The sequence below is a fragment of the Pseudomonas sp. P1.31 genome (assembly GCF_001269815.1).
GTDB lineage: Bacteria > Pseudomonadota > Gammaproteobacteria > Pseudomonadales > Pseudomonadaceae > Aquipseudomonas > Aquipseudomonas rustica.
Genome location: NZ_LHVN01000033.1, coordinates 228,639 through 283,625, shown reverse-complemented (window position 1 = coordinate 283,625; position 54,987 = coordinate 228,639). Strand labels below are relative to the sequence as shown.

Annotated in this window: 58 protein-coding genes, 1 tRNA gene and 1 riboswitch (2 of these 60 running past the window's edge); of the genes, 30 read left to right on the top strand and 29 right to left on the bottom strand. The window is 59.5% G+C overall.

Annotated features, from left to right (window positions below):
- From AD669_RS22495 to AD669_RS22470, 6 genes are all read right to left on the bottom strand, one after another.
- Window positions 1–337: the 5' portion of a 50S ribosomal protein L25/general stress protein Ctc gene (locus tag AD669_RS22495; protein ID WP_053123771.1), read on the bottom strand. Its footprint begins 263 nt before the window's first position; the window shows 337 of its 600 coding nt (coding positions 1–337); the start codon lies at window positions 335–337; its stop codon lies beyond the left edge, outside the window.
- A gap of 142 nt (window positions 338–479) precedes the next feature.
- Entirely contained in the window at window positions 480–1,421 is a 942-nt protein-coding gene (locus tag AD669_RS22490) for a ribose-phosphate pyrophosphokinase (protein ID WP_003171603.1), read from the bottom strand.
- A 45-nt stretch (window positions 1,422–1,466) separates the two neighbouring features.
- Window positions 1,467–1,541 (bottom strand) — tRNA-Gln (locus tag AD669_RS22485).
- Between the two features lie 36 nt (window positions 1,542–1,577).
- A complete protein-coding gene (gene ispE / locus AD669_RS22480; protein ID WP_053123769.1) occupies window positions 1,578–2,429 on the bottom strand; it encodes a 4-(cytidine 5'-diphospho)-2-C-methyl-D-erythritol kinase in 852 nt (283 codons plus the stop codon).
- Between the two features lie 3 nt (window positions 2,430–2,432).
- Window positions 2,433–3,050 (bottom strand): lipoprotein insertase outer membrane protein LolB, encoded by a 618-nt coding sequence (lolB, locus tag AD669_RS22475; RefSeq protein WP_053123767.1) that lies wholly within the window; start codon window positions 3,048–3,050, stop codon window positions 2,433–2,435.
- A gap of 3 nt (window positions 3,051–3,053) precedes the next feature.
- Entirely contained in the window at window positions 3,054–4,778 is a 1,725-nt protein-coding gene (locus tag AD669_RS22470) for a tetratricopeptide repeat protein (RefSeq protein ID WP_053123765.1), read from the bottom strand.
- Window positions 4,779–5,112: 334 nt separating this feature from the next.
- Between AD669_RS22470 and hemA the strand changes: the two genes are divergently transcribed.
- The 6 genes from hemA (at window position 5,113) to AD669_RS22440 (ending at window position 10,473) form a co-directional block, all read left to right on the top strand.
- Window positions 5,113–6,399, top strand: a complete 1,287-nt coding sequence (hemA, locus tag AD669_RS22465) for a glutamyl-tRNA reductase (RefSeq protein ID WP_053123763.1) — start codon at window positions 5,113–5,115, stop codon at window positions 6,397–6,399.
- Window positions 6,396–7,478 (top strand): peptide chain release factor 1, encoded by a 1,083-nt coding sequence (gene prfA / locus AD669_RS22460; protein WP_053123761.1) that lies wholly within the window; start codon window positions 6,396–6,398, stop codon window positions 7,476–7,478. The genes hemA and prfA overlap by 4 nt, the downstream gene beginning before the upstream one ends.
- A complete protein-coding gene (gene prmC, locus AD669_RS22455; RefSeq protein WP_053123759.1) occupies window positions 7,479–8,309 on the top strand; it encodes a peptide chain release factor N(5)-glutamine methyltransferase in 831 nt (276 codons plus the stop codon).
- Window positions 8,303–9,058, top strand: coding sequence for a molybdopterin-synthase adenylyltransferase MoeB (locus AD669_RS22450; protein ID WP_053123757.1), 756 nt, complete (start codon window positions 8,303–8,305; stop codon window positions 9,056–9,058). The genes prmC and AD669_RS22450 overlap by 7 nt, the downstream gene beginning before the upstream one ends.
- Complete coding sequence (gene murI, locus AD669_RS22445; RefSeq protein WP_053123755.1) at window positions 9,051–9,842, top strand: glutamate racemase; 792 nt, start codon at window positions 9,051–9,053, stop codon at window positions 9,840–9,842. The genes AD669_RS22450 and murI overlap by 8 nt, the downstream gene beginning before the upstream one ends.
- A gap of 112 nt (window positions 9,843–9,954) precedes the next feature.
- On the top strand, window positions 9,955–10,473 hold the full coding sequence (locus AD669_RS22440; protein ID WP_053123753.1) for an acyloxyacyl hydrolase: 519 nt from the start codon (window positions 9,955–9,957) through the stop codon (window positions 10,471–10,473).
- Window positions 10,474–10,587: 114 nt separating this feature from the next.
- On the opposite strand, the gene AD669_RS22435 is transcribed toward AD669_RS22440, so the two are convergent.
- The 12 genes from AD669_RS22435 to AD669_RS22380 all read right to left on the bottom strand — a co-directional run bounded on the left by AD669_RS22435 (window position 10,588) and on the right by AD669_RS22380 (window position 20,678).
- Window positions 10,588–10,893: a YkgJ family cysteine cluster protein gene (locus tag AD669_RS22435; RefSeq protein ID WP_053123751.1), complete on the bottom strand. Its 306-nt coding sequence runs from the start codon at window positions 10,891–10,893 to the stop codon at window positions 10,588–10,590.
- Between the two features lie 52 nt (window positions 10,894–10,945).
- On the bottom strand, window positions 10,946–11,437 hold the full coding sequence (locus tag AD669_RS22430; RefSeq protein ID WP_053123749.1) for a DUF2878 domain-containing protein: 492 nt from the start codon (window positions 11,435–11,437) through the stop codon (window positions 10,946–10,948).
- Window positions 11,430–12,695, bottom strand: coding sequence for a cyclopropane-fatty-acyl-phospholipid synthase family protein (locus AD669_RS22425; protein ID WP_053123746.1), 1,266 nt, complete (start codon window positions 12,693–12,695; stop codon window positions 11,430–11,432). Before AD669_RS22425 ends, AD669_RS22430 begins: the two co-directional genes overlap by 8 nt.
- Complete coding sequence (locus tag AD669_RS22420) at window positions 12,682–13,497, bottom strand: DUF1365 domain-containing protein (protein ID WP_053123744.1); 816 nt, start codon at window positions 13,495–13,497, stop codon at window positions 12,682–12,684. The genes AD669_RS22425 and AD669_RS22420 overlap by 14 nt, the downstream gene beginning before the upstream one ends.
- Window positions 13,494–14,741 (bottom strand): NAD(P)/FAD-dependent oxidoreductase, encoded by a 1,248-nt coding sequence (locus tag AD669_RS22415; RefSeq protein ID WP_053123742.1) that lies wholly within the window; start codon window positions 14,739–14,741, stop codon window positions 13,494–13,496. The genes AD669_RS22420 and AD669_RS22415 overlap by 4 nt, the downstream gene beginning before the upstream one ends.
- A complete protein-coding gene (locus AD669_RS22410) occupies window positions 14,738–15,520 on the bottom strand; it encodes an SDR family oxidoreductase (protein ID WP_053123740.1) in 783 nt (260 codons plus the stop codon). The genes AD669_RS22415 and AD669_RS22410 overlap by 4 nt, the downstream gene beginning before the upstream one ends.
- Window positions 15,517–15,939: a nuclear transport factor 2 family protein gene (locus AD669_RS22405; protein ID WP_053123738.1), complete on the bottom strand. Its 423-nt coding sequence runs from the start codon at window positions 15,937–15,939 to the stop codon at window positions 15,517–15,519. Before AD669_RS22405 ends, AD669_RS22410 begins: the two co-directional genes overlap by 4 nt.
- Window positions 15,932–17,377 carry a deoxyribodipyrimidine photo-lyase gene (gene phrB / locus AD669_RS22400; protein ID WP_053123737.1) on the bottom strand — a complete coding sequence of 482 codons (1,446 nt, stop codon included), beginning with the start codon at window positions 17,375–17,377 and terminating at the stop codon, window positions 15,932–15,934. The genes AD669_RS22405 and phrB overlap by 8 nt, the downstream gene beginning before the upstream one ends.
- A 16-nt stretch (window positions 17,378–17,393) precedes the next feature.
- A complete protein-coding gene (locus tag AD669_RS22395; RefSeq protein WP_053123735.1) occupies window positions 17,394–18,335 on the bottom strand; it encodes a MerR family transcriptional regulator in 942 nt (313 codons plus the stop codon).
- Complete coding sequence (locus tag AD669_RS22390; protein WP_053123733.1) at window positions 18,335–19,297, bottom strand: DUF523 and DUF1722 domain-containing protein; 963 nt, start codon at window positions 19,295–19,297, stop codon at window positions 18,335–18,337. The genes AD669_RS22395 and AD669_RS22390 overlap by 1 nt, the downstream gene beginning before the upstream one ends.
- 179 nt (window positions 19,298–19,476) lie before the next feature.
- A complete protein-coding gene (locus AD669_RS22385) occupies window positions 19,477–19,695 on the bottom strand; it encodes a TIGR02450 family Trp-rich protein (RefSeq protein ID WP_053123731.1) in 219 nt (72 codons plus the stop codon).
- Window positions 19,692–20,678 (bottom strand): NAD(P)/FAD-dependent oxidoreductase, encoded by a 987-nt coding sequence (locus AD669_RS22380; protein WP_053123729.1) that lies wholly within the window; start codon window positions 20,676–20,678, stop codon window positions 19,692–19,694. Before AD669_RS22380 ends, AD669_RS22385 begins: the two co-directional genes overlap by 4 nt.
- Window positions 20,679–20,875: 197 nt before the next feature.
- Between AD669_RS22380 and AD669_RS22375 the strand changes: the two genes are divergently transcribed.
- A complete protein-coding gene (locus tag AD669_RS22375) occupies window positions 20,876–21,778 on the top strand; it encodes a TIGR01777 family oxidoreductase (protein ID WP_053123727.1) in 903 nt (300 codons plus the stop codon).
- Window positions 21,779–21,791: 13 nt separating this feature from the next.
- Window positions 21,792–22,817 carry a ferrochelatase gene (gene hemH / locus AD669_RS22370; protein WP_053123725.1) on the top strand — a complete coding sequence of 342 codons (1,026 nt, stop codon included), beginning with the start codon at window positions 21,792–21,794 and terminating at the stop codon, window positions 22,815–22,817.
- A gap of 150 nt (window positions 22,818–22,967) precedes the next feature.
- On the opposite strand, the gene AD669_RS22365 is transcribed toward hemH, so the two are convergent.
- Window positions 22,968–24,242: a uracil-xanthine permease family protein gene (locus AD669_RS22365; protein WP_008086144.1), complete on the bottom strand. Its 1,275-nt coding sequence runs from the start codon at window positions 24,240–24,242 to the stop codon at window positions 22,968–22,970.
- Between the two features lie 2 nt (window positions 24,243–24,244).
- A complete protein-coding gene (upp, locus tag AD669_RS22360; RefSeq protein WP_007912842.1) occupies window positions 24,245–24,883 on the bottom strand; it encodes a uracil phosphoribosyltransferase in 639 nt (212 codons plus the stop codon).
- 162 nt (window positions 24,884–25,045) lie between these two features.
- On the opposite strand from upp, the gene AD669_RS22355 reads away from it, so the two are divergent.
- From AD669_RS22355 to AD669_RS22340, 4 genes are all read left to right on the top strand, one after another.
- A complete protein-coding gene (locus AD669_RS22355; RefSeq protein WP_053123723.1) occupies window positions 25,046–25,603 on the top strand; it encodes a hypoxanthine-guanine phosphoribosyltransferase in 558 nt (185 codons plus the stop codon).
- A 3-nt stretch (window positions 25,604–25,606) separates the two neighbouring features.
- Window positions 25,607–26,080, top strand: coding sequence for a WbuC family cupin fold metalloprotein (locus tag AD669_RS22350; protein ID WP_053123720.1), 474 nt, complete (start codon window positions 25,607–25,609; stop codon window positions 26,078–26,080).
- Window positions 26,081–26,196: 116 nt separating this feature from the next.
- Window positions 26,197–26,676 carry a hypothetical protein gene (locus AD669_RS22345; protein ID WP_053123718.1) on the top strand — a complete coding sequence of 160 codons (480 nt, stop codon included), beginning with the start codon at window positions 26,197–26,199 and terminating at the stop codon, window positions 26,674–26,676.
- Between the two features lie 63 nt (window positions 26,677–26,739).
- Window positions 26,740–27,027 (top strand): PA4642 family protein, encoded by a 288-nt coding sequence (locus AD669_RS22340; RefSeq protein WP_053123715.1) that lies wholly within the window; start codon window positions 26,740–26,742, stop codon window positions 27,025–27,027.
- 151 nt (window positions 27,028–27,178) lie between these two features.
- On the opposite strand, the gene mqo is transcribed toward AD669_RS22340, so the two are convergent.
- Window positions 27,179–28,687, bottom strand: a complete 1,509-nt coding sequence (gene mqo / locus AD669_RS22335) for a malate dehydrogenase (quinone) (protein ID WP_053123713.1) — start codon at window positions 28,685–28,687, stop codon at window positions 27,179–27,181.
- 403 nt (window positions 28,688–29,090) lie between these two features.
- Between mqo and AD669_RS28495 the strand changes: the two genes are divergently transcribed.
- Window positions 29,091–29,327: a hypothetical protein gene (locus AD669_RS28495; protein ID WP_156316182.1), complete on the top strand. Its 237-nt coding sequence runs from the start codon at window positions 29,091–29,093 to the stop codon at window positions 29,325–29,327.
- A 69-nt stretch (window positions 29,328–29,396) separates the two neighbouring features.
- Here the strand turns inward: AD669_RS28495 and AD669_RS22325 are convergent, their stop codons facing one another.
- Window positions 29,397–29,630, bottom strand: a complete 234-nt coding sequence (locus tag AD669_RS22325) for a hypothetical protein (RefSeq protein ID WP_053123709.1) — start codon at window positions 29,628–29,630, stop codon at window positions 29,397–29,399.
- 205 nt (window positions 29,631–29,835) lie between these two features.
- Between AD669_RS22325 and AD669_RS22320 the strand changes: the two genes are divergently transcribed.
- Entirely contained in the window at window positions 29,836–30,420 is a 585-nt protein-coding gene (locus AD669_RS22320; RefSeq protein WP_008086137.1) for a YajG family lipoprotein, read from the top strand.
- A 159-nt stretch (window positions 30,421–30,579) separates the two neighbouring features.
- Here AD669_RS22320 and AD669_RS22315 read toward each other — a convergent pair whose 3' ends face one another.
- Window positions 30,580–30,786 (bottom strand): hypothetical protein, encoded by a 207-nt coding sequence (locus AD669_RS22315; RefSeq protein WP_027612213.1) that lies wholly within the window; start codon window positions 30,784–30,786, stop codon window positions 30,580–30,582.
- A gap of 193 nt (window positions 30,787–30,979) precedes the next feature.
- Here AD669_RS22315 and AD669_RS22310 point away from each other — a divergent pair, with 193 nt between their 5' ends.
- Window positions 30,980–31,258: a hypothetical protein gene (locus AD669_RS22310; RefSeq protein WP_053123707.1), complete on the top strand. Its 279-nt coding sequence runs from the start codon at window positions 30,980–30,982 to the stop codon at window positions 31,256–31,258.
- A gap of 90 nt (window positions 31,259–31,348) precedes the next feature.
- Here the strand turns inward: AD669_RS22310 and AD669_RS22305 are convergent, their stop codons facing one another.
- Window positions 31,349–32,512, bottom strand: coding sequence for a 1-acyl-sn-glycerol-3-phosphate acyltransferase (locus AD669_RS22305; protein WP_172680153.1), 1,164 nt, complete (start codon window positions 32,510–32,512; stop codon window positions 31,349–31,351).
- Window positions 32,513–32,654: 142 nt separating this feature from the next.
- Here AD669_RS22305 and AD669_RS22300 point away from each other — a divergent pair, with 142 nt between their 5' ends.
- From AD669_RS22300 to AD669_RS22285, 4 genes are all read left to right on the top strand, one after another.
- Window positions 32,655–32,837: a CPXCG motif-containing cysteine-rich protein gene (locus AD669_RS22300; protein WP_053123703.1), complete on the top strand. Its 183-nt coding sequence runs from the start codon at window positions 32,655–32,657 to the stop codon at window positions 32,835–32,837.
- A gap of 9 nt (window positions 32,838–32,846) precedes the next feature.
- Complete coding sequence (locus tag AD669_RS22295; protein ID WP_025109321.1) at window positions 32,847–33,107, top strand: putative signal transducing protein; 261 nt, start codon at window positions 32,847–32,849, stop codon at window positions 33,105–33,107.
- A gap of 35 nt (window positions 33,108–33,142) precedes the next feature.
- Window positions 33,143–33,766 carry an SOS response-associated peptidase gene (locus tag AD669_RS22290; protein ID WP_053123700.1) on the top strand — a complete coding sequence of 208 codons (624 nt, stop codon included), beginning with the start codon at window positions 33,143–33,145 and terminating at the stop codon, window positions 33,764–33,766.
- Between the two features lie 307 nt (window positions 33,767–34,073).
- Window positions 34,074–34,892 carry a M48 family metallopeptidase gene (locus tag AD669_RS22285; RefSeq protein WP_053123698.1) on the top strand — a complete coding sequence of 273 codons (819 nt, stop codon included), beginning with the start codon at window positions 34,074–34,076 and terminating at the stop codon, window positions 34,890–34,892.
- A 199-nt stretch (window positions 34,893–35,091) separates the two neighbouring features.
- On the opposite strand, the gene AD669_RS22280 is transcribed toward AD669_RS22285, so the two are convergent.
- The 3 genes from AD669_RS22280 to AD669_RS22270 form a co-directional block, all read right to left on the bottom strand.
- On the bottom strand, window positions 35,092–35,676 hold the full coding sequence (locus AD669_RS22280; protein ID WP_053123696.1) for a TMEM165/GDT1 family protein: 585 nt from the start codon (window positions 35,674–35,676) through the stop codon (window positions 35,092–35,094).
- A gap of 89 nt (window positions 35,677–35,765) precedes the next feature.
- Window positions 35,766–35,888, bottom strand: a riboswitch (yybP-ykoY riboswitch).
- A gap of 51 nt (window positions 35,889–35,939) precedes the next feature.
- Complete coding sequence (locus tag AD669_RS22275) at window positions 35,940–36,938, bottom strand: class I SAM-dependent methyltransferase (RefSeq protein ID WP_053123694.1); 999 nt, start codon at window positions 36,936–36,938, stop codon at window positions 35,940–35,942.
- 32 nt (window positions 36,939–36,970) lie between these two features.
- Window positions 36,971–37,936: a 2-hydroxyacid dehydrogenase gene (locus tag AD669_RS22270; RefSeq protein ID WP_053123692.1), complete on the bottom strand. Its 966-nt coding sequence runs from the start codon at window positions 37,934–37,936 to the stop codon at window positions 36,971–36,973.
- A gap of 285 nt (window positions 37,937–38,221) precedes the next feature.
- Between AD669_RS22270 and AD669_RS22265 the strand changes: the two genes are divergently transcribed.
- The gene (locus AD669_RS22265; protein WP_053123690.1) at window positions 38,222–38,851 is read left to right on the top strand and encodes a LysE family translocator; all 630 of its coding nucleotides are present in this window, start codon (window positions 38,222–38,224) and stop codon (window positions 38,849–38,851) included.
- 128 nt (window positions 38,852–38,979) lie between these two features.
- On the opposite strand, the gene AD669_RS22260 is transcribed toward AD669_RS22265, so the two are convergent.
- On the bottom strand, window positions 38,980–39,744 hold the full coding sequence (locus tag AD669_RS22260; RefSeq protein ID WP_053123688.1) for a helix-turn-helix transcriptional regulator: 765 nt from the start codon (window positions 39,742–39,744) through the stop codon (window positions 38,980–38,982).
- An 85-nt stretch (window positions 39,745–39,829) separates the two neighbouring features.
- Here AD669_RS22260 and AD669_RS22255 point away from each other — a divergent pair, with 85 nt between their 5' ends.
- The 7 genes from AD669_RS22255 (at window position 39,830) to AD669_RS22225 (ending at window position 51,401) form a co-directional block, all read left to right on the top strand.
- Complete coding sequence (locus tag AD669_RS22255; protein ID WP_053123686.1) at window positions 39,830–41,014, top strand: MFS transporter; 1,185 nt, start codon at window positions 39,830–39,832, stop codon at window positions 41,012–41,014.
- Between the two features lie 146 nt (window positions 41,015–41,160).
- A complete protein-coding gene (locus AD669_RS22250) occupies window positions 41,161–42,843 on the top strand; it encodes a fatty acid--CoA ligase (RefSeq protein ID WP_053123684.1) in 1,683 nt (560 codons plus the stop codon).
- A 336-nt stretch (window positions 42,844–43,179) separates the two neighbouring features.
- Window positions 43,180–45,069: a DUF1302 domain-containing protein gene (locus AD669_RS22245; protein ID WP_053123682.1), complete on the top strand. Its 1,890-nt coding sequence runs from the start codon at window positions 43,180–43,182 to the stop codon at window positions 45,067–45,069.
- 28 nt (window positions 45,070–45,097) lie between these two features.
- Window positions 45,098–46,462, top strand: coding sequence for a DUF1329 domain-containing protein (locus AD669_RS22240; RefSeq protein ID WP_053123680.1), 1,365 nt, complete (start codon window positions 45,098–45,100; stop codon window positions 46,460–46,462).
- Between the two features lie 656 nt (window positions 46,463–47,118).
- Window positions 47,119–49,854 carry a LuxR C-terminal-related transcriptional regulator gene (locus AD669_RS22235; protein ID WP_053123678.1) on the top strand — a complete coding sequence of 912 codons (2,736 nt, stop codon included), beginning with the start codon at window positions 47,119–47,121 and terminating at the stop codon, window positions 49,852–49,854.
- A 52-nt stretch (window positions 49,855–49,906) separates the two neighbouring features.
- Window positions 49,907–50,551 (top strand): MBL fold metallo-hydrolase, encoded by a 645-nt coding sequence (locus AD669_RS22230; protein WP_053123676.1) that lies wholly within the window; start codon window positions 49,907–49,909, stop codon window positions 50,549–50,551.
- Between the two features lie 112 nt (window positions 50,552–50,663).
- Window positions 50,664–51,401: an OmpA family protein gene (locus tag AD669_RS22225; RefSeq protein WP_053123674.1), complete on the top strand. Its 738-nt coding sequence runs from the start codon at window positions 50,664–50,666 to the stop codon at window positions 51,399–51,401.
- Between the two features lie 237 nt (window positions 51,402–51,638).
- Here the strand turns inward: AD669_RS22225 and AD669_RS22220 are convergent, their stop codons facing one another.
- A complete protein-coding gene (locus AD669_RS22220) occupies window positions 51,639–52,076 on the bottom strand; it encodes a YhcB family protein (RefSeq protein WP_053123671.1) in 438 nt (145 codons plus the stop codon).
- A gap of 144 nt (window positions 52,077–52,220) precedes the next feature.
- Between AD669_RS22220 and AD669_RS22215 the strand changes: the two genes are divergently transcribed.
- The 3 genes from AD669_RS22215 to zapE form a co-directional block, all read left to right on the top strand.
- The gene (locus AD669_RS22215; protein ID WP_053123793.1) at window positions 52,221–52,850 is read left to right on the top strand and encodes an alpha/beta hydrolase; all 630 of its coding nucleotides are present in this window, start codon (window positions 52,221–52,223) and stop codon (window positions 52,848–52,850) included.
- A gap of 24 nt (window positions 52,851–52,874) precedes the next feature.
- Entirely contained in the window at window positions 52,875–54,230 is a 1,356-nt protein-coding gene (locus AD669_RS22210) for a tryptophan--tRNA ligase (protein ID WP_053123670.1), read from the top strand.
- Window positions 54,231–54,320: 90 nt separating this feature from the next.
- A protein-coding gene (gene zapE, locus AD669_RS22205) for a cell division protein ZapE (protein ID WP_053123668.1) crosses the window boundary here: on the top strand, window positions 54,321–54,987 show its 5' portion. The gene runs 428 nt beyond the window's last position; only the first 667 of its 1,095 coding nucleotides appear in the window; the start codon lies at window positions 54,321–54,323; the stop codon falls past the right edge of the window.

The window sequence follows — 54,987 nt, the reverse complement described above, 5'->3', positions numbered from 1 at the left end:
CAACAAAGTGCACAGGCACGATAGCGGTCAGTTTCTGGCCGGCTACGACGCGTACGAAGTCAGCGTGCAGAACGTGACCCTTGGACGGGTGACGTTGCAGAGCCTTGATGATGACGTTCTGCTTTTTGCCGCCAACGTTCAGTTCGATAACGTGGCTGTAGGCAGCATCGTTTTCGAGCAGTTTGGCAACTTCTTTGGCCAGCATGCTGATGGATTCAGGGGCTTTTTCGCCACCGTAAACAACAGCTGGAACCAGAGCGGCGAGACGACGCAGGCGGCGGCTCGCACCTTTCCCCAGGTCGGAACGCAGTTCAGCATTCAGAGTAAAATCGTTCATTGTGTATCTCCAAAATAGCCATGACCGGGTTGACGTTTGCGACCAGCGCCAAACACGGTATGGGCAAAAAAGCCCCGCCCCGGCAGGAATGCCGGGGCGGGGCGCTTTTCGTCAACGAGACATTTCGAGAAGGGCAGGGCCCTTAACGGAACATCGCGCTGATCGATTCTTCATTGCTGATGCGGCGAACCGCTTCGGCAACAACCGGTGCGATATCCAGTTGACGGATACGTGCACAGGCTTGTGCTGCAGCGGACAGCGGGATGGTGTTAGTCACCACCAGCTCGTCCAGCACGGAATTTTCGATATTCTCGATGGCCCGACCCGACAGCACAGGGTGTGTGCAGTAGGCAAAGACCTTGGCTGCGCCATGCTCTTTCAGGGCCTTGGCCGCGTGGCACAGAGTGCCGGCGGTATCGACCATGTCATCAACCAGAATACAGGTACGCCCTTCGACATCACCGATGATATGCATCACTTCAGAGTGATTGGCTTTCTCACGGCGTTTGTCGATGATCCCGAGATCCACGCCCAGGGATTTGGCAACAGCACGTGCACGCACGACGCCACCAATGTCCGGGGACACAATCATCAGGTTTTCGAAGCGCTGATCTTCAATGTCATCCACCAATACCGGGGAGCCGTAGATGTTATCTACCGGAATATCGAAGAAACCCTGAATCTGGTCAGCATGCAGATCAACCGTGAGAACACGGTCGATGCCGACTACGGTAAGCATGTCAGCAACGACTTTCGCGCTGATAGCCACACGTGCGGAACGCGGACGGCGATCCTGACGGGCATAACCAAAATAAGGAATAACAGCAGTGATACGAGTAGCCGAGGAGCGGCGGAAGGCGTCAGCCATCACTACCAGTTCCATCAGGTTATCGTTGGTCGGAGCGCAAGTCGGCTGAATAATGAAAACGTCTTTACCGCGAACGTTTTCATTGATCTCGGCTGTAATTTCGCCGTCGGAAAACTTACCGACAGAGATGTCACCGAGAGGGATATGCAGCTGACGTACAACACGCCGAGCCAGATCGGGGTTAGCGTTCCCCGTAAAGACCATCATCTTGGACACGCGCAGTACCTAGAGGCTGAGGGTAACCTGGATGAGTATAGAAAATGGCAGGGGCGGCTGGATTCGAACCAACGCATGGCAGGATCAAAACCTGCTGCCTTACCGCTTGGCGACGCCCCTGTATCTGTTGCATCAAGTGCCGTGCACTTGGTTCCTTTAGAGCAGACTTTGCAGCTTGCGATGCAACATCGAAACGTTGCTTCCTTTCGCTACAAACCCTGTAAGGGTCTCTGTCAGAAGGGCCGAGACTTTATCAGCTTCAGCTTTGCTTGGGAAGCCCCCAAACACACAACTTCCAGTTCCGGTGAGCTTTGCTTCGGTAAATTTACCTAACAAATCCAATGCGTTACGTACCTCTGGATAACGCCTTGCAACCACCGGCAAGCAGTCATTTCGACTGTTTCCCTCGGGAACGGGGCGCACTTTAATGGGCGGCGTGTTACGTGTCAACAAAGGATCGGAAAAAATTTCTGCCGTACTTACAGAGACTTGCGGTACGAGCACCAGATACCACGGTTCTTCGGGATCGACCGGGGTGAGTTTCTCGCCAACGCCCTCGGCAAAAGCCGCGTGACCACGGACGAAAACCGGCACGTCGGCGCCAAGCGTCAGACCCAGTGCCGCCAGGCGATCTTCATCCCAACCCAGCTGCCACAAGTGATTCAGACCGAGCAAGGTGGTCGCTGCGTTCGAGCTGCCGCCACCGATGCCGCCGCCCATGGGCAGAATTTTGTCGATCCAGATGTCGATACCCAGCGTACAACCCGATTGTTGCTGAAGCATTTTGGCTGCGCGCACGATCAGATTGCTGTCATGCGGCACGCCGGCAAATTCGGTGTGCAGCTGAATCACGCCGTCATCGCGCACGGCAAAAGTGATTTCATCGCCGTAGTCGACAAACTGAAACAGCGTCTGCAACTCGTGATAACCGTCTTCACGGCGACCAAGAATGTGCAGCATCAGATTGAGTTTGGCCGGCGAGGGCAGGGTCAGACGTGCAGCGGTCATGCGTTATTGCCCCAACTTGCGCGGTTGCCAGGTCTTGATCACCAGCGTGACGTCGAGGTCGGTGCCGTGCAGCTTGATGCGCTCGGGCAACCAGTAACCGTTTTGTTCGGTGTACGCGGTGTACTCAACTTTCCAGCCGTCCTGTTCCAGGCTGGCCAGACGGCTGTCGGCGTCCAGGTTCAGGCGACTTTTAGTGTCCGGAGCCGGCAGGCCACGCACCCACCAGGCCAGATTCGACACCGGCAACTTCCAGCCCAGTTGCTCTTCGAGCAGGGCTTCCGGCGATTGCGATTCGTAGCGACCCTGATTGGCGACTTCCAGCGACACCTTGCCCGGACGACCGGTCAAACGCGCCGCGCCCCGACCCAACGGGCCGGACAGACGAATGTCGTAGTAATCCTGACGTTGCAGCCAGAACAGCGTGCCGCTACCGGAATCTTTCGGTGCGCGGATGCCGATCTTGCCGTCAATCTGCCAGCCGTCGAGGCCGGTCAGCTGCTGTTTGTTCGCCGCCCATTGAGCCGGACTGCCGTGGCCCTCGACCGATTCGCGAGTACCAAAACCCGAGCAACCAGCGAGGAGGGCGATGAAGCTGAAAACAATAACGTGGCGCAAAAACATGAGTTAAAGAGTCTCGGATCCGGTCAGGCGCTTGATGGTGCTGCGCAGAATGGTGCTGTCGGGCTGATCCTTGAGGAACTTGCCCCAGATTTGTTTGGCTTCACGCTGGTTGCCCTTGGCCCACAACACTTCGCCCAGATGCGCGGCGACTTCGTGATCAGGGAAACGCTCCAGCGCCTGACGCAGATATTTCTCGGCGTCGTCCAGATTGCCCAAGCGGTAATTCACCCAGCCGAGGCTGTCGAGTACGGCCGGGTCTTCCGGATTGATCTGGTGCGCCTGCTCGATCAGCGTCTTCGCTTCAGCGTAGCGGGTCGTGCGGTCGGAGAGGGTGTAACCCAGCGCATTGAGCGCCATGGCGTTGTCCGGATCACGCTTGATGATCAGGCGCAGGTCTTTTTCCATCTGCCCGAGATCATTGCGTTTTTCCGCGAGCATCGCCCGGGTGTAGAGCAGATTCAGGTCGTCCGGGTATTGCAGCAACGCTTGCTGCAAGACTTTCCAGGCCTTGTCGTCCTGTTTATTGGCCGACAGGGTTTCCGCTTCAATCAGGTACAACTGGATCGCGTAATCCGGCTCTTCGTCACGCTGCGCCGCCAGTTTGCTTTGCGCTTCAGCGGTTTTGCCGTTGTTCATCAGAATATCGGCCTGACGCAACTGCGCCGGCAGATAGTCGTTGCCCGGGCCGACCTGGGCGTACTCGATGAGCGCGCCTTGCGGATCGTTACGCTCTTCGGCGATGCGACCGAGGTTCAGGTGGGCTGAATCGACGTGGCTTTCACGGGCGATCAAGTCTTCCAGATAGCCCTTGGCCTCGTCCCAGGCCTTGGCTTCGAGGCACACCAGCGCCAGCGAGTAACGCAGTTCGTCGTCTTCCGGGTATTGCTGAACGAGGCTGGAGAATTCGACTTTGGCGTCGTCCATCCGGTCTTGCTCGACCAGCATGCGCGCGTAAGTCAGGCGCAGGCGTTTGTCGTCCGGGTATTTCTTGATGTTTTTTCGCAGCAGCGGCAGCGCTTCGTCGCCACGGTTCATCACTTGCAGCAGGCGTGCGCGCAGCAGAATCGGGGCGATCTCGCCTTCTTCCGACGGATGGTCTTCGAGCAGGGTCAGGGCCGCTTTATTGTCGCCGTCTTGTTGCAACAGCAGGGCTTTGCCGAAAATCAGCTGACTGTTGTTCGGATGGCGTTGCAATAAACGGTCAAAACTTTTCATCAGACCGTTGCGGGTCTCTTGATCAGTGTCAGCCGCCGACAGGGCGAGGAAGTCGAAATGGGTGTCGCCCTTGCCCTGCAGGACTTTCTCCATATAGACCATCGAGTCGTCGTAACGCCCGGCGCGCGCCAGTTGCACGGCAGCAGCGCGTTGCGCTTCGAGGTCGTCCGGCGCGTTTTTCGCCCAGATCAGCGCGGTATCGAGGGCCGGTTGATCGGCGCCCAGATATTCGGCGATGCGAAACGCACGCTCGGAAACGCCCGGGTCTTGCGTATTGATCGCCTGAGTCACGTAGTTATCCAGCGCAATATCGAAGCGATTGCGCTGGCCGGCGAGTTCGGCGCTCAACAGGCTGAAGACGGTTTCCTCGCTGAACGAGCTGTAAACCTTGGGCTTTTCAGGCGCGGGCGTGGTGTCTTCGACCGGCGGCGTACCGTCCGGCGACACGGGTGCCAAGGCCTGGCAGCCGCTGAGGAAGACAAAAGCGAGGAGCAACGCGGAAGATCTATTCATATAGGAAGAGGACGACTAACCTGCGGTCGGATCATCATGACACAAGCCTTCGGCCAAACATAACCGCTCAGGCAATTTACGGCTTATCGCCTGTAGGAGCTGCCGCAGGCTGCGATCTTTTGACGTTGTTTGAGACGCGGAGCGTCCCGGGCTGCATTCCCACGCCGAGCGTGGGAACGATCAATCAAAAGATCGCAGCCTGCGGCAGCTCCTACAAGGAGCCAAATTGTGCCCATTATAGGGACTGACCATTGGGACAATAGTCAGCGGTAGTTGTTCTGAATCTGACGAAGTAGGACAATTGCCGGCTTCACGTCACCACCAGCGACTTTGAATGGCCTTCCTTGCACTCGGTATCAACCACAAGACTGCTTCAGTAGACGTCCGCGAGCGCGTGGCTTTTACGCCTGAGCAACTGGTGGAGGCGTTGCAGCAGCTCTGCCGACTGACCGACAGCCGCGAAGCCGCGATCCTCTCCACCTGCAATCGCAGTGAGCTTTATATAGAACAGGATCAGCTTTCTGCCGATGTCGTCTTGCGCTGGCTGGCTGATTACCATCATTTAAGCCTCGATGAGCTGCGCGCGAGTGCTTATGTGCATGAAGATGATGCGGCAGTTCGTCACATGATGCGCGTCGCCTCCGGGCTCGACTCGCTGGTGTTGGGCGAACCGCAGATTCTCGGCCAAATGAAATCGGCCTACGCCGTGGCCCGCGAGGCCGGCACCATCGGCCCGCTGCTGGGGCGATTGTTTCAGGCGACGTTCAATGCCGCCAAGCAGGTGCGCACCGACACCGCCATCGGCGAAAACCCGGTATCGGTGGCATTTGCCGCCGTCAGTCTGGCCAAACAGATTTTCAGTGATTTGCAACGCAGCCAGGCTTTGCTGATCGGCGCCGGCGAGACCATCACGCTGGTCGCCCGCCATTTGCACGAGCTGGGCGTCAAGCGCATCGTCGTCGCCAACCGCACGCTGGAGCGCGCCAGTCTGCTCGCCGAACAATTCGGCGCCCATGCAGTGCTGCTCTCGGACATCCCGGCAGAACTGGTGCGCAGCGATATCGTGATCAGTTCGACCGCCAGTCAGTTGCCGATTCTTGGTAAGGGCGCGGTAGAAAGTGCACTGAAGCTGCGCAAGCACAAGCCGATCTTCATGGTCGACATCGCGGTTCCCCGGGATATCGAACCGGAAGTCGGCGAACTGGACGATGTTTACCTGTATAGCGTCGACGATCTCCACGAAGTGGTCGCCGAAAACCTCAAGAGCCGGCAAGGTGCAGCGCAAGCCGCCGAAGAGATGGTTTCGGTCGGCGCCGACGATTTCATGGTGCGCCTGCGCGAACTCGCGGCGGTCGATGTGCTCAAGGCCTATCGTCAACAGAGCGAACGCTTGCGCGACGAGGAGCTGCAAAAAGCCCTGCGTCTGCTGGCCAACGGCGGTAATGCCGAAGACGTGCTCGGGCAACTGGCCCGTGGCCTGACCAATAAACTGTTGCATGCGCCCAGCGTGCAACTGAAAAAGCTTTCTGCCGAAGGCCGCCTCGATGCGCTGGCCATGGCCCAGGAACTCTTTGCCCTCGAGGGCTCACCGGATAGCTTTTCGGATAAAAAACCGCAATGAAAGCGTCACTGCACAATAAGCTGGACATCCTCCAGGACCGTTTCGAGGAACTGACCGCGCTGCTCGGCGACGGCGAAGTCATTGCCGATCAGAGCAAATTCCGCGCCTATTCCAAGGAATACGCCGAAATCGAGCCGGTCGTACAAGGCTATAAAAAGCTCCTCAGCGTACAAAGCGATCTTGAAAGCGCGCAGGCGCTGCTCAAGGACAACGACCCGGACATGCGTGAAATGGCCGTGGAAGAAGTCCGCGAAGCCAAAGAATCGCTGATCACTTTGGAAGCCGACCTGCAACGCATGCTGTTGCCGAAGGATCCGAATGACGGGCGCAACGTCTTCCTCGAAATTCGCGCCGGCACCGGTGGCGACGAGGCGGCGATCTTCTCCGGCGACCTGTTCCGCATGTACTCGCGTTACGCCGAGCGTCGCGGCTGGCGCGTGGAGATCCTCTCGGAAAACGAAGGCGAACACGGCGGCTATAAAGAAGTCATCGCGCGCATCGAAGGCGACAACGTTTACGGCAAGCTGAAATTCGAATCCGGCGCGCACCGCGTTCAGCGTGTACCCGCCACCGAATCCCAGGGCCGCATTCACACCTCGGCCTGCACTGTGGCGGTATTGCCCGAGCCGGACGAGCGCGAAGCGATCGAGATCAACCCGGCGGATTTACGCGTCGACACGTTCCGCTCCTCCGGGGCCGGCGGTCAGCACGTCAACACCACCGACTCGGCGATCCGCATCACGCACATTCCGACCGGCACCGTCGTCGAGTGTCAGGAAGAGCGTTCCCAGCACAAGAACCGTGCGCGGGCGATGGCCTGGCTGTCGGCGAAACTCAACGATCAGCAAACCGCAGCGGCGGCGAATGCCATCGCCAGCGAGCGCAAATTGCTGGTCGGTTCCGGCGATCGCTCTGAACGCATTCGCACCTACAACTTTGCTCAGGGCCGGGTTACCGACCATCGCGTCAACCTGACCCTGTACTCCCTTGATGAAATTCTCGCCGGTGGCGTTGATGCGGTGATCGAGCCGTTGCTGGCCGAATACCAGGCTGATCAACTCGCAGCGATAGGTGAATAAATGACCATCATTGCCAGCCTGTTGCGCGCCGCCGAACTGCCGGACTCGCCCACTGCGCGTCTGGACGCCGAATTGCTTCTGGCCGCTGCACTGGGCAAGTCGCGCAGCTTTCTGCACACCTGGCCCGAGCGCATCGTGCCGAGTGACGCGGCGCTGACCTTTGCCGAATACCTGCAACGTCGCCGTGGCGGTGAGCCGGTGGCCTACATTCTTGGTCAGCAGGGTTTCTGGAAACTCGATCTGGAAGTCGCGCCGCACACGCTGATCCCGCGTCCGGACACTGAGTTGCTGGTAGAAGCGGCGCTGGAATTGCTGCCCGCGACGCCGGCTAAAGTGCTCGACCTCGGCACTGGCAGCGGCGCGATCGCCTTGGCCTTGGCCAGCGAACGTCCGGCGTGGAAAGTCACGGCGGTGGATCGCGTGCTCGAAGCCGTGGCACTGGCCGAACGCAATCGTCAGCGCCTGCATTTGAACAACGCCACGGTGCTGAGCAGTCATTGGTTCAGTTCGCTGGCCGGTCAGCGTTTTCAGTTGATCATTAGCAACCCGCCGTATATTGCGGCGGCCGATCCGCATCTGGTCGAAGGCGATGTGCGCTTCGAACCGGCCAGCGCCTTGGTCGCCGGTGAAGACGGCCTCGATGATCTGCGCTTGATCGTCGAACAGGCTCCGGAGTATCTCGAGGCCGGTGGCTGGCTGATGCTCGAACATGGCTATGATCAAGCCGAAGCCGTGCGCGATTTGTTGCTGACGCGCGGTTTTGAAGAAGTCCACAGCCGCACCGATCTGGGCGGTCATCAACGCATCAGTCTGGGACGCCTGCCGTGCTGAATGATCAGGAGTTGCTGCGCTACAGCCGGCAGATTCTGCTGCAACACATCGACATCGATGGCCAGTTGAAGCTCAAGGACAGTCGCGTGCTGATCGTCGGCCTCGGTGGTCTCGGCGCGCCGGTCGCCTTGTATCTGGCTGCGGCGGGTGTCGGTGAATTGCATCTGGCGGATTTCGACACGGTCGATCTGACCAACCTGCAACGCCAGATCATTCATGACACCGACAGCGTCGGCATGAGCAAGGTCGATTCGGCGCTCAAGCGTCTGAGTGCGATCAATCCGGAGATCCAGTTGATCGCCCATCGGCAGGCGCTGGACGAGGATTCTCTCGCCGCCGCCGTGACAGCGGTGGATCTGGTGCTCGACTGTTCCGATAATTTTACTACGCGCGAGGCGGTCAACGCCGCGTGTGTGGCGGCGCGCAAACCGCTGGTCAGCGGCGCGGCGATTCGCCTTGAAGGGCAGTTGTCGGTGTTCGACCCGCGTCGCGATGAGAGCCCTTGCTACCACTGCTTGTACGGCCACGGCAGCGAAGCCGAATTGACCTGCAGCGAAGCGGGTGTTGTCGGGCCGTTGGTGGGTCTGGTTGGCAGTCTTCAGGCACTTGAAGCGTTGAAAGTGCTGGTCGGTTTCGGCGAGCCGCTGGTGGGCCGTTTGTTGCTGATCGATGCGCTGGGCTCGCGATTCCGTGAGCTGCGCGTCAAGCGTGATCCGGGTTGCAGTGTCTGTGGCTCGCGCCATGCGTGAAGCGCCGATCGGCGTGTTCGATTCCGGTGTCGGCGGTCTGTCGGTACTGGCAGAAATCCAGCAGTTGTTGCCCAACGAATCGCTGCTCTATGTCGCCGATTGCGGGCACATTCCCTACGGCGAGAAAACCCCGGAATTTATCCGCCAGCGCTGCAGCGTGATGGCCGGGTTTTTCCGCGAGCAGGGCGCCAAGGCGTTGGTGTTGGCTTGCAACACGGCGACCGTCGCCGGGGTTGCCGATTTGCGTCGTGATTACCCGGACTGGCCGATTGTCGGCATGGAACCTGCGGTGAAACCGGCGGCGGCTGCGACCCGTAGCGGTGTGGTCGGCGTGCTCGCCACTACGGGCACTTTGCAGAGTGCCAAGTTCGCGGCATTACTCGATCGTTTCGCCACCGATGTGCGGGTGATTACCCAGCCTTGTCCCGGACTGGTCGAGCTGATTGAAAGCGGTGACCTGCACAGCGACACATTGCGCGCGTTGCTGAAAAGGTATGTCGATCCGTTGCTGGCCAACGGTTGCGACACGATCATTCTTGGTTGCACGCACTATCCCTTCCTCAAGCCGATGCTCAAATCGATGATCCCGGCGGACATCAGTTTGATCGACACCGGCGCCGCCGTGGCGCGGCAACTTCAACGGCTGCTGGCCGAGCGCGATCTGCTGGCTGAGGGGCCGAACCAATCGGTCAGATTCTGGACGAGCGCGGATCTGCAGTCCTTCAAAAATGTCCTGCCGTTGCTGGGGCAAATCGCGAATGATGTGCAAAACTTCGGTTTGTAAAAAAAACGTGAAATAAGCTGAAATTCGTCTGAACTTCTATTCAGGCGCAGACTTCTATAGCGTTGTGTTAACCAGAAAACCAAACGATCGTTCCGGAAAAGGAAGTTTCAAAGTGAAGCGACTATTCTGCTTGGCCGCGATTGCGGCCGCACTAATGGGGCAAAGCATTACTGCACAAGCGGCAGGTGTTGAATTTGCGGTGGGGGCCACCAGCGATTCGACCATGACCTACCGCCTGGGGATGAATTTTGATTGGGATCAGAGCTGGCTGCAGAGCGACGTCGGTCGCCTGACCGGTTATTGGAGCGGCGCCTACACCTATTGGGAAGGTGACAAGACCTCCAGCAACAACAGCCTGTCGTTCTCGCCGGTATTTGTTTACGAGTTTGCCGGCCAGTCGGTCAAACCGTACGTTGAAGCGGGGATCGGCGTTGCCGCGTTCTCCAACACCAAGTACGAATCCAACAACATTGGCGGCTCGCTCCAGTTCGAAGACCGTATCGGTTTTGGTCTGCGTTTCAATGGCGGGCATGAAGTCGGGATCCGTGCGACGCACTATTCCAACGCCGGCCTGGCCAGCAGTAACGACGGCGTAGAAAGCTACGCGCTGCACTACACAATGCCGTTGTAACCGCACCCTTGTAGGAGCCGAGCTTGCTCGCGAAGGCGCAGTGTCAGTCGATGAGAATGTTGACTGAACCATCGCGTTCGCGAGCAAGCTCTGCTCCTACAAAAAACGGGTAGATCAGCGGTACGCGGTGGTGATGCCTTGGCGTTCTTCGAGGCACTCGGGGGCGCCCATTTCGAATTCGCGGCAGATCAGCGGGCGTTTTTCGTAGATCGTGCACATCATCGTGTCGCGATCCAGCGCCGCGCACCAGCCGTCGTCCAGACGCAGCATCACTTCGCCGCCCCACTCATCGGTATCGATAAAGCGATCAGGCACGCCGGTGTCGGTGATCAGCATCACTTCGAGCTGGCAGCAGCACGCCGCGCAGGTCGAGCAGGTGACTGCAGGCTCGGTGATTTGCTGGTGGGGAATGGTTTTCATGGCGGCAGTGTAAGGCAGTCGCTGCGGTGCGTGTGAATGGTCTGACAGACGCTCAGCCCGCCAACCGCCGCGCCATGGTGTGCAAAAGCGGAAACAACAGTGCCCAGAGCAGGCCGATGCCAATCAGTGTCGGTAATTCGCCGTAGGGAAATTGCACACCGGCCAGTCGTCCACCGCCGTAATACGACAACGCGCCACCCACCGCGCCCAATCCACTCGCCAGCCACCAGGGCCGACCACTCCATTGCAGACAGTGCCGCAACGTGGTCGCAAGCAACGCCCACAGCAGCATCAGCCACAGCGGAATCAGCGGCGATTGATCCTGAAATTCAAACACGCCGACGCCGCGCAAAACGCTGTCCACCGCCGTGCCGACAATTACTACACTCAAAATCAAACGCCCTTCAGCCGCCCAACTGCTGATCCAGCGCAGATGAATCACCAGCACTGCCAACGCCAGCAACAACCACAAACTGTTGCCGCCAATTACGCAGGCCAGCCAGCCAATCTGGAACAACACGGTATTGGCAACTCGCTCAAGCATCGAAGCGGCCAAGCAATGGCGCAGTCATCGCCGCGGGTTTGGCCAGCAGCAATTGCGCGGTGCCGATGGTGCGTTCGAGGAAACCACCTTCGCAGTAGCACAGGTAAAACTCCCACAGCCGCAGGAAATAATCGTCGTAACCCAACTCGGTCAAACGACCATGGGCACGGCGGAAGTTCTCGTGCCACAGGCGCAGGGTCTTGGCGTAATGCAGGCCGAAATCTTCCATGTGCAGCAGGTTCATGTCGGTGTCGCGGCTGACCACTTCGAGCATCTTCTGCACACAGGGCAGGGCGCCGCCGGGGAAGATGTAGCGCTGAATGAAATCGACGCCGCGTTTGGCCTGTTCGTAGCGTTGCTCGCGAATGGTGATCGCCTGGATCAGCATCAAACCGTTGCTCTTGAGCAAGTGCGCGCACTGTTTGAAATAGGTCGGCAGGAAGCGATGGCCGACCGCTTCGATCATCTCGATCGACACCAGTTTGTCGTACTCGCCGGTGAGGTCGCGGTAGTCCTCCAGCAGCAGCGTCACTTGATCCTGCAAACCGAGTTGTTCGATGCGCTGGGCGGTGAAGGCGTACTGCTCTTTCGACAGCGTCGTGGTGGTCACGCGGCAACCGTAATTCTGTGCGGCATAAAGCGCCATGCTGCCCCAACCGGTGCCAATCTCGAGCAAATGGTCGCTGGGCTTGAGCGCGAGCTTCTGGCAGATGCGCTCCAGTTTGTTCAGTTGCGCCTGCTCCAGCGTGTCTTCCGGGGTAAGAAACTGCGCCGCCGAATACATCATGGTCGGGTCGAGAAACTGTTCGAACAGATCGTTGCCGAGGTCGTAATGCGCCGCGATGTTCTTCTGCGAACCCTTGCGTGTATTGCGATTGAGCCAGTGCAGACCTTGCACCAACGGCCGACTGATGCGGGCCAGTCCGCCCTCCATCGCATCGAGCACTTCAAGGTTGCTGACGAACACGCGCACCACCGCCGTCAGATCCGGCGAACTCCAGTAACCGTGGATAAACGCCTCGCCCGCACCGATCGAGCCATTACTGGCAACCATGCCCCACAGGGCCGAATCCAGCACGTGGATTTCCCCGAGCAAGGCACTGCCCGGCGTGCCAAACATCAAGCGTTCGCCATCCTCGACCACCAGCAATTGCCCGTGTTTGAGCTGACCCAATTGGCGCAATACGCCACGGCGCAGCAACGAACCGGTCAAACCGTTGGTGCTGAGCCGACTGACCGACAGGCTAGAGGATTTCATGGCGGTGCTCCTTGGGAGGCACAGTGGCGGTTTGAAAGCTGCCGTCAGCAGCCTGATGAGCAAAGATCGGTACGCGTTTAAGCAACAGCCGCAGCGCTTGCCAGTAAATGGCCAACGCGGTTTTTGCGGTCATCCACGGAAAGCGTTTCAGGTAGCGATGCAGGCTGCGACGGTCGAGGGCTTCGCGTTGCAGATTGAGCGTCGCGTCGAACAGTTTTTCCTCGCCCTGCCAGTCGGCCATGTGCACGCCGAGATTTTTCGCGGCGGGGCTGAAGCTCATGCGGTATTCGAGGTCGCGCGGCAGAAACGGCGAAACGTGAAAGGCCTTGGCCACGGCAAAATGCTGGTGGAAATCCTGCAGATTGCTCGGCGCACGGGCCGGCAACACATAGTGATAACGCTCGCGCCACGGCGTGTTGGTGACTTCGCAGACAATCGCAGCCAGTTGCCCGTCGGCTTCGTGGCAATAAAAGAAACTCACCGGATTGAACGACAAACCCCAGCTGCGCGCCTGGGTCAGCAGACAGATCGCGCCTTGCGGTTCGTGACCGATGGCGGCGCCGACCTGTTGGCGCACGGCATCAATCAAACGCACTCCGCGACTGGTGAAGGATTTGAGGTAGTCGGTCTCGCGAAAGGAGAACGGTGCAAATCGGCTGCGACCTGCCAGCGGCGATAGCGCGAGCACGGCGTCCTGCTCGCTGAGATCGAGATAGAGCAAACCGATCTTGTAGCGGAATTGATGCTTGCGCGGCGAGAAGCGCCGATGGCCGATCCAGCCGCTGTAAAGGGCGCTGTTCATAAGGTTTCCCCGAACGCCGAAGCCACGCGCAACGCGCTGACCACGCCGTCTTCATGGAAACCATTGGCCCAGTAAGCGCCGCAAAAATGCGTGTGTTGCGCGCCATCCAGTTCCGCCCAGCGATTTTGCGCCGCTACCGCCGCGAGGCTGTATTGCGGATGAGCGTAGGTGTATCTGGCGAGCACTTTGAACGGGCTGATGCCGGCGCTCTGGTTGAGGCTGACGCAGAACGTGGTGTCGCTCTGAATGCCTTGCAGAATGTTCATGTCGTAAGTGACGGCGGCGTGAGTGTGGCCGGCGCCGCTAAGCCGATAGTTCCAGCTGGCCCAAGCCAATTTGCGTGTCGGCAACAATCGCGTGTCGGTGTGCAGCACCACTTCGTTGTCGGCGTAGGGCAGGGCGCCGAGGATCTCGCGTTCGGCATCGCTCGGCTCGGCGAGCAATTGCAGGGCCTGATCGCTGTGGCAGGCAAACACCACTTTGTCGAACTGCTCGCTGCCCTCCGCACTGTGGATAACTACGCCGTGCTCATCGCGCTCAACCCGCGTTACCGGGCAATTGAGGCGGATCTTGTCTTTGAACGCGGCGGTCAGCGGCGCAATGTAAGCGCTGGAACCGCCCTCGATCACCCGCCATTGCGGACGATTGCTCACCGACAACAGTCCATGGTTCTTGAAGAAACGCACAAAAAATTGCAGCGGAAAATTGAGCATCTCGGCCATCGGCATCGACCAGATCGCCGCGCCCATCGGCACGATGTAATGCAGGATAAAACGCTCGCCGTAGTTGCCTGCTTTCAGGTAATCGTCGAGGGTCATGTCGCTGGAAATGCGCAGCTCGGAGAGGTCGCGCTGGGCTTCTTTATTGAAGCGCAGAATGTCGCGCAACATGCCCCAGAACCCCGGCGACAACAGATTGCTGCGCTGGGCGAACAGGCTGTTGAGGTTGTTGCCGTTGTACTCCAGACCGGTGTCCGGGTCGCTCACCGAAAAACTCATTTCGGTGGCTTTGAACGGCACGCCGAGCTGGCCGAGCAAGCGGATGAAATTCGGGTACGTCCAGTCGTTGAACACGATAAAACCGGTGTCCACCGCGTACTGCTGGCCGTCGACCGTCACTTCGACCGTGTGCGTGTGGCCACCAACCCAGTCGCTGGCCTCGAACACGTGCACGTCATGTCGGCGATTGAGCAGGTGGGCGCAGGTGAGCCCGGCGATCCCGCTGCCGACGATGGCGATTTTCATGCTGGATCTCGCAGCGGTGGCGATTTACGCACCATGCGTTTGCCGATTGCCAGTTGCAGGCTGGCCGGCAATTTCGACAGCGGCCACAGCGCCGCCATGAACAGCGCCGGAAAGGCGATTTCCAGTGGCCGATCCTTGAGCTTGGCGAAGATGTGCCGCGCGGCTTTATCCACAGGCCAACTGAGCGGCATCGGGAAATCGTTCTTCGCGGTCAGCGGCGTTTCGACGAAACCGGGGCTGACGATGGTGACTTCGATGCCTTCATCCGCCAGATCAATACGCAGCGATTCAAACAGATAACGCAGCCCGGCCTTCGACGCGCCATAGGCTTCGGCCCGAGGCAGCGGCAGGTAGGTCACCGAACTGGCGACGCCGATCAGATGCGGCGCGGTGCCTTTGCGCAACAGCGGCAGGGCGGCTTCGATGCAATAGCTGCTGGCGAGCAGATTGGTGCGCACCACGTGCTCGATGATCGACGCATCGAACTGCTTGGCGTCGACATATTCACAGGTGCCGGCGTTGAGAATCACCGAATCCAGCGAGCCCCAGACTTCAGCGATCTGCTCACCGATTTCGCGCACGGTCTGACTGTTGGTCAAATCCCCCGGCACCACTAAAACCTGGCCCGGATAGCGTTGCGACAAGACTTTCAGTGCCGCGACCGAGCGCGAGCTGACCGCCAGGTGCGCGCCGCTTTTCAGAATTTCTTCGGCGAGCGCCGCGCCGATGCCACTGCTGGCGCCGGTCAACCAATAGCGCCGTGGAGGTGTACGACTCATCCCATTCTCCTTTTTAGCCAGGCGATGACCCGGCCCAATACGGGTAAATGTTCATACAACAGCGCCCCGGCATCGAAGTAATCCCGGTGGCGATAAACCTTGTCGCGCCAGAGCAGATGCGAGCAGCCGCTGACGCGAATCACCTGACCACTCGCCAGGCGCGGATGGCGGTAACTCATGACCCAGCGCAGATAGCCTTCGCCGTCGCTGATCTGATCGAAGCCATGAAAATCAAACCGCAGCTCACTGACGTTGGCGTACAGCTCGCTGAAATAATCGTGCAGTTGCTTGAGCCCCTGCACTTCGTGCAACGGGTCGGTGAAATGAATGTCATCGCTGTACAGCTCGCCCAGCCGGTGCAGGTTGTCTTTGTTCAACTCGCAAAATTGTTGGGCGAAGCGGCGCAGGAATTCACTCATCACTGCCCTCCATTGCCGTGCGCGATGGCAGGCTCTTGAACGCGGCCAGTGCGCGCTCACGGGAGGCGCTGAGATTGACGATTGGCGACGGATAATCGGCGACGCCAAACAGCCCGCCAAGGTTGGCCGGGTTGTGGATTTCCTTTTTGTTCAGCCCGGCGAGTTCCGGCAGCCAGTGCTTGATGAACAGGCCTTCGTTGTCGAATTTTTCCGACTGGCTCAACGGATTGAAAATGCGGAAGTACGGCGCGGAATCGGTGCCGGTCGAGGAGCTCCATTGCCAGCCACCGTTGTTCGCCGCCAGATCGCCGTCGATCAGATGACGCATGAAAAAGCGCTCGCCTTCACGCCAATCGATCAACAGGTTTTTGGTCAGGAACATCGCCACGACCATGCGCAGACGGTTGTGCATCCAGCCGGTTTCGAGCAATTGGCGCATCGCCGCGTCGATGATCGGCAGGCCGGTGCGCGCTTCTTGCCAAGCCTTGAGTTCCTCCGGCGCATCACGCCAGGCCAAGGCCTCGGTTTCCGGGCGGAAAGCACGGTGACGGGAAACCCGTGGGTAGCCGACCAGAATGTGTTTGTAGAACTCGCGCCAGAGCAGTTCGTTGATCCAGGTGACAGCGCCGACGTTGCCGCTTTCGAATTCGCCCTGATTGCTTTGCAACGCGGCGTGCAGGCATTGGCGCGGTGAGATCACGCCAGCGGCGAGGTACGCCGAGAGCTGACTGGTGCCGGGTTTGGCCGGGAAGTCGCGTTCACTTTTGTAGTATTCGATCTGCGCGTCGGTGAAGGTGTCGAGGCGGCGGCGCGCTTCTTCTTCACCGGCCGGCCACAGGGCTTGCAGGGATTCGCTTGGGGTGGCGAAGCCTTTGACCGAGTCAGGAATCGGGTCGCTGTCGACCTTGAGTGTTGCCTGTTTGCCGGGCGCCTTGACCAGCGCCGGCATGGAGCGGTGCAGGCGTTCGTAGCAGACCTTTCTGAACTGGCTGAACACCTTGAAATAGCTGTCGGTTTTGGTCAGCACGGTGCCGGGTTTGAACAGCAGTTGATCGAGGTAGCTGTGAAACTCGATGCCTTCGGCCTGCAGGGTTTCCGCCACGGCGGCATCGCGACGGCTTTCGTGGACACCGTATTCTTCGTTGACGTGAACCGCTTCGACCTTCAGTTCGCGGCACAGCTTAAGCAGCTCCGCTGGAGCCTGATCCCAATGATTGGCAGTGCGGATCAACAAGGGGATGTTCAGCTCGCCGAGGCTGTTGCTCAGTTCTTTGAGATTGCGTAACCAGAAGTCGACCTTGCAGGCGGCATCGTCGTGCTCCAGCCACTGCTGCGGGCTCAACAGGTACACGGCCACGGTCGGGCCGCGGGCTGCGGCGGCCGCGAGGGCGGTGTTGTCGTGTTGGCGCAAGTCGCTGCGCAGCCAGATCAATTGCATGACATTAAACCCATCATTAAATCAGTCCACGCTGAACGAGTGCCTGGTGCGCTGACAGCGCATCTTCAGCCAGGTACACATCAGCGATCTCGGAAGTTCTTACGGACAACTCGGCGTGGTGGATGCATACCGTTGGTCCGACAATCATTTTTGGGCAACTGACTCCGTTCAGTAGCTTGGGCAGGTGGGCAAGGTTCATGGCCTTGCTCGAATAGAGCAGCACGCCACGGGCTTGCAGGTGTTCGACGGCCAGCGCCAGTTCGCCGGCCGGTAACGGCCAGTCAAACACTTGCACCGGGCAATCGGCGCTGGAGATCAGCCACGCGCATAGCCACAGATGCGGTTCCAGTGGCAGGTCGGAGTGGTTGATCAACAGCAGCGGTGCGGCGTGCAACTGACGATTGTTATGGTAGATGCGCGCACCGAATTTGCTGCGCAGCCAGGAAAAAAAGAACGTGCGCTCCATCTGCGCACCGAATTGGCCCTGCCAGCGTTGTTCGAGCTCAGCCAGCAGCGGCATCAACAACTGCTCACACAAGGTGCGCGGCGGGTACAGCGCCATCGCTTGGTTGACGCTGTCGTCGAGGTTGCGTTCGTTGAGCTGGGTGACGGCGGCGAGCAACGTTTGACGCAGGCGTTGCCAATCGTTTTCCACCGGTTCGCTGAAGGCTTGCGGAGTGTCTAGGAGCGGCTTGACCTGGCTGACTGCAACGCCACGGTTCAGCCAGGTCAGGATCGCCAGAATTCGTTGCACATGTTCAGCCGAATACAGTCGATGGCCCTTGGGTGTGCGTTGCGGCACGATCAGCCCGTAGCGACGTTCCCACGCGCGCAAGGTGATCGCGTTGACGCCGGTTTGCCGCGCGACTTCGCGGATCGGCAACCAGCCTTCATCAAGGGCTTTCTTGAAATCGGCGCCGAGGTCTTCCTGGGCGCTGGAGTCGAGTTTGTCGTTCATCAGATGGCGTTTCGCAGGCTGAGGTTTTCCGGGTGCGGTTGCAGGTAAACCTGTTGCGCGATGTACGGATCGGGGTGTTGGCGAAAGTGATGCTTGAGCAGCGTCAACGGCACCACCAGCGGCACGATGCCGAGGCGGTATTGATCGATGACATGAACCATTTCTTGTTTGTCTTCGGCGCTGATCACCTGTTTCAGGTAACCGCTGATGTGCAGCAGCACGTTGCAGTGCGTGCCACGCGTGGCGCATTTTTTCAGCGCGGCCATCAGTTCGCTGAAGTAGCGCGGGCCGAGTTCGGCGGGATCGGTGTGCGCCATGTTGCCCAGCAGTTTGCCCAACGCTTTGTATTGCAGCGGGTTGTGGGCCATCAGCAGGTATTTGTAGCGCGAGTGAAACTCGGTGAGGGCGCGACGGCTCAGGCCATCGGCTAGCACTTGCTGCCAAGCGCTGTAGGCGAATACACGGGTGATGAAGTTTTCCCGCAGCACCGGGTCGTTGAGACGCCCGGCTTCTTCCACGGGCAAATCCGGGTGTTGCGCGCAGAAGGCTTGGGCGTAAATGCCGCGTCCGCCGCCATTCACCGGAGCGCCGTTGGCGTGATAAACCTTGACCCGCTCCAGCCCGCAGGACGGCGATTGCTGCATAAATATGTAGCCGCAGATGTCATCGAGTTCAGCGGCCATTTTCTCGCCGTATTCGGCCAGTGGCTGGGTGACGTTGATCGCCGGATTGACTGTGCCGATGGCTTGCGGATGTTCGGGATCACCGACGAGGCGAATCGGCTCGCGCGGAATGCCGAGGCCGATAGCGACTTCCGGGCAAACCGGGGCGAATTCGAAATATTCAGTGAGGGTGCGGCTGCACAGGCGCGATTCCTTGTGGCCACCGTTGTAGCGCACCTCGGCACCCAACAGGCAGGCACTGATGGCGATCTTCGGTTTGGCGGCGGGCAGGGCAAGCATAGGCACCTCGAATCTAAACCTGTACAGAGTGCAATCTCTGTACAACATTGGGTTAGCATAGATTCAAAGGTGTACAAGTCAAATTGTTTGTATAACTTTCTATAGGAACTGCCGAAGGCTGCGATCTTTTGATGTTGTTTTTAAAAGCAAGATCAACAGATCGCAGCCTTCGGCAGCTCCTACATGAGCCAACCGATTTTCCAGTCAGTGCTGTTTTGGAGCGTCTGCCAATCGAGGCGTTCGGCGCGTTTGGTCAGCACGGCCTGCAATTCAACTTCCAGCACCGTGCCTTCCTCATCGCGGAACAATTCGGTCACCAGAAAATGCTTTTCGCGATTCTGCGGGTGGGCTGCTGTCCATTTCGACAGCAGCAACTTGCGCGGGTTGATGCGGTTCATTGCAGGTGTTCGTGCAAGCGGCGCGCAGCCTCCTGACCACTCAACCATGCACCCTCCACACGCCCCGACAGGCACCAGTCGCCGCAGGCATACAAGCCCAGATCGGCATCCGCCAACGTACCCCATTCATGCCCCGTTGCCGGGCGTGCATAGAGCCAACGATGGGCGAGGCTGAAGCTCGGCGCCGGCATCGCGCTGTGCAGCAATTCAGCGAACGCACCGTGCAGATGCTCGATCACCGCTTCCTTGGACAGGTCGATGTGTTGCCGACTCCATGCGCTGGTCGCGTGCAGCACCCAGGTGTCGAGGGTGTTGTCGCGCCCCGGTTTACTGCGGTTGCGCGCCAGCCAGTCGAGTGGGCTGTCCTGCACGAAGCAGCCTTCAATTGGCGTATCCAAAGGCGTGTCGAAGGCGAGGGCAACGGCCCACGTCGGATCCATCTTCACCCCCGCAGCGGCGCCGGCGAGTTTCGGTGCCGCGGCCAATAATGCGGTGGCTTGCGGCGCCGGCGTGGCGATCACTACATGGCTGAAGGGGCCGTGGGTGAAGCCTTCGGCGTCCTGCAAATGCCAGTGCTCTTCACCGCGAAAAACTTCGGTGATGCGGCAGGCGAAATGCACCTCCAGACCGTCGAGCAAACCACGGGTGATGGCGCTCATGCGCGGCGCGCCGACCCAGCGTGTCTGCTCGTCCGGCGACAGGTTCAGTTGCCCGCCCTGATAGGTGTAGAGCTGCGGCGTCCACTCGGCGACCCAGCCCTGGCTTTGCCAACGCTGTACTTCGGTGACGAAGCGCCGGTCGCGGGCGGTGAAATATTGCGCGCCCATGTCCAGCGAACCGGCGTCGCTGCGTTTGCTCGACATGCGCCCACCGCTGCCGCGGCTTTTATCGAACAGTTGCACGGTATGCCCGGTCTCTGTCAGAGCCTGGGCGGCGGAGAGCCCGGCGATGCCGGTGCCGATGATTGCGATAGGTACAGTCATAGGGGCCTCGTTTACCTTTCTGTACAGACTACGCCGTGATTGAAACCTGTACAATTTTGTTTTCTGGTATAACTTCTAGCGTTCTCGTTCTGACAGCTTGGCCTATGGTTAAACAATAGAGCCTGCCCGATAGAAAAGATCCCTGCTTTTAAAAATAGACTAGTGATCCGGGTTAAACGCCACGCGAGGAAGATGTCATGCACATATTGCTGACCGGCGGTACTGGTTTGATCGGCCGACAACTCTGCCGACACTGGTCCGCGCAGGGTCATCGTCTGACGGTATGGAGCCGCACGCCGGAAAAAGTCGCGAAAATTTGCGGCGCACAGGTGCGCGGCATCGCTCGTCTCGAAGACGTGGGTGATGAGCCGTTAGACGCGATCATCAACCTCGCTGGCGCGCCGATTGCCGATCGGCCGTGGACGCATCGGCGCAAGGCGTTGCTGTGGAGCAGTCGCATCACGCTGACGGAAACCTTGCTGGCGTGGCTCGAAACCCGCGCGCAGAAACCGGCGCTGTTGATTTCCGGCTCGGCGATCGGCTGGTACGGCGATGGCGGCGAACGTGAGCTGACGGAAGAATCGCCGCCGGTGATCGACGACTTCGCCAGTCAGCTGTGCATCGCCTGGGAAGAAACCGCGCAACGTGCTGAAGCGCTGGGTATTCGCGTGGTGCTGGTGCGAACCGGTCTGGTGCTGTCGGCCGAGGGCGGCTTTTTGTCGCGGCTGCTGTTTCCGTTCAAGCTTGGGCTGGGCGGGCCTTTGGGCAACGGTCGGCAATGGATGCCGTGGATTCATATCGATGATCAAATCGCCCTGATTGATTTTCTTCTGCACCGCGAGCAGGCCAGTGGTCCTTATAATGCGTGCGCGCCGCAACCTGTGCGCAATCGCGAATTTGCCAAAACCCTGGGCAGCGTATTGCACCGCCCGGCGTTTATGCCGATGCCGACCCTGGCACTGAAGGTCGGTCTCGGCGAGATGTCTTTGTTGTTGCTCGGCGGCCAAAAGGCTACGCCGGCACGCTTGCTGGAAGCGGGTTTCACTTTCCAGTTCACGGAATTACGCGCGGCTTTGGATGATCTCTCCAGCCGCCTCTGAAATAGGACGTTGCATGACCGATCACGCCTTGCTTCTGGTCAACCTGGGCTCCCCGGCCTCCACTTCGGTGGCCGATGTGCGCAGTTACCTCAATCAGTTTTTGATGGATCCGTACGTGATCGACCTGCCATGGCCGCTGCGGCGGTTGCTGGTGTCGCTGATCCTGATCAAACGCCCGGAGCAGTCAGCCCATGCCTACGCGTCGATCTGGTGGGAGGAGGGCTCGCCGCTGGTAGTGCTCAGCCAACGCCTGCAACAGCAGATGAAGGAGCAGTGGACGCAAGGGCCGGTCGAACTGGCGATGCGCTACGGCGAGCCGTCGATTGCAACCTGCTTGCTGAAGCTGGTTGCTGCTGGGCACAGGCGCATCACGCTGGCGCCGCTGTATCCGCAGTTCGCGGACAGCACCACAACCACCGTGATCGAAGAAGCCAAACGGGTGATTCGTGAGAAGAAGTTGAATGTGCAATTGTCGGTGCTGCAACCGTTCTACGATCAGCCGGAATACCTCGACGCGCTGGTTGAAAGTGCCAAGCCGCATCTGCTGCAGCATTACGATCACTTGCTGCTGAGCTTTCATGGCTTGCCGGAGCGGCACCTGACCAAGCTCGACCCGACGGGCAGTCATTGTTTCAAGAACGAAGACTGCTGCAAGAACGCTTCGCCGGCGGTATTGGCCACCTGTTATCGCGCGCAATGCCTGCGCACCGCCGCGCTGTTCGCCGAGCGCATGGGATTGGCGGACGGCAAGTGGTCGGTGTCGTTTCAGTCGCGGTTGGGCAAGGCAAAGTGGATCGAGCCGTACACCGAAGCGCGGCTGGATGAATTGGGTAAAAGCGGCGTGAAGAAGTTGCTGGTGATGTGCCCGGCGTTTGTCGCCGACTGCATCGAAACGCTGGAAGAGATTGGCGATCGCGGCAAGGAACAGTTCCGCGAAGCAGGGGGCGAGGAGTTGGTGCTGGTGCCGTGCCTGAACGACGACCCGCAATGGGCGAAGGCGTTGGCGACCCTCTGCGAACGAGCACCGCTGGCCCTTTAAAAGCCAAAAGCTTCGCGAGCAAGCCCGCTCCCACATGATCGTTCCCACGCTCCGCGTGGGAATGCAGCCCGTGACGCTCCGCGTCACTGGACGCGGAGCGTCCCTAGAGACATTCCCACGCAGAGCGTGGGAACGATCAGATCTAAAAGTTTAGATCAGCGGCTCATCCGCCTTCTTGTTCTTCCAGCCGTCATTGCCCGGCAGGATCAGGTTCAGCGCAATCGCCACCACCGCGCACAGCGCGATGCCTTTGAGGCCGAAGTCGTCCGGGCCAGTGCCAGTACCGACCAGCACACCGCCAATCCCGAACACCAACGTCACCGAGACAATCACCAGATTGCGTGCTTCGCCCAAATCGATCTTGTGACGGATCAGGGTGTTCATGCCCACCGCCGCGATCGAACCGAACAGCAGGCACAGAATCCCGCCCATCACCGGCACCGGAATGCTTTGCAGCAGCGCGCCGAACTTGCCGATGAACGCCAGGGTGATGGCGAAAACCGCCGCCCAGGTCATGATTTTCGGGTTGTAGTTCTTGGTCAGCATCACCGCGCCAGTCACTTCGGCGTAGGTGGTATTCGGCGGACCGCCAAACAGACCGGCGGCGGTGGTGGCAATGCCGTCACCTAGCAAGGTGCGATGCAGGCCCGGCTTCTTCAGATAGTCGCGACCGGTCACGCTACCCACAGCAATCACGCCGCCGATGTGTTCGATGGCCGGGGCCAAGGCCACCGGAACGATGAACAGAATCGCCTGCCAGTTGAACTCCGGCGCGGTGAAGTGCGGAATCGCAAACCATGGCGCGGCGGCAATCTTCGCGGTGTCTACCACGCCGAAATAGAACGACATGGCAAAACCGACCAGCACACCGGAAATGATCGGCACCAGGCGGAAGATGCCTTTACCGAACACCGCCACGATCAACGTGGTCAGCAGCGCAGGCATCGAGATCAGCATCGCGGTCTGGTAGTGAATCAGTTCGGAACCGTCGCCAGCCTTGCCCATCGCCATGTTCGCGGCAATCGGCGCCATGGCCAGGCCGATGGAGATGATCACCGGGCCAATCACTACCGGCGGCAGCAAACGGTCAATGAAGCCGGTGCCTTTGATCTTCACGGCCAGGCCCAGGAAGGTGTAGACGAAACCGGCCGCCATCACGCCGCCCATGGTCGCGGCGAGGCCGAACTGGCCCTTGGCGAGAATGATCGGAGTGATGAAAGCGAAGCTCGACGCCAGAAACACCGGCACCTGACGCCCGGTGACGATCTGGAACAGGATCGTCCCCAGACCCGCGGTAAACAGTGCCACGTTCGGGTCGAGGCCCGTGATCAGCGGCATCAGCACCAAAGCGCCGAAAGCCACGAACAGCATCTGGGCGCCGGACAGCACCGTGCGCCAGAGCGGATCGTTGAACTCTTGCTGCATGGTTACGCGTCCTTCTGCTTGGTGCCGAAGATCTTGTCACCGGCGTCGCCAAGCCCAGGGATGATGTAACCGTGTTCGTTCAAACGCTCATCGATGGACGCGGTGTAGATGGTCACGTCCGGGTGAGCCTTCTCGACGGCAGCAATGCCTTCCGGCGCGGCAACCAGCACCATCGCGCGGATGTCTTTGCAGCCAGCCTTTTTCAGCAGGTCGATGGTCGCAACCATCGAGCTGCCAGTGGCGAGCATCGGGTCGATGATCATCGCCAACCGTTCGTCGATTTCCGGAACCAGTTTTTCCAGATAGGTGTGCGCTTGCAGGGTTTCTTCGTTGCGGGCTACACCCACGGCGGAAACCTTGGCACCCGGGATCAGGCTCAACACGCCTTCAAGCATGCCGATGCCGGCGCGCAGGATCGGCACGACGGTGATCTTCTTGCCGGCGATCTTCTCGACCGACACGGTGCCGCACCAGCCTGCAATATCGTAGGACTCCAGCGGCAAATCTTTTGTAGCTTCATAGGTCAACAGGGCGCCGACTTCCTGAGCAAGCTCACGGAAGTTCTTGGTGCTGATATCGGCGCGGCGCATCAGGCCGAGTTTATGACGGATCAGCGGATGGCGGATCTCGAGGATGGGCATGGAAAAACTCCGGCGGCGGGCAAAAAAACCGGCCTAGATTAATCTATCCGAGGGTGATGTCCTATAGGACATACAGTACGTTAGTCCACAAATGCTTGATTCGACCTCGCGGGATGCGTACCTTTGCCCGCTTTTCCGAAATCGAACCCCCTGGAGAGCGCCATGTCCGCTGATCTCGAGCATATCCGTCAAGTCATGCGAGAGGCTGACTGCCTGTACACCGAAGCTGAAGTCGAGGCGGCCATCGCCCGTGTCGGTGCACAAATCAACGAACAACTGGCTGACAGCAACCCTGTGGTGTTCTGCGTGATGAACGGCGGCCTGATCTTTTCCGGCAAACTGCTGACGCATCTGCAATTCCCGCTTGAAGCCTCCTACCTGCACGCAACCCGTTATCGCAACGAGACCAGCGGCGGCGACCTGTTCTGGAAAGCCAAGCCGGAAGTCTCGTTCATCGACCGCGACGTGCTGATCATCGACGACATCCTCGACGAAGGTCACACCCTCGGCGCGATCATCGACTTCTGCAAACACGCCGGCGCGCGCAAAGTGCACACCGCTGTGCTGATCGACAAGGATCACGACCGCAAGGCGCGTCCTGACCTGAAAGCCGATTTCGTCGGCCTGCCGTGCATCGACCGTTATATCTTCGGTTACGGCATGGACTACAAAGGCTACTGGCGCAACGCCAACGGGATTTTTGCCGTTAAAGGGATGTAATCAATGAGTACGCCGGGCTTTCTTGATCAAACGCTGTTCGCTGAATTAGCCGAGAAAGCCGCGGCCAATCCTCGCGGCCGCCAGCACCATAACTTCCATCAGATGGAAGATGCCTGTCACCGCATGGCCGTGGGGCTGCAACCCGACACCTATGTTCAGCCGCACCGCCATTTGGGTGAGAACAAAGCTGAAACCCTGATTGTGCTCAAGGGGCGTCTGGGTCTGCTGATCTTTGACGAGAGCGGCAACGTGGTGAAAAAGCAGGTGTTGCAGCCTGGCGGTGAGTGCCTCGGTGTGGATCTGCCCACAGGTGTGTGGCACGGACTGGTGGTGCTGGAAGCTGACAGCCTGATGTTCGAATGCAAGGCTGGGCCTTACCGTCCGGTGGGGGCCGGTGAGCTCGCAGATTGGGCACCACGCGAAGGCGAGCCCGGAGTTGCCGAGTATCACGCATGGATGCGCGCGCAGTTCGACTGACCGAGCGTTGACTGAAAGGCATCGACGGTGTGCAAGCGCGGTCGGTGCCTTTTTTGCTTTGTGAGCCTGCGCAACGCCCATGCTAGAGTGCTCGGCCCCGCCCTCCGGAGCCTGTCATGAGCCTCTTGATCCGCAGCCTCGCCGCGCTTTTTCTGATCTTCAGCCTGCCTCTGTCCGCCGCGCCGATGCACAGTCAATTCCTGCCGCCGGACGATCTGACCGTGCGCGATGCCGAGCCCGAGCAACAGCAACTCATGCAGGTCACCGATTATTCCGTGGTGGTGGGCGCGCAACGTCAATCCAATCAACAACCGATTCCGGTCACGTCACCGCTGCTGATCCGCCTCAAGGGCAAATCCCTGAACAAGGGGGCGACGATCACGCAGGTGCTGGTGAATTTTGACGGCGAAAGCAAAAGCCTGAAAAAGCCGATTTACGACGACAAAAGCAAAACCCTGACGTTGTTTTATCCGCTGGCCCAGTACCGCGTGATCATTGATCTGCTGCGCAATGACACCGTGTATGTGCAGTTCCTCAGTTACGCCAACGGCCATATCTGGGCCGATTTGCACACCGGCAGTACGCGTTCGCGTTGAGCCCGGCGGCAGGGCAGGGGTAAACTGCCCGCCCCGTGTAATGTCTGCGAGCTGGAGTCGGCAATGCGTAAAGATAAGAAACAAGTGATTGGTGACGAGATCGGCGATGAGCAGATCAAGCTGTTCCTCGATTTTGAACCGGTCGACGCCACTTCGCCGTCGCTGCACAAACTGATCAAGGCCTACCGTGGCTTGCGTATCGACGACTTCGAACGCTTCCTGGGTTTCTTCGTTGAGGCCGGTTATGACGTTGATGGCAAGGACGAGCAGGGCAAGACCTTTGTTGAGCTGATCGCCGATCAGCGTAATGCCCCGGACTACATCGAACTGATCGAAAAGTCCCGCGGTTAAGGTCAAAAGATCGCAGCCTGCGGCAGCTCCTACATGGGATTTATGGTGACTGTGTAGGAGCTGCCGAAGGCTCGGGCCGCGATCGGACGATCTTTTGCTTTTCAAGGCCATAAAAAAACGCCCCGATCGGGGCGTTTTTTATGCCGCAAGATCAAGCGTAGCTTGGTGTCTCGCTGCTTTCTTCAACCAGTTCCAGCGCGATGTTGTTCTGCGTGTTGATCTTGCGATACAGCGCAGCATCGGTTTCCAGCACCTTTTCACGGGCCGGGAAGATCTCGGCCAGTTTCGCCGCCCACTCACCCTTGGCCTGATTCGGGAAGCACTTCTCGATCAGTTCCAGCATGATCGAAACGGTCACCGAAGCGCCTGGCGAAGCACCGAGCAGCGCGGCCAGCGAACCGTCCTTGGCCGACACCAGTTCGGTACCGAATTGCAGGATGCCGCCCTTTTTCGGGTCTTTCTTGATGATCTGCACCCGTTGGCCAGCCACTTCCAGACGCCAGTCTTCGGCTTTCGCTTCCGGGTAGAAACGGCGCAGGGAATCCAGACGCTGTTCCATCGATTGCATCACTTCGCTGACCAGGTACTTGGTCAGATCCATGTTGTTTTTCGCCACGGCCAGCATCGGCCCGATGTTGCCGGCGCGAACCGACAGCGGCAGGTCCATGAAGGAGCCGTGCTTGAGGAACTTGGTGGTGAAACCGGCGTATGGCCCGAACAGCAGGGATTTCTTGCCGTCGACCACGCGGGTGTCCAGGTGCGGCACCGACATCGGTGGCGAACCCACAGCGGCCTGGCTGTAAACCTTGGCCTGGTGCTGTTTGACCACTTCCGGGTTGTCGCAACGCAGCCACTGGCCGCTGATCGGGAAGCCGCCGAAGCCTTTGCTTTCTTCGATGCCCGAAGCCTGCAACAACGGCAACGCCGCGCCACCTGCACCGAGGAAGACGAATTTGGCATCGACTTCACGGGTGTTGCCGTTGTTGACGTCTTTGATGCTGACGGTCCAGCCGCTGCCGTTACGCTTGAGACCAGTCACGCGCTTGCAGTATTTGACCTGAGTGTCGGGAGCGCTGGTCAGGTGCTTGAGCAACTGATTGGTCAGCGCGCCGAAGTTGACGTCGGTGCCGTTCATCACGCGGGTGGCAGCGAGGACTTCGTCCGGCGAGCGGCCCGGCATCATCAGCGGCATCCACTCGGCCATTTTGGCCTTGTCTTCGGTGTATTCCATGTCGGCGAAGGCGTGGTGCTTGTGCAGCACGTCAAAGCGTTCTTTGAGGAACGACACGCCGGAATCACCCTGCACGAAGCTCAGGTGCGGTACCGGGCTGATGAACGATTTGCACGAGCCGAAGGTGCCTTTCTTGGTCAGGTACGACCAGAACTGCTTCGACACCTCGAACTGGGTGTTGATGTGCACGGCTTTCTTGATGTCGACGGTGCCATCGGCGGCCTGCGGCGTGTAATTCAGCTCGCAAAGACCAGCGTGACCGGTACCGGCGTTGTTCCACGGGTTGGAACTCTCCGCAGCACCGGAATCCATCAGCTCGACGACTTCCAGCTTGATCGCGGGGTCGAGCTCTTTGAGCAGTACGGCGAGGGTGGCACTCATGATGCCGGCCCCAACCAGTACTACGTCGACTGCTTCGTTATGCGCCATTTAACGCGTCTCCAAAATCTGCAGCACCAAATTGTCGGCATGGCTGCCAGGCGTTCCGGGACAGATCAATTGTGTCCAGGCTATCCGTGGTCAGGTTCGCCATGTCCGAATCTTCGCAATTTTTCGCAACTTCGACGGATGCATGCGGCCTGGCTTTCAAGAGCTCCATGAACTCATTTCAGCACGCAGCTGGCAATTCGACTTATGGTCGAGACATCCGTTTTTGTGCAACCAAATCCGTAGCGGACAGGCTTCAGGCTCCGATATTCGAGGTATACCCGGTCCTGTGTCGTTGGGCTGTTCCAGACGCTAATGGTGCATGTTCAGACGCAAAACTATTCATTTGCTCGCCACACTCTTGTGAAGTTGTGAAAACCCGTTTTTTTCACGCTCTTTTGAAGACGTGAACCTCAAAAAAGGGCTGTCTTGGCTTGGCACCTTGCCCGAGGGCAAAAACAACGCGGCGGCCGAGCGTCATGACAGCTCTGCAGATTCGCGAAAAGCGGGGTTTTTGCCGGAAGAACAGGCAAGCGCGCCAACTTCACTCGATCTGTGTGGGCGGCTCTCTGTGGGCGATTTTGATGTCGATGCGATGCGCATTGACGCTGTTGCGGGGCCCGATCAGGAGACGTCCTTATAATCGGGGGGAGATTGTATCGAAGAAATGCGGGGAGTTGGTCGTGTTTAATGACTTTTATTAGGCATCCGGTCAGATGCTCAACATCGCCTGAGCGCGTGCACGAGGCTGCGGCGCTATGACGCGGGCGCTGGCGGGCAATGGGTGGTGCAACCAGTTGAGACGAATTTCTTCGATTTCCACCCAACCGTCACCCATCGGTTGCAGGCTGCACTGCTTGAATGCCTGACAATGGCCGTTGCGGTCGAGCAGGGCAAAGCTGCGGTGCAACGGGCGTGGCGCAAACAACGAGATCAAATAACGCATGGCCGATTACCTTGCTGGAGGACTTGTTTGAAGGTTGCCAGCAGGGCGTGACGTCAACATGTACGGCAGATGACAGCGGCGTGACAGGAACCGGCCTGCCACGGCTGTGTCAGACATTTCAGTATTCAACGTGTGACGCTGGTGACCCGCAGTGGCCCACCGCTATACTGCCGGCCTGTTTGTGCCTGATTCTGGAGAGAAGAGCATGTTGCAACGCCTGTTGTTCGGTTTGATCACTGTGGCCGGTTTGACCCTGGCCGGCTGCGCCCACAGCCCGCAACAACTGAATCCGGAGCCGAAGCTGACCACGCAGTTGCCTGCGGTCGGCCGTGGTCAACCCGTTGTCGTGCGTGTGGTTGACGGTCGTCCGTCGCCAACCCTCGGCACCCGTGGCGGCCTGTACCCGGAAACCAGCGCCATCACCGTGCAGCGCGAGCAGATCCTGCCGAAGCTGCAGGCTCAGGCTGAAGCCGCCGTGCGTCTGTTGGGCTTCACCCCGACCAACAACGCGCCGAATGCGCCTCAGCTGACCGTCACCCTGGCCGAGCTGAAATACCAGTCGCCGAAAGAAGGCATGTACGTGACGGAAGCGACCATCGGCGCGACCTTCCGCTCCGACGTGCAGAACGCCAACCGCCGTTACAGCGGCCGTTACGGCGCGTCGCTGGATCAGCGTTTCGGCATGGCGCCGAACCAGGAAACCAACACCAAACTGGTCAGCGACGTGTTGAGCGATGCGCTGACGCGTCTGTTCAAGGATCCGACCGTGGGTCAGGTGCTCGCTGAGTAAGCTTTCAGCGGATGTGAAAAAGCCCGGGGCCAGTGATGACCCCGGGCTTTTTCATTCAGATCGATTCCCTGTAGGAGCTGCCGAAGGCTGCGATCTTTTGATGTTGGTTTTAAGATCAAAAGATCGCAGCCTTCGGCAGCTCTACACGGGGAGTTTTATTCAGGCAGCCTGCGAGTAGAAGTCGAGCACGCTCACCCCCGTCAACAAATCCGTCTCCGGCAAATCCGCATGCTGATGCCCGCCCAGCGCGCAATACACCAGCCAATGGCGATCCTGAACATTGAAGGCAAGGCTGCCAACGAGGCTTTGCTGTTCGTCGGTCGGGGTGATGAGGTAGAGGCGATCCTGGTTTTCGGCGTGCAACATGACGCGTTCCCTGTCGGTTTCGAGGCGCGCATCTTGGGTTATCCAGATGACGATGCCGTGACACAGGACAGCCATCGGTCGATTGTTACGTTATTTGTCGTAAAGGCTGGGGCAGGGGGCCAAGGTTTGGTTAGAATCCGCGCCGCGGTCGTCGGTCTGGCGCCTGCCACACCGGTTTAGATAGAGGTCTGTGATGTCGCTGCACTTGATGACGCTGTTTACCGCCCATCCCGCCAAATTGATCAACCTGCTGGCGCTGCTGTTGGCGTTCCCCGGCAGTTGGCTACTGCACGCAACGCGCCGCCGCGAACAGCGCGCGATGGCCAGCATCGCCGCCCAGCGCAACGCGCAGCCGAATGCCGAGCCCATTCTTGATTGGGCGACCTTGCGCATGAACCGGTTTTTCTATCGATTTGGTTTTGCTTGCCTGGGGCTGGCACTGATCGTCTCGTGGATCAGCACGCGTTACTAAAAGCAAAAGATCGCAGCCTTCGGCAACTCCTACATGAATCCACTGTAGGAGCTGCCGAAGGCTGCGATCTTTTGATCTTGCTCTGAAAATTTAAAGCGGCAACCCGGCCTTAACGCGGTATTGGTTACGCACCGGCGTCGCATATTGCAGCACCAGATACGGACGATGCTCTGCAGGGCAAGCATCCAGTCGGCTCTGCCATTCTTCCTGCGCCTTGGCCAGTTCATCCGCCGCAAACACCTCGGCAGCCTTCGGCACATTCAACTGCGGATCCGCATCAGCCCACTGCGCGTACGCCAAGTAATGCACCGGGAATAACCGGTAGCCGCCGAGAATCTGCTTGTCCATCTCGACCGCCAATTGCTTGGTGTCTTCGAACAGCTCGGTGATCGGCGCAGCAAAGTTCACGTGCACGCGGCCCTTGTAGCCGGTGATGCCCTTGGCAATGCTCACGTCATCCTCGCCCGGCGCTTTCGCGTAGGTGCCGGTGGTGGCGCGGATGTACAGCTCGCGGGCCTTGGCCTGGTCGCACGGGTCGTATTCGTAACTGATCGACACCGGGGTGACGTTCAGTGAGCGAATGACTTCGCCGAACGGCTCGTCCTTGCGGCTCATGTGGAACATCTTGAGGATCGCCGACTCGGTGCGATCATCGCCATCCTTCGCCCGACCTTCAGCCTGCGCGATCCAGATCGACGCGCAATCGTTGCGGATCGAGTGGTTGATGTACGCCGACAACAGCTGATACGCAGCCATTTTCTCGCGACGACCGGTGATCGAACGGTGAACGATAAAGCTCTTGTTCAAGCGCATCAGATCGCTGACAAACGGCTTTTGCAGCAGGTTGTCACCGATGGCGATGCGCGGCGTCGGCAGGCCGGCGTGGTACACGGCGTAGTTGACGAACGCCGGATCCATCACGATGTCACGGTGGTTGGCGATGAACAGATAAGCGCTGCCGGACTTGAATTGCTCGACACCGGTGTAGGTCACGCCGTCGGTGGCGCGCTCGATGGTGTGGTCGACGTAGGACTCGACCTTGTCCTGCAACGTCGCCACCGAGGTCACGTCGGCGAACTCACGACGCAGCCGATGGGCTATAAGTGGTTTGAGCATCCAGCCGAAAGCACCGGCAAAACGCGGGAAGCGGAAGTGGGTGAGGATATCTAGAAACGCCTTGTCGCCGAGCAGTCTTGCCAGTACCACAGGTACTTCGCTGTCGTCGTAAGGTCGGATGGCATCGAATTCGCCCATCATGCTCTCTTGTTAGAAACGGCTAGGGTAAGTAAAGGTTTTGATCGAAAACCAACGGGGCACGGTCTGAAAAGTCAGCCAGACAAAAATAGCCCTGCAAATAGACCGGCGATTATACGCACAAGTCACTTGGGAGACCGCGATGCTGGAGAGCGCACTGTACGAATGTCCGTATTGTGGTGAGCAAGTTGAAACGACGGTGGATCTGTCCGGCGGTGATCAGACCTACATTGAGGACTGTCAGGTGTGTTGCCGGCCGATCACGTTCGTCTTGCAGGTACACGGAGAGGATTGGTTTCTGGAAGTCTTCAGCGAAAACGAGTGAGGCGCGCCCATGCAGCGAATCTACGAGCCGGAAAACCTGATGGAAGGCGAAATGCTCAAGGGCATGCTCGCCAGCGAAGGCATTGAGGCGCACCTGGTTGGCCGCGATTTGCTCGGCGGCACCGGTGAGCTGCCGATCTTCGGCTTGCTCGGGCTGTCGGTCGACAACGACCAGGCCGAATACGCCCGCGAGCTGATCACCGCGTACAATGCCGCGCTGCCGCTGCCCGGCGACGAACCGGAGAGCTTCCCCGGGACGCTGGTCTGTTAGGCTGACGATCGTTTTATTTAGAGTCTTGTTGCCCCATGTGTGGACGTTATGCCCTGTTTCGCTGGAACCGCGATTTTGCGGCCCTGCCAGGTTTTCCCGCCGATCAACAGGCGCAGTGGAACATTTCCCCCAACGATTCGGTGTTGATGCTGCGTGCCGGTGACGCCGGCGAACGCACGCTGGCCCGCGCCCGCTGGGGGCTGACGCCGCCGTGGCTGACCGATCTGTCGAAAACACCGGCGCATGCCCGCGCGGAAACCGTGGCCGAACAGCCGATGTTCCGTGAGGCGCTGCGTCAGCGTCGCTGCCTGCTGCCGGCGAATGGTTTTTACGAATGGCGTGGCACCCAGCGCAAGCGTCCGTACTGGCTGACGCCGGGGGAGGGCGCCTCGCTGTTTTTCGCGGCAATCTGGGAAGCGTATCCGGTGCAGGAACAGGTCTGGTTGAGTACGGCGGTGATTACGCAGTCGGCGTCGAGTCAGCGCCGGCCGTTGATTCTGGATGAGGCGGGGCAGGCGGCGTGGCTGGATCCCGAGACGCCGTTGCATGTGTTGCAGGCGTTGCTGGCCAGTGAGCCGGCGGTGTTGCGGGAGCGGGTGTTGGCGAATCTGATCAATGATCCGAAGCTCAATGGACCGGAGTGTTTGACGCCGGGTTGAGTTGTCTGGTCTATCAAGAGCCCCTCACCCTAACCCTCTCCCAGAGGGAGAGGGGACTGATCGAGGTGTCTTGCTTCATACATCGACCTGAGAAATCGAGTCGATTATGGATTCAAAGCAGATCGTTCAGGTCGGCGAACTTCTTGAATATCCCCCAATCAGTCCCCTCTCCCTCCGGGAGAGGGTTAGGGTGAGGGGCTTTTGAACTGTGGGACATGTCTGAAAGTCACTGCAACACGTCCGTTGTATCTGGCGTCGATACAATTACCCGCCTAGGATACCCGGCAGGTTTTCAGGGAGCTTTTGAATGAACAAGACATTGGTTGTAAGTGCACTGAGCGCAGCGTTGTTGCTGGCCGGTTGTCAGTCGGTCAACACCACCAGCGGCGGCGCCGTGGGTGTGGAGCGCAAGCAGTACATGTTCAGCATGCTGTCCTCGCAAGAGGTCGACCAGATGTATGCCCAGTCGTATCAGAAGACCGTCGGCGAAGCGTCCACCAAAGGAGTGCTGGACAAGACCAGCAGCGACGCCAAACGCGTTCAGGCGATCGCCGACCGTTTGATCGCTCAGGCGCCGAACTTCCGCCCCGATGCTGCGCAATGGAAATGGGAAGTCAATCTGATCAAGAGTGACGAGCTCAACGCCAACTGTGGCCCCGGCGGCAAGATCATTTTCTACACCGGGCTGATCGACAGCCTGAAACTCACCGACGATGAAATCGCCGCGGTCATGGGCCATGAAATTGCCCACGCCTTGCGCGAGCACGGCCGTGAGGCGATGTCCAAGGCGTACGGGATTGAAATGGCCAAGCAGGGCGCGGGTGCGTTGCTCGGTCTGGGCCAAGACAGCTTGGCGCTGGCCGACACCGTGGCCAACTACGGCATGACGCTGCCGAACAGCCGCGCCAACGAAAACGAGGCCGACCTGATTGGCCTGGAACTGGCCGCCCGCGCCGGTTACAACCCGAATGCCGCGATCACCCTGTGGGACAAGATGAGCAAGGCCTCGGAAGGTTCACCACCGGAATTCATGAGCACTCACCCGGCATCGGCTAGCCGGATTGCTTCGTTGCAGGCAGCGATTCCAAAGGTCATGCCGCTATACGAACAAGCCCCGAAATCCTAAGAGTCGAAGGACACAACGATTCTTCAGGTTGGGAGGGCTGTTGTGGCGAGGGGATTTATCCCCGATGGGCTGCGAAGCAGCCCCAAAACCTGCAAATGCGTTATGTCTGACACTCTGAGGCAGCAGGTCTGGGGGCGCTTCGCGCCCCATCGGGGATAAATCCCCTCGCCACAGGTGTTGGGTAGTTCAGTAGATCGGGTTAAACCCAACCACTGCTCTGCATCGCTTTGTACACCGCGACAATTGCCAGAATCATGAACGCCGACGCCGCGAGGCGACGGATCAGGGTCAGTGGCAATTTGTCGGCGGCAAAGTTACCGGCCAATACCACCGGCACGTTGGCAATCAACATGCCCGCCGTCGTCCCGATAATCACCAGCCACAAGTCAGGGTATTGCGCGGCGAGCATCACCGTCGCGACCTGAGTCTTGTCACCCATTTCAGCCAGGAAGAACGCAATCAGCGTGGTCAGGAACGGCCCGAACTTGCGTGCCGTGCTGCTTTCATCGTCGTCCATTTTGTCCGGCACCAACGTCCACAGCGCCGTGGCCGTGAAGCTCGCGGCGAGGATCCAGTGCAGCGTCGCATTCGAGAAGAAACTGCCGAACCAGGCGCCTACCGCACCGGCTGCTGCGTGGTTGGCCAGGGTCGCGGCGACAATACCGGCAATGATCGGCCAGGGTTTGCGGAAGCGAGCGGCGAGAATCAGCGCGAGCAGTTGCGTCTTGTCGCCGATTTCGGCCAAGGCAACGATTGCGGTGGGAACGAGTAACGAGTCCAGCATCAGGATTTTCCTAAGGGGCGGGTCGACACGGCTATGACACGTACAGCCTTCCCGCCCCGGGTAAGGTGTGCGTGTCATAGGTCTTGTCAAACCCTGCGATCCGTCTGATGCGGACGCTTGGGTCGCATACGCCATGATCTGAGGATCAAGTATGTTGACGTATGCCGGACGAGCATGGCGCTCGTGGGAGACTACTCCCCTAGGACGGAGCGGATTCTGCCTAGGCAAATCCGATTGAGCAAGCCTCTTTTTTGAAAGAAGTTCTAGCCGCGCTTGGCCCGGTAAATCCGGAAGCCATTGCCTTCGGCCTTGATCGCGCACACGCCCAGATGCTCTTCGATCAGCGGCTGATACTTGAGGAAGCTGTTCGCAACCAAGCGCAGTTCGCCACCGTTTTTCAGATGTTTGGCCGCTTTTCGCAGCAAGTTTTCGGTAGCGAAATAATCGGTGTGCACGCCGACATGGAACGGCGGATTGCTCAAAATTGCGCTCAAACCCATCGGCGCCGCATCGATGCCATCGCCTGTCAGCACCTCGGCCTCAAGACCGTTAGCGGCCAATGTCAGACGACTGCTGGCAGCGGCAAACGCGTCGACATCAAGCAGCGTCACCTGATTGTGCGGATAGCGACGCTTCACCGCCGCGCCCAACACACCCGCGCCACAACCGAAGTCGAGCAGATGGCCACTCGGCAATTTGTCCAGATGTTCCAGCAGCAGGGCGCTGCCGCGATCAAGACGACCGTGGCTGAACACGCCCGGCAGGCTGATCACTTTCAGCGGGCCTTCGGCCAGCGGCAATTCATAAGTCTGCGCGAGGCTTTCCAGCGATTTCGTTTCTGGCGCGTTGGCCACGGTGACTTGCCAGAGCTGGCAGTGACGCGCGCTGTCGAGTTTGCGCGGCTTGCCGAACGGATTGAGTTGTTTCGAAGCACCTTCGATGCCGCTGCGTTTTTCCCCGACCAGAAATACTTCTCGACCGGCCAGACGCGAGGCCACGGCGTTGAGGATGTAATCGGTCAGATCCTTGGACTTGGGCAAGAACACCACAGCGCTATCAAACTCACGCTCCGGAACATTCACGCCGAAATGGCTGCGACCTTCGAAGCGAGCGTTCAGCGCCGCTTGATCGCCGGCATGCCAGCACCAGCCGAAGGCGTTGGGCAAGCGCCCGAGCAGATCATCGGCGGGCAAACCGGCCAACAACAACGAACCTTGAAACAACTCGGGCTGACGAAGCAGTACTTCACTGCGCGGATCCATAACTGCTCCTCAAAAAAAAGTGCCGCAGTTTATCAACTGACGACCCGCAGCGCCTTACCGCTGAAGAACGCCTGAGCATTTTCGGTCAATTGACCGACGATGCGCTGGCGCGCTTCAACACTGCCCCAAGCGTTATGCGGCGTGACGATCAGACGTGGAATGTCGGCGGCCAGCAGCGGATTGCCTTGAGTCGGCGGCTCGACGCTCAACACATCCGTCGCCGCGCCGCCAAGGTGGCCATTACGCAGCGCATCGGCCAACGCCTGTTCATCGATCAAACCGCCACGCGCGGTGTTGACCACGAAGGCGCCGGGTTTCATCGACGCCAGTTCGCGGGCACCGATGAAGTGGCGGGTGTGCTCGTTGAGCGGGCAGTGCAGGGTGAGGGCGTCGATTTGCGGCAGCAGTTCCTCCAGCGGCAGACGATCCGGGCGGGCAGGGCGCCCGGGGATCTGTCCGAGCAAAACGCGCATGCCGAAGGCTTCGGCCAGTCGCGCCACCGCGCCACCGAGTTCGCCGTGACCGAGCAAACCCAGGGTTTTGCCTTCCAGTTCAACAATCGGATAGTCGAGCAGGCAGAACTGTTTCGCCTGCTGCCAGCGACCTTCGCCGACGGCTTTCTGATAATCGGCCAGACGCGTGGCGAGGTTGAGCAGCAGCATGATTGTGTGTTGCGCCACCGACGGCGTGCCGTAACCCTGACAGTTGCACACGGTGATGCCGTGAGCGCGGGCGGCGGCGAGGTCGACGTTGTTGGTGCCGGTGGCGGTGATCAGGATCAGTTTCAGATCGGGGTTGGCGGCCATCGCGGCGGCGTCGATCAAAATCTTGTTGGAAATGGCCACGGTGGCGCCTTGCAGGCGTTCGCTGACTTGCTCGGGCAGGGTCTGGGCGAAGAGTTGCAGATCGCCGAAACATTCGCGCAACGGACTGAGGTCGAGGTCGCCGAGATCGAGCGACGGGTGATCAAGGAATACGGCGCGGCGCGTGTTCGTCATCAACTGTACCTTTTAGGCTTTGAGCATTGGGCGTAATCTGCCGAGCCTACCAGATGAAACAATTGGTTACTCAGACCCCGCCGCGGATACATATGTCTGTGGCGAGGGGATTTATCCCCGTTGGGTTGCGAAGCAGCCCTAAAACCATTCACCTCGGTGTATCTGCTCAATCGCGTTCGCCGGGTTTACGACTGCTGCGCAGCCGAACGGGGATAAATCCCCTCGCCACAAGTACTGCGTTTCCTACAGATCTTTATTGACCAAGCTGCCCCAGAGGAGCCCCCCATGTACTGGACCGAGTTCTTGACCGTTGCACTGATCCACCTGCTGGCCGTCGCCAGCCCCGGCCCGGACTTTGCCGTGGTGGTGCGCGAAAGCGTGACCCACGGGCGTCGCGCCGGTACCTGGACGGCACTCGGTGTCGGTACGGCGATTTTCCTCCACGTCGGTTATTCGTTGCTCGGCATCGGCCTGATCGTGTCGCAATCGATCGTGCTGTTCAACGCGTTGAAATGGGCGGCGGCGGCTTATCTGCTGTACATCGGCTTCAAGGCCTTGCGCGCGCAACCAGCGAAAACCGTCACCGACGATCTGCACAAAGAAGCCGGCGTACGCACGGCTCGCGGCGCGTTCACTTCGGGCTTCGTGACCAATGGCCTCAACCCGAAAGCCACGCTGTTCTTCCTGTCGCTGTTCACCGTGGTGATCAACCCGCACACGCCGCTGTCGGTGCAGGCCGGTTACGGGATTTATCTGGCGGTCGCGACGGCCGTGTGGTTTTGCCTGGTGGCGATGCTGTTCAGCCAACAACGTGTACGCGCCGGTTTTGCCCGCATGGGCCACTGGTTTGACCGCACCATGGGCGCGGTGCTGATTGCTCTCGGCGTGAAAATCGCGTTTACCGAGATGCATTGATTGCAGAAACACCATTCAAAACTGTGGGAGCGAGGTTGCTCGCGAAGGCGTCGGATCAGTCGATATCACAGATGACTGGAAGATTGCTTTCGCGAGCAAGCTCGCTCCCACAGGGAGATGGGGAATTCCTACACAAGCTCGCTGAGTTTGCTCAGGTTGTTGAGGTAATCACGGGGATTTTCCCCAAGCAAACGGCGAAACATCGCGCTGAACGCCCGCGCGCTGCCGTAACCCAGATCCCGCGCCACACGCTGCACGCTGTCCCCGGCGAGCAGACGTGGCAGGGCTTCCATCAGGCGCAGTTGCTGGCGCCAGGCGTTGAAACTCATCTGCAACTGTTGCTGAAACAGCCGTGCCAACGTCCGTGAGCTGGCGCCGACCTGCTGCGCCCAGTCTTCAAGGGTATTGGCATGATCGGGGGTGTGCAGCAGTGCCAGACAGATGTTTTGCAGACGCCGGTCGCTGGGCATCGGAATGTGCAGCGGCAGGTTTTCCAGACTGGCGAGTTCTTCCAGCATCAACTGCTGAATCAGCGGGTTGTCGGCGTGCGGCGGCCCTTGCACGGCACGCAGAATCAGCTCGCGCAGCAACGGTGTCACCGCCAATACGCAGCACTGTTGCAGGCTGGCGGGTGACAATTCTGGCGCTATGAACAGCGAGCGCATCTGCACATCACCGCTCATGAAAATCTCGTGCGCTACCTCGGGTGGAATCCACACCGCGCGACTCGGCGGAATCACCCACGCACCCGATTCCGTGACTACGCGCATGATGCCGCTGACCGCGTACAACAACTGCGCCTCGCGATGCAGGTGGAGCGGCTGGTGGGCGCCGTCCAGATAATCCCGGGGGTAGGCGCTCACCGGGCCGTGTTCGAAATGGCTGATCAACATGTCTGATTCGATGACTTGCTTGGCAGGAATGCGCTTTACGGCCAACCTAGCATAGACGGCACACAACAACGTAAAGCGTGCCGCCATGAATCAATCCCGCAATGTCATTCGCTACATCAACGCCGCCCATGTGATCGATCACATGTTCATGCTGATTTTTCCCGCCGCCGTGCTCGGTATGACCCAGGCTTTCGGCCTCGATTACGCCACGCTGATCGGCCTGTCGTTGGGAGGATTCATCGCCTTCGGCGCCTGTTCGCTGCCCGCCGGCTGGCTCGGCGATCACTGGAGTCGGCGGCAGATGATGCTAGTGTTTTTCTTCGGTATCGGCGCTTCGGCGATCTTCACCGGGCTGAGCAACAGCCCGAGCATGCTGGTGATTGGCCTGACCCTGATCGGTATTTTTGCGGCGATTTATCACCCGGTCGGCACAGCAATGCTGGTGGCCTACGCACAAAATCGTGGCCGCGAAATTGGCATCAACGGCATGTGGGGCAATCTGGGCGTGGCGTTTTCGGCGCTGATCACCGGCTTGCTGGTGGCGCAGTTCGGCTGGCGCTCGGCGTTTCTGATACCGGGCGCAGTGGCGATTGTGCTGGGTTTTGGCTTCGCCTTGCAGGTGCGTGAGGAACCGATTCCGAAGCGCCCGCACACGCCACTCAAAGGCGCCGCCGGTCAGCGCATCTCGATGGTGATGGTTTTCGGCGTGCTGGCGTTGGCTACGGCCACCGGCGGCGTGGTGTTCAACGCCACCACCATGACCTATCCGAAGCTGTTTCAGGAACGTTTGCATGAGCTGTTCGCCTCGCCGCAAACCCTCGGCGTGGTGGTCAGTCTGGCCTATGCCTTCGGTGCGATTGCGCAATTGAGCATTGGTCGTGTGTTGCATCGGCTCAGCCTGAAATGGCCGTTTGTTGTCCTGACGTTGTGCCAGGCACCGCTGTTGTTTGCGTTGGCCTATGCCGACGGCTGGGCGGTGATCGCCCTCGGTGCAGCGTTCATGTTTGTGGTGTTTGGTCAGGTAACAGTCAATGATGCGATGGTCGCCAACTTCGTCGCCCCGCAGTGGCAATCACGGGTGTTCGCCCTGCGTTACTGCTTATCGTTCGGCGCCAGTGCGACGGCGATTCCGCTGATTTCCTATGTTGAACCGCGCCATGGTTTTGTAGGCCTGTACTTGATTCTCGCGGGTTTCGGCGCGTTGACCTTCCTTGCAGCAGTCGTATTCCCACGGACACCTTCCGAGGAGGCTGTAGGGCAAACGGCCTGACCTGGGACGAAAGTCGGCAAATGCTGGCGCAAAGCTAGCATTTGTACGGCTCTGCAAATCATTCCTTTGGCTGATTTGGCTGGCGTATAAGGGTTCTAGAGTACAAATCTCTATGCCAACACCGTGCAGCCAGAAAAGGGATTCATATGTTGCAGACTCGCGTCATTCCCCCGGCCGATGGGGCCTACCAGTATCCATTGCTGATCAAACGGCTGCTGATGTCCGGCGCCCGTTACGAGAAAACCCGCGAGATCATCTACCGTGACCAGATTCGCTACAGCTACCCGACCCTGATCGGGCGTGTTGCGCGGCTGGCCAACGTGCTGACAGCGGCCGGTGTGAAGGCCGGTGACACCGTCGCGGTGATGGATTGGGACAGCCATCGTTACCTGGAATGCATGTTCGCGATTCCGATGATCGGCGCGGTGATCCACACGATCAACGTGCGCCTGTCGCCGGAACAGATTCTCTACACCATGAACCACGCCGAAGACCGCTTTGTGCTGGTCAACAGCGAGTTCGTCGGCCTTTATCAAGCAATCGCGCCGCACCTGACCACGGTCGAGAAGACCTTGCTGCTGACTGATCTGCCGGAAAAAACCGCCGATTTGCCGAATCTGGTCGGCGAGTACGAGCAACTGCTGGCGGCTGCGAGCCCGCAGTACGATTTCCAGGATTTCGACGAAAATTCCGTCGCGACCACGTTCTACACCACCGGCACCACCGGCAACCCGAAAGGCGTGTACTTCACCCATCGGCAATTGGTGCTGCACACCATGGGCGTGTCGACGATCATGGGTTCCATCGACAGCGTGCGCCTGCTCGGCACCAACGATGTGTACATGCCGATCACGCCGATGTTCCACGTCCACGCCTGGGGCTTGCCGTATGTGGCGACCATGCTCGGGCTGAAACAGGTTTATCCGGGGCGCTACGATCCGGAATATCTCGTGGAGTTGTGGCGCAAGGAGAAGGTCACGTTCTCCCACTGTGTGCCGACCATTCTGCAAATGCTGCTCAACGCCAAAGGCGCGCAGGGCACCGATTTTGGCGGCTGGAAGATTGTCATCGGCGGCAGTGCGCTCAATCGGTCGCTGTACGAAACCGCCAAGGCGCGCGGCATTCAACTGACGGCCGCGTACGGCATGTCGGAAACCGGTCCGCTGGTTTCCTGCGCACACCTCAATGATGAATTGATGGCCGGCAGCGAAGACGAGCGCACCACTTACCGGATCAAGGCCGGTGTGCCGGGGCCGCTGGTAGAAGCGGCGATTGTCGACGCCGAGGGCAATTTCCTTCCGGCGGACGGCGAGACGCAGGGCGAACTGGTGCTGCGCGCGCCATGGCTCACCGAAGGTTATTTCAACGAGCCACAAAAAGGCGCAGAGCTCTGGGCCGGCGGCTGGCTGCACACCGGCGACGTCGCCACGCTCGACAGCATGGGCGTGATCGACATCCGCGACCGCATCAAGGACGTGATCAAGACCGGTGGCGAATGGATTTCCTCGCTGGATCTCGAAGATTTGATCAGCCGTCACGTCGCGGTACGCGAAGTAGCAGTGGTCGGCATCGCTGATCCGCAGTGGGGCGAGCGCCCGTTTGCACTGCTGGTGATCCGCGAAGGGCACGTGATCGGGGCCCGTGAGCTCAAGGAACACCTCAAGCCGTTCGTGGAATTGGGCCACCTGAGCAAGTGGGCGATCCCGAGTCAGATCGCCCTTGTTACCGAAATTCCCAAGACCAGCGTTGGCAAGCTCGACAAGAAGCGCATCCGCCTCGACATCACCGAGTGGCAGGCCAATAACAGCACCTTCCTCTCGACACTTTGAGTGTCTTCTGGCGCGCCGAAAACGGCGCGCCAGCCCCACCAAGCAAGCGCTTGGCTTGTGAAATCAAAAAAATCAGCCATCCTTGCCGTGCCGACGCGTGTCGGACTGGCGAAAGGACTGTTCCAGAGTGGTTGCTCACTGCAAATCACACTTTAGAGGGATCAAGCAGTACCCCCTGCTGGATATAGTCCGTTCAAGGATTTTTAAGAACGGAGCACACGCACTGATTGGGGCGAGTAACTCTGGAATGATTTCGGGCAGCCTTGGCGCCCGGCCCTCCACAGCGTTTTTAAAAGTACTCACTGCCATAACAATAATGCACATGGAGTAGCGTCGATGACCTCAGTAAACCAGTTCTGGCGCCGGGCAAAACTGCCTCTGGCGGTCAGTCTTGCCTCTTCGCTCGCCGGGCCCGCATTCGGCGTCAGTTTCAACGTCGGTGAAATCGAGGGTCAGTTCGACTCGTCCCTGTCGCTCGGTGCCAGTTGGTCTACTCAGAGCCCGAACAAGAACCTCATCGGCGTCAACAACGGCGGCCACGGCCTGTCGCAGACTTCCGATGACGGTCACGCCAACTTCAAAAGCGGCGAAACCTTCTCGAAAATCTTCAAGGGCATCCATGACCTTGAACTGAAGTACGGCGACACCGGCGTGTTCGTCCGTGGCAAATACTGGTACGACTTCGAACTCAAAGACGAAAGCCGTGAGTTCAAGGACATCAGCGACAACAACCGCAAGGAAGGCGCGAAGTCCTCCGGCGGGCAGATCCTCGACGCCTTCGTCTACCACAACTACTCGATCGCCGATCAGCCGGGCTCCGTGCGTCTGGGCAAGCAGGTGGTGAGCTGGGGTGAAAGTACCTTCATCGGCGGCGGCATCAACTCGATCAACCCGATCGACGTGTCCGCGTTCCGCCGTCCGGGTGCCGAAATCAAGGAAGGCCTGATTCCGGTCAACATGTTCTACGTCTCGCAGAGCCTGACCGAGAACCTCTCGGCCGAAGCGTTCTATCAGCTGGAATGGGATCAGACCGTTGTCGACAACTGCGGCACGTTCTTCTCGCAACCCGACATCATTGCCGATGGCTGCGACAACAACCTGCGCGTACTGAACAAGCGTTCGCAGATTCCGGCGGTTGCCTTGGGGCCATTGGCCGGGGCTGGCGTTGACGTCAACGAGGAAGGCGTTCTGGTACGCCGTGGCGGCGACCGTGATGCGCGTGACAGCGGCCAGTGGGGCGCGTCCTTCAAGTACATGTATGACCCGATCGATACCGAGTTCGGCGCCTACTTCATGAACTACCACAGCCGTGCGCCGATCTTCAGCGCCACGGGTGCGCCGCAATCGGTGTACAACACCGCGGCATCGTTGCCAGGCCCGTTCGCGGCACTTGCGCCGCTGCTGGTCGCGGGCAACTCGGAGTATTTCGTTGAGTACCCGGAAGACATCCGTCTCTATGGCCTGAGCTTCTCCACCACTCTGCCTACCGGTACCGCGTGGAGCGGTGAGATCAGCTACCGTCCGAATGCACCGGTACAACTGAACTCCACCGACATCCTGTTCGCCGGTGTACGTCCGCTGGGCGGCGCACTGACCAACGCTTCTCTGCTCAACGGCGTTCCGGGTCAGGATCTGCATGGCTACCGTCGCAAGGAAGTCACCCAGTTCCAGACCACCCTGACGCACTTCTTCGATCAGGTCATGGGCGCCAGCCGTCTGACCGTCGTGGGTGAAGTCGGCGTGACTCACGTTGGCGGTCTGGAAAGCACTTCTGATGTTCGTTATGGCCGTGATCCGGTCTACGGCCCGGGTGAGCTGCCAGCGACTGGCGGCATCGACACCTGCGCCAACATCCTCAACGCCAGCACCATCAACGGTGCCGGCCCGGGTTCGCCGCAGAACAACCGCAGCCGCAACTGCACCAACGAAGGCTTCACCACTGCGACGTCGTGGGGCTATCGCGGCCGTGCCATCTGGGAATACAACGACGTGTTCGCCGGTGTGAACCTCAAGCCGAACGTGGCTTGGCAGCACGACGTCAGCGGCTACTCGCCAGGCCCTGGCGGTAACTTCGAGGAAGGTCGCAAAGCGGTCAGCCTCGGTGTCGACGCTGAATACCAGAACACCTACACCGCCAGCCTGGCTTACACCAACTTCTTTGACGGCAAGTACACCACTGTGGACGACCGCGACTTCGTTGCGCTCAGCTTCGGCGTGAACTTCTAAGCACTGCATTTTCAGGACGAACGAATTTATGAAAATAACAAAGAGTCTGTTCCACGCGGGTGTTCTGGGTCTGTCGTTGCTGGCGACCGGTGTGATGGCGGCCGTCCCGGCTGCCGAAGCCGACAAACTGGGCAAAAGCCTGACGCCGATGGGTGCGGAAATGGCCGGTAACGCTGACGGTTCGATCCCGGCGTGGAAGCCGTTGCCGAAAAATGCCGGCAGCGTCGATGCGCGCGGTTTCCTGTCCAACCCTTATGCCAGTGAGCAACCGCTGTTCACCATCACCGCCAAGGATGTCGACAAGTACAAGGACAAACTGGCGCCGGGGCAGTACGCGATGTTCAAGCGCTACCCGGACACCTTCAAGATGCCGGTGTACCCGTCCCACCGCGGCGCGACTGTGCCGGATGACGTGTTCGCCGCCATCAAGAAAAACGCCACCAACACCAATCTGGTGTCCGGCGGCAACGGTCTGGAAAACTTCGAAACCGCGGTACCGTTCCCGATCCCGAAAAGCGGTGTGGAAGTCATCTGGAACCACATCACCCGCTATCGCGGCGGCAGCGTGACCCGTCTGGTAACCCAGGCCACGCCGCAACCGAACGGCTCATACAGCCTGGTGTACTTCCAGGATCAGTTCGTGTTCCGCGACAAGATGAAGGACTACGACCCGAAAAACCCGGGCAACATCCTGTTCTACTTCAAGCAGAAAGTGACCGCGCCAGCGCGTCTGGCCGGTGGTGTGCTGTTGGTGCACGAAACCCTCGATCAGGTTAAAGAGCCACGTTCGGCGTGGGTCTACAACGCCGGTCAGCGTCGTGTGCGCCGTGCGCCACAAGTGTCCTATGACGGCCCGGGTACTGCGGCAGATGGCCTGCGTACCTCCGACAACCTCGACATGTTCAACGGTGCGCCGGATCGTTACGACTGGAAACTCGAAGGCAAGAAAGAGATGTACATCGCTTCCGACAGCTACAAGCTCGACGATCCGAAGCTGAAGTATTCCGACATCATCAAGGCTGGTCACATCAACCAGGATCTGGCGCGTTACGAGTTGCGTCGCGTCTGGCACGTGGTGGCGACCCTGAAGGAAGGTCAGCGCCACATCTACGCCAAACGTGACTTCTACATCGACGAAGACACCTGGCAAGCAGCAGTCATCGACCATTACGACGGTCGTGGCCAACTGTGGCGCGTAGCCGAGGCGCATGCCGAGGACTACTACGACAAGCAAGTGCCGTGGTACGCCCTGGAAACCCTCTACGACCTGCAGTCCGGCCGCTACCTGGCACTGGGCATGAAGAACGAAGAGAAGCAGGCGTATGACTTCGGCTTCACCGCTACTACCAGCGACTTCACTCCGGCCGCTCTGCGTCAGGATGGCGTTCGCTAAACCGCAGTAAACCCGAGGCCGCATCCTCGTAAAAACGCCCCGACTGGTTCGGGGCGTTTTTTTTTGCATTGCCTACGTGCCTTCGAACCGCCTTCGAACTGCCGTCAAACCGCTTTCGAACCGCCTTTGTAGGAGCTGCCGAAGGCTGCGATCTTTTGATCTTTTGTTTCGGCCGTGGGTTTTGGATGCATATCCGTTGCTGCGGTTGGGGCTTCTGGCGGTTTCGCTCTTACAGCGAGTCCCTTTTTCAAACGCCAAAAAGGAACCAAAAGGCTTCGCCCCCGGCGTACGGCACTTCGCTTAGGCTCAGTGTTCCCTCGCTACGGTGTTCATCCGGGGGCATCGCCTACGGTTTGCTTCGCTGCACCTCCTCTCGATGTGTGCGGCTACGCCGCACGGCGCTGCGCGCCTGCCCCGGATGAACACCTACGCTCGGCCTGCCGATGGGGGCGAAAATCTGAAGCCAAATCAAAAGCCACAGCAGATCAAAAGATCGCAGCCTTCGGCAGCTCCTACGGGCGGAAATGCAGGGGGATGGCGCATTCTGGAAAGACTTTTGTAGCCATTTGTAGCAGCAACCTTCATTACCGGTACGTTTAAGGCTAGTCTGCGGACATCTGCAACGCCGCCAATAGCCATTCAAACAAGAGCCGGCCATGACTGATCTGTCCCCACTTCCGGGTCCTGCAAGCGTTGCCGTCGCGGCACTGGACGGGCGTTTCTTCCGTCCACCGTTGCCCGACGGCTATGTTTTGCGACCACGCCTGTGCGAACGCCTGCAAGCCGGGCTCGGCGGGCGATTGTTGCTGGTCAGCGCACCGGCCGGGTTCGGCAAGAGTTCGCTGGCGGTGGAGTTCTGTCAGAGCCTGCCGGCGCACTGGCAAAGTCTGTGGCTGGGCCTGAGCCCGCGAGACAGCGACCCCGGGCGCTTTCTCGAACGTTTGCTCGAAGGCCTGCAGGACTACTTTCCCCAAGTGGGCAGCCGCGCATTAGGGCTGCTGAAAATGCGTCAGCGCCATCAGCCCTTTGCCTTTGAAGAATGGCTCGACGGCTTGCTTGATGAGTTGGCGCTGCACCTCGATACCGCGACGCCGCTGCTGCTGGTGCTCGACGATTACCATCTCGCCCAAGGCCCGGTGCTCGACCGTTGCCTGCAATTTTTCCTCAATCATTTGCCCGACGGCTTGCTGGTGATGGTCACCAGTCGCCAGCGTCCGGACTGGCATCTGGCGCGTTTGCGCCTGTCCCGTCAGTTGCTTGAACTGCATGAACAGGATCTGCGCCTGACCCACGACGAAGCCCTGACTTTGCTCGATCGCCACAGCAGCTCATTGCGCGGCGAAGCACTGGAGAGTCTGATTCAACGCAGCGAAGGCTGGGTTGCCGGGTTGCGTTTCTGGCTGCTCGCGGTGGCCGAAGCCGGCAACGATGCCGCGTTACCGCAAGCGCTGAACGGCGGGGAAGGGCTGATCCGCGATTATCTGCTCGAAGAAGTCATCGATTGCCTGCCGGCCGAAGTGCAGGCCTTTCTCTACGACACCGCGCCGCAAGAACGTTTTTGCAGCGAACTGTGCGACGCCGTGCGCGAAGCCCATGACAGCGCCGAGATTCTGCGTTTTCTGCAGGCGCATCAGGTGTTTCTGGTGCCGCTGGACGAGCACGGCCACTGGTATCGCTATCACCATTTGTTCTCCGATCTGTTGCGCAGCCGCCCGATTGCACACGCCATGGTGCCGACCGCGACGCTGCACTTGCGCGCCTGTCGCTGGTTCAATGCTCAGGGCTTGCTCGATGAAGCGGTGGAGCAGGCGTTGCGCGCCGGCCACCTCGATGTCGCGGCGAATCTGGTACAGAACCTTTCCGAAGAACAACTGCTGGCCGAGCAAAACGTCGGCATGCTGCTGCGCTGGAAAATGGACTTGCCTGACAGTCTGCTGATCAGTACGCCACGGCTGATCGTGCTGTACAGCTGGGCGTTGGGACTGGCCTGTCAGCTCGATGCTGCCGAAGAACTTTCCAGCCATTTGAGCCGCTTCCTGCCGGCACCCTCAGCCACTGCGCAAAAGTCGATGCTGGCGCAATGGCTGGCGCTGAGCGGGATCATCGCCCGTGGGCGCGGCCATCGTGAACTGACCCTGAAATATTGCAGCGAAGCGCTGGAGAGCCTGCCGGCCAAGCGCTATGGCCAGCGTCTGATGTGCTTGTCGACGCTGTCCAATCTGGCAATTGCCGACGGTGATCTGTGGCGCGCCCGTGGACTTAACCGTGAATCGCTGGAGCTGGCGCAGCGTGTCGGCAATCCGTTATTCGAAGCCTTGGCGCATTACGATCGCGCTCGCGTGTTGCAGGCGCGTGGCGAAATTCTGCGGGCACTGGATGAAGTGCATCAAGGGTTGGAGCGCTTGCGCGGTTTGTCACCGCAACGTCTGTACGCGGTGCGCGCACGGCTGACGTTATACGAAGGTTTTCTGTTAGCGATGCGCCTGCAGCCGCAAGTCGCCCGCACGCGGTTGTTGGCCGGTATCGGCGAGGCGCGCGCCTGTCGCGACATCAGCGTATTGATCGGCCATTGCGTGATAGCGCGGCTGGACGGTGCCACCGGCGAATTCGCCAAAGCCTTCGCTGAACTCTCCGAAGCCGAACGGCTGATGCACATCTGGGACGTGCCGCCGATCTACTATCTGGCGATGATCACCCTGGTCAAATGCGAGCTGTGGCTGGCGCAGGGCCGCACCGATCTCGCCGAGGCCTGGCTGGCGCGACTGGGCCAGACTTACACCGGTGAACGCGCCGCCGCGCCACCGGAGTTTCATCCACAACTGCCGTTACACGTTGAATTGCAGCAGGCATTGCTCGACATGATTCAGGGCCAGCCGATGCTCGCCGAAGGGCGCTTGAACGTGTTGCACGAGAACGGTCAGCAAACTGGTCGACAGTTGCTCAGTGTGATGGCGCTGACGCAGAAAGTGGCGTTGCTGCTGGCCGGTGGACGCGAGCCGGAAGCGCGCAAGGCGTTGAGTCAGGCGCTGGAAGCCGCGACCGGCGGCGTGCTGCAGCCTTTCGATGCATTGATCAAAGGACACACCGACTGGCTGCGCGCCCAATTGGCGCCGATCGCGTCGACCCTTGTCGGTCAGCAATTACTCGGACACATGCCGCATGTTGCTGTCCGTGCCGTGGCCGAATGCTCAGCGGCGGAACAACTCAGCAGCCGCGAACTGGCCGTGCTGCGCCTGATCGCCCAAGGCTGTTCAAATCAGGAAATCAGCGAGCAGTTATTTATCTCGCTGCACACCGTGAAAACCCACGCCAGCCACATCAACAGCAAACTGGGTGTTGAGCGGCGCACGCAAGCGGTGGCGCGGGCGAAGGAGTTGGGGTTAAGGGTCTAGCGACGGTAACATCCGGCATCGGCCGTTTTCGAGCCATTGCTCAGGATTTCCCATGACCGTTCCAGCCCCAGCGCTCATCCGCGAAACCTTCCCCGTCGGCCCTTTGCAGTGCAACTGCACGATCATCGGCGATCCGATCACCAAGAAAGCCATCGTCGTCGATCCGGGCGGCAATCCCGATCTGATCATGGCGCGCCTCGATGCGCATGGGTTGAAAGTGGTCAGCATCATCCACACCCACGCGCATCTCGATCACTTCCTCGCTTCGGGGCAGATGAAAGAGAAAACCGGCGCGACTCTGCATTTGCATAAAGAAGATCAGTTCCTTTGGGACAACCTCGAGATGCAATGCCAGATGTTCGGCGTGCCGTACACGCCGGTACCGTCGCCAGATCGCTGGTTAAGCGACGACGAAGAACTCGCCTGCGGCTGCGGCGTGGCGTTGCATACGCCGGGGCATACGCCCGGTTCCATGAGCTTTTGGTTTTCCGAGGCTAAGCTGTTGATTGCCGGCGACACTCTGTTTCGTCGTGGCGTAGGGCGCACGGATTTGTGGGGCGGCGATCAGGCGACCATCGTGCGGTCGATCAAGCAGCGGCTATACACGCTGGACGAGGACGCGACTGTCGTGACCGGGCATGGCCCGGACACGCGTCTGGGGGATGAGATGCGCGAAAACCCGTTTGTGCGGGCCTAAATATTTTGTCACGGGTCTGCTGCGGAATTTTTGTGCATTGTCATGATCCAACGCCCGCACGGGCGATTGCCAATGGCCGTTGCACCACAGAATGCAAAAGTAGGAGCTCTTCATGTTCACCACGCGTCGTTTGATTATTGTCGCTACTGCCGTGGCCTTGCTGTCCGGCTGCGCCTCGCCTAACCCGTATGACAATCAGGGCCAGGCCGACAGTGGCTCCCAAGGAATGAGCAAAACCGCCAAATACGGTGGCCTCGGTGCACTCGCCGGCGCACTGGCCGGTGCCGCCATCGGTCACGACAACCGTGGCAAGGGCGCGCTGATCGGCGCGGCCGTGGTCGGTGCTTCTGCTGCCGGTTACGGTTACTACGCTGACCAGCAAGAGAAGAAGCTGCGCGCGAGCATGGCCAACACTGGCGTTGAAGTGCAGCGTCAGGGCGATCAGATCAAACTGATCATGCCGGGCAACATCACGTTCGCCACCGATTCGGCGAACATCGCTTCCAGCTTCTATCAGCCACTGAACAACCTCGCGAACTCGCTGAAGGAATTCAGCCAGAACCAGATCGAGATCGTCGGCTACACCGACAGCACCGGCAGCCGCCAGCACAATATGGATCTGTCGCAGCGTCGTGCGCAGAGCGTGGCGACTTACCTGACCTCGCAAGGTGTCAGCGGTGCCAACCTGTCGGCGCGCGGTGCCGGCCCGGATAATCCGATTGCCAGCAACGGTGACGTCAATGGCCGTGCGCAGAACCGTCGGGTTGAAGTCAACCTGAAGGCGATTCCGGGTCAGCAGTATGGTGCGCCGCAGCAACAGCAGCCGGGCACGGTTCAGCAGTATCCGTAAGCGATTGCCTGAATGAAGAAATGCCCGATCCGGTGATCGGGCATTTTTTGCGCGCGGCCCTGTAGGAGCTGCGGCACGCTGCGATTTTTTGATCTTGAAACATGAACATCAAAAGATCGCAGCCTCGTTGCACTCGACAGCTCCTACAGGTTTTATGGTCGCTGCCACTTCCCCAGACACAAAAAAGCCCCCGAACACTTCACTGTCCGGGGGCTTTTGGTTTGCAGCGAAGACTGCTTACTTCTTCAAACCATAGTGCTCATCAAGCATGCCCGGCGCGTTCGGGGTTTTTGGTGCGTAGTCACGCGGCGGTTCTTGATTGTTGTGCGGTGGCGTCAGGCGTTCGCGTGGTGCCTGCGCCGCATCGGCGTGCAGGGCGGCCATCAGGCGCTGGCGTGTTTGCTCGTCCAGGGCCAGACGGTTGGCGCCCTCGGCGAGGTGATCCTGCACTTCCTGATAGCTCTGGGTCAGTTTCTTGACCAGCATCGCGGTGCTGTTGAAGTGGGTGACCACCTCGTTTTGATAACTGTCGAAGCGCTCCTGGATATCATCCAGTTGACGCTGCGTACGGCTCGGCGCGGCGTTCGGCGCAACGCGCGCGATCAGGAATCCAATGGCGACACCCACAACCAGGGCAAGAGTCGGTAACAACCAAACTAAGAGCGAGTGTTCCACGAGTCCTTCCTCTATAAACGGCTTTGCTTTACGTTAACGGCTCGAACCTGCGCTGTATACCGCGATTCACTCGCAATAGATTGGCACAGACAATTTGCTAGACGAGTCGACCCGATTCGAGGTCACGGAGTTCCTTCCTTGCTGATGCGTGAAACCCCTGTAGTGATTGCCGGCCCAGTCGGCCAAATCGAAGCCTTGTACCTCGATAACGAGCAGCCGCGCGGCATCGCGCTGATCTGCCACCCGAATCCGGTGCAGGGCGGCACCATGCTCAACAAAGTCGTCTCGACCTTGCAGCGCACCGCGCGCGACGCCGGCCTGATTACCTTGCGCTTCAACTATCGCGGCGTCGGCGCCAGCGAAGGTTCGCACGACATGGGCACCGGTGAAGTCGATGATGCTCAGGCGGCTGCGGCATGGCTGCGCGAAAAACATCCGAACTTGCCGCTGACCCTGTTCGGTTTCTCCTTCGGCGGATTTGTTGCAGCAAGTCTCGGCGGTCGTCTTGAAGACCAAGGCGTGCAGCTCAAGCACCTGTTCATGGTCGCCCCGGCGGTCATGCGTCTTGGCGAGCAGGATCAACTGCCGCAGCAGGGCGAACTCACCGTGATCCAGCCGGAAACCGACGAAGTCATCGATCCGCAATTGGTTTACGACTGGTCGGAACAACTCCAGCGCCCCCATGAGCTGCTGAAAGTGGCAGAATGCGGACACTTTTTTCATGGCAAGCTGACCGATCTCAAGGATCTGATCCTGCCGCGTCTCTCGAATTGATTGCAGTCTGACAAGCGATTACACATGACGAACCGTACCCGTATCCTCACCGGCATCACCACCACCGGCACGCCGCACCTGGGCAACTACGCCGGCGCCATCCGCCCGGCGATCCTTGCCAGCCGCGACAGCAATGCCGATTCGTTCTACTTCCTGGCCGACTACCACGCCCTGATCAAATGCGATGACCCGCTGCGCATCCAGCGCTCGCGTCTGGAAATCGCCGCGACCTGGCTGGCCGGTGGCCTCGATGTCGACCGCGTGACCTTCTACCGCCAGTCCGACATCCCGGAAATCCCTGAGCTGACCTGGCTGCTGACCTGCGTCGCCGCCAAGGGCCTGCTCAACCGTGCGCACGCCTACAAGGCGTCGGTGGACAAGAACGTTGAAACCGGTGAAGACCCGGACGCCGGGATCACCATGGGCCTCTACAGCTACCCGGTGCTGATGGCGGCGGACATCCTGATGTTCAACGCGCACAAGGTGCCGGTCGGTCGTGACCAGATCCAGCACGTTGAGATGGCCCGCGACATCGGCCAGCGTTTCAACCACTTGTTCGGTCAGGGCAAAGAATTCTTCACCATGCCCGAAGCGCTGATCGAAGAAAGCGTGGCGACGTTGCCGGGCCTCGACGGTCGCAAGATGTCGAAAAGCTACGACAACACCATCCCGTTGTTCTCCAGCGCCAAAGAGATGAAGGACGCGATTTCGCGGATCGTCACTGACTCGAAGGCGCCAGGCGAAGCGAAAGATCCGGACAACTCGCATTTGTTCACCCTGTTCCAGGCCTTCGCCACGCCAGCACAGGCTGACGAATTCCGCAGCGAACTGCTCGGTGGTCTGGGTTGGGGCGAGGCGAAGAGCCGTTTGTTCCAGTTGCTCGACAACGATCTCGGCGAAGCGCGCGACAAGTATCACCAGTTGATTGAACGTCCGGCGGATCTGGAAGATATCCTGCAGATCGGTGCGAAAAAGGCCCGTGCCGTGGCGACGCCGTTCCTCAACGAACTGCGCGAAGCCGTTGGCCTGCGTTCGTTCGTCAATCAAGTTCAGGTTGCCGCAACCACGAAGAAGAAAGCCGCGAAAGCCGCGCGTTTCGTCAGCTTCCGTGAAGACGACGGCAGCTTCCGTTTCCGTCTGCTGGCGGCCGATGGCGAGCAATTGCTGCTGTCGCGCAACTTCGCCGACGGCAAAGCCGCTGGTCAGGTGACCAAGCAACTGCAATCGGGTCAGGCGCTGGACGTACGCAGCGAAGACCTGAGCTTCAGCGTCTGGCTCGAAGGCGAGTGCGTGGGCGACAGCCCGGCGTTCGCCGATGCTGCGGCTCGCGATGCGGCCATCGAGGCGTTGCGCGTCGCGCTGACCCCGGTTCAAGACTAATCGGCGGCACGGCCCGACCAAGGGCCGATTGCCATTCCCCCGGGCCATCGCTACAGTGACGGCCCGTTTTTGTTGCCTTGCTAACGAATTATGACGCCCCTAGAACGATACCAAGCTGATCTGAAACGCCCGGACTTCTTCCATGATGCCGCGCAGGAAACTGCTGTGCGTCATTTGCAGCGTCTGTACGACGATCTGATCGCGGCTGATCAGAACAAGCCAGGCCTGCTGAGCAAACTGTTTGGCAAAAAGGATCAGACGCCGGTCAAGGGCCTGTATTTCTGGGGCGGCGTGGGTCGCGGCAAAACTTACCTGGTCGACACTTTCTTCGAAGCGCTGCCGTTCAAGGAAAAGACCCGCACCCACTTCCACCGCTTCATGAAGCGCGTGCACGAAGAGATGAAAACCCTCGGCGGCGAGAAAAACCCGCTGACCATCATTGCCAAGCGTTTCTCCGACGAGTCGCGAGTGATCTGCTTCGATGAATTCTTCGTTTCCGACATCACCGACGCGATGATCCTCGGCACATTGATGGAAGAGCTGTTCAAGAACGGCGTGACCCTGGTCGCGACGTCGAACATCGTCCCGGACGGTCTGTACAAGGACGGTCTGCAACGCGCGCGCTTCCTGCCAGCCATTGCGCTGATCAAGCAGAACACCGAGATCGTCAACGTCGACAGCGGCGTCGACTATCGCCTGCGTCACCTCGAACAAGCGGAGCTGTTCCACTTCCCGCTCGACGAAGCGTCCCACGAAA

Bases quoted from the DNA above. Each gene is read 5' to 3' on its own strand.
- AD669_RS22300 (WP_053123703.1), top strand. From the start codon at position 32,655: ATGCTGGAGAGCGCACTGTACGAATGTCCGTATTGTGGTGAGCAAGTT.
- lolB (WP_053123767.1), bottom strand. From the start codon at position 3,050: ATGTTTTTGCGCCACGTTATTGTTTTCAGCTTCATCGCCCTCCTCGCT.
- AD669_RS22240 (WP_053123680.1), top strand. From the start codon at position 45,098: ATGAAAATAACAAAGAGTCTGTTCCACGCGGGTGTTCTGGGTCTGTCG.
- AD669_RS22355 (WP_053123723.1), top strand. From the start codon at position 25,046: ATGTCCGCTGATCTCGAGCATATCCGTCAAGTCATGCGAGAGGCTGAC.
- AD669_RS22275 (WP_053123694.1), bottom strand. From the start codon at position 36,938: ATGGATCCGCGCAGTGAAGTACTGCTTCGTCAGCCCGAGTTGTTTCAA.
- hemH (WP_053123725.1), top strand. From the start codon at position 21,792: ATGACCGATCACGCCTTGCTTCTGGTCAACCTGGGCTCCCCGGCCTCC.
- AD669_RS22415 (WP_053123742.1), bottom strand. From the start codon at position 14,741: ATGAAAATCGCCATCGTCGGCAGCGGGATCGCCGGGCTCACCTGCGCC.
- AD669_RS22345 (WP_053123718.1), top strand. From the start codon at position 26,197: ATGAGCCTCTTGATCCGCAGCCTCGCCGCGCTTTTTCTGATCTTCAGC.
- AD669_RS22235 (WP_053123678.1), top strand. From the start codon at position 47,119: ATGACTGATCTGTCCCCACTTCCGGGTCCTGCAAGCGTTGCCGTCGCG.
- AD669_RS22320 (WP_008086137.1), top strand. From the start codon at position 29,836: ATGTTGCAACGCCTGTTGTTCGGTTTGATCACTGTGGCCGGTTTGACC.
- mqo (WP_053123713.1), bottom strand. From the start codon at position 28,687: ATGGCGCATAACGAAGCAGTCGACGTAGTACTGGTTGGGGCCGGCATC.
- AD669_RS22305 (WP_172680153.1), bottom strand. From the start codon at position 32,512: ATGGGCGAATTCGATGCCATCCGACCTTACGACGACAGCGAAGTACCT.
- prmC (WP_053123759.1), top strand. From the start codon at position 7,479: ATGACCATCATTGCCAGCCTGTTGCGCGCCGCCGAACTGCCGGACTCG.
- upp (WP_007912842.1), bottom strand. From the start codon at position 24,883: ATGCCCATCCTCGAGATCCGCCATCCGCTGATCCGTCATAAACTCGGC.
- AD669_RS22225 (WP_053123674.1), top strand. From the start codon at position 50,664: ATGTTCACCACGCGTCGTTTGATTATTGTCGCTACTGCCGTGGCCTTG.
- AD669_RS22270 (WP_053123692.1), bottom strand. From the start codon at position 37,936: ATGACGAACACGCGCCGCGCCGTATTCCTTGATCACCCGTCGCTCGAT.
- AD669_RS22425 (WP_053123746.1), bottom strand. From the start codon at position 12,695: ATGAAATCCTCTAGCCTGTCGGTCAGTCGGCTCAGCACCAACGGTTTG.
- prfA (WP_053123761.1), top strand. From the start codon at position 6,396: ATGAAAGCGTCACTGCACAATAAGCTGGACATCCTCCAGGACCGTTTC.
- AD669_RS22265 (WP_053123690.1), top strand. From the start codon at position 38,222: ATGTACTGGACCGAGTTCTTGACCGTTGCACTGATCCACCTGCTGGCC.
- AD669_RS22285 (WP_053123698.1), top strand. From the start codon at position 34,074: ATGAACAAGACATTGGTTGTAAGTGCACTGAGCGCAGCGTTGTTGCTG.
- AD669_RS22295 (WP_025109321.1), top strand. From the start codon at position 32,847: ATGCAGCGAATCTACGAGCCGGAAAACCTGATGGAAGGCGAAATGCTC.
- AD669_RS22340 (WP_053123715.1), top strand. From the start codon at position 26,740: ATGCGTAAAGATAAGAAACAAGTGATTGGTGACGAGATCGGCGATGAG.
- AD669_RS22365 (WP_008086144.1), bottom strand. From the start codon at position 24,242: ATGCAGCAAGAGTTCAACGATCCGCTCTGGCGCACGGTGCTGTCCGGC.
- AD669_RS22210 (WP_053123670.1), top strand. From the start codon at position 52,875: ATGACGAACCGTACCCGTATCCTCACCGGCATCACCACCACCGGCACG.
- AD669_RS22255 (WP_053123686.1), top strand. From the start codon at position 39,830: ATGAATCAATCCCGCAATGTCATTCGCTACATCAACGCCGCCCATGTG.
- AD669_RS22470 (WP_053123765.1), bottom strand. From the start codon at position 4,778: ATGAATAGATCTTCCGCGTTGCTCCTCGCTTTTGTCTTCCTCAGCGGC.
- AD669_RS22390 (WP_053123733.1), bottom strand. From the start codon at position 19,297: ATGCTTGCCCTGCCCGCCGCCAAACCGAAGATCGCCATCAGTGCCTGC.
- AD669_RS22310 (WP_053123707.1), top strand. From the start codon at position 30,980: ATGTCGCTGCACTTGATGACGCTGTTTACCGCCCATCCCGCCAAATTG.
- AD669_RS22420 (WP_053123744.1), bottom strand. From the start codon at position 13,497: ATGAACAGCGCCCTTTACAGCGGCTGGATCGGCCATCGGCGCTTCTCG.
- AD669_RS22290 (WP_053123700.1), top strand. From the start codon at position 33,143: ATGTGTGGACGTTATGCCCTGTTTCGCTGGAACCGCGATTTTGCGGCC.
- AD669_RS22250 (WP_053123684.1), top strand. From the start codon at position 41,161: ATGTTGCAGACTCGCGTCATTCCCCCGGCCGATGGGGCCTACCAGTAT.
- murI (WP_053123755.1), top strand. From the start codon at position 9,051: ATGCGTGAAGCGCCGATCGGCGTGTTCGATTCCGGTGTCGGCGGTCTG.
- AD669_RS22350 (WP_053123720.1), top strand. From the start codon at position 25,607: ATGAGTACGCCGGGCTTTCTTGATCAAACGCTGTTCGCTGAATTAGCC.
- AD669_RS22280 (WP_053123696.1), bottom strand. From the start codon at position 35,676: ATGCTGGACTCGTTACTCGTTCCCACCGCAATCGTTGCCTTGGCCGAA.
- AD669_RS22380 (WP_053123729.1), bottom strand. From the start codon at position 20,678: ATGACTGTACCTATCGCAATCATCGGCACCGGCATCGCCGGGCTCTCC.
- AD669_RS22215 (WP_053123793.1), top strand. From the start codon at position 52,221: ATGCGTGAAACCCCTGTAGTGATTGCCGGCCCAGTCGGCCAAATCGAA.
- AD669_RS22230 (WP_053123676.1), top strand. From the start codon at position 49,907: ATGACCGTTCCAGCCCCAGCGCTCATCCGCGAAACCTTCCCCGTCGGC.
- hemA (WP_053123763.1), top strand. From the start codon at position 5,113: ATGGCCTTCCTTGCACTCGGTATCAACCACAAGACTGCTTCAGTAGAC.
- AD669_RS22385 (WP_053123731.1), bottom strand. From the start codon at position 19,695: ATGAACCGCATCAACCCGCGCAAGTTGCTGCTGTCGAAATGGACAGCA.
- AD669_RS22430 (WP_053123749.1), bottom strand. From the start codon at position 11,437: ATGCTTGAGCGAGTTGCCAATACCGTGTTGTTCCAGATTGGCTGGCTG.
- AD669_RS22395 (WP_053123735.1), bottom strand. From the start codon at position 18,335: ATGAACGACAAACTCGACTCCAGCGCCCAGGAAGACCTCGGCGCCGAT.
- AD669_RS22410 (WP_053123740.1), bottom strand. From the start codon at position 15,520: ATGAGTCGTACACCTCCACGGCGCTATTGGTTGACCGGCGCCAGCAGT.
- AD669_RS22245 (WP_053123682.1), top strand. From the start codon at position 43,180: ATGACCTCAGTAAACCAGTTCTGGCGCCGGGCAAAACTGCCTCTGGCG.
- ispE (WP_053123769.1), bottom strand. From the start codon at position 2,429: ATGACCGCTGCACGTCTGACCCTGCCCTCGCCGGCCAAACTCAATCTG.
- AD669_RS22435 (WP_053123751.1), bottom strand. From the start codon at position 10,893: ATGAAAACCATTCCCCACCAGCAAATCACCGAGCCTGCAGTCACCTGC.
- AD669_RS22375 (WP_053123727.1), top strand. From the start codon at position 20,876: ATGCACATATTGCTGACCGGCGGTACTGGTTTGATCGGCCGACAACTC.
- AD669_RS22315 (WP_027612213.1), bottom strand. From the start codon at position 30,786: ATGTTGCACGCCGAAAACCAGGATCGCCTCTACCTCATCACCCCGACC.
- AD669_RS22405 (WP_053123738.1), bottom strand. From the start codon at position 15,939: ATGAGTGAATTCCTGCGCCGCTTCGCCCAACAATTTTGCGAGTTGAAC.
- phrB (WP_053123737.1), bottom strand. From the start codon at position 17,377: ATGCAATTGATCTGGCTGCGCAGCGACTTGCGCCAACACGACAACACC.
- AD669_RS22325 (WP_053123709.1), bottom strand. From the start codon at position 29,630: ATGCGTTATTTGATCTCGTTGTTTGCGCCACGCCCGTTGCACCGCAGC.
- AD669_RS22260 (WP_053123688.1), bottom strand. From the start codon at position 39,744: ATGTTGATCAGCCATTTCGAACACGGCCCGGTGAGCGCCTACCCCCGG.